This is a genomic window from Hallella bergensis DSM 17361, from assembly GCF_000160535.1.
Taxonomy (GTDB): Bacteria; Bacteroidota; Bacteroidia; order Bacteroidales; family Bacteroidaceae; genus Prevotella; species Prevotella bergensis.
The window spans coordinates 97,045-154,715 of the sequence record NZ_GG704782.1 but is presented as its reverse complement, the minus strand read 5'-3'; the positions used below and the strand labels follow the sequence as shown (position 1 = coordinate 154,715).

47 protein-coding genes (1 of these 47 running past the window's edge) are annotated in these 57,671 nt (G+C 48.7%); 34 read left to right on the top strand and 13 right to left on the bottom strand.

Features of this window, described 5'->3' with window-relative positions; translation table 11 throughout:
* The 6 genes in view from miaB to HMPREF0645_RS09025 are tightly spaced (at most 47 nt apart) and all read left to right on the top strand, a layout consistent with a single transcriptional unit that may run on beyond the window.
* Positions 1-767: the 3' portion of a tRNA (N6-isopentenyl adenosine(37)-C2)-methylthiotransferase MiaB gene (miaB, locus tag HMPREF0645_RS09050; protein WP_007174674.1), read on the top strand. 592 nt of this gene lie to the left of the window's left edge; only the last 767 of its 1,359 coding nucleotides appear in the window; its start codon lies off the left edge, out of view; the stop codon is at positions 765-767.
* A gap of 30 nt (positions 768-797) precedes the next feature.
* On the top strand, positions 798-2,624 hold the full coding sequence (locus HMPREF0645_RS09045) for an ABC transporter ATP-binding protein (RefSeq protein ID WP_007174673.1): 1,827 nt from the start codon (positions 798-800) through the stop codon (positions 2,622-2,624).
* Between the two features lie 47 nt (positions 2,625-2,671).
* Positions 2,672-3,598: a lysophospholipid acyltransferase family protein gene (locus HMPREF0645_RS09040; RefSeq protein ID WP_044123543.1), complete on the top strand. Its 927-nt coding sequence runs from the start codon at positions 2,672-2,674 to the stop codon at positions 3,596-3,598.
* 14 nt (positions 3,599-3,612) lie between these two features.
* Positions 3,613-4,365: a lipopolysaccharide kinase InaA family protein gene (locus tag HMPREF0645_RS09035; RefSeq protein ID WP_044123542.1), complete on the top strand. Its 753-nt coding sequence runs from the start codon at positions 3,613-3,615 to the stop codon at positions 4,363-4,365.
* Between the two features lie 6 nt (positions 4,366-4,371).
* Positions 4,372-5,388: a glycosyltransferase gene (locus tag HMPREF0645_RS09030; protein ID WP_007174670.1), complete on the top strand. Its 1,017-nt coding sequence runs from the start codon at positions 4,372-4,374 to the stop codon at positions 5,386-5,388.
* Positions 5,385-6,401 carry a glycosyltransferase family 10 domain-containing protein gene (locus HMPREF0645_RS09025; protein ID WP_007174669.1) on the top strand — a complete coding sequence of 339 codons (1,017 nt, stop codon included), beginning with the start codon at positions 5,385-5,387 and terminating at the stop codon, positions 6,399-6,401. The genes HMPREF0645_RS09030 and HMPREF0645_RS09025 overlap by 4 nt, the downstream gene beginning before the upstream one ends.
* Here HMPREF0645_RS09025 and HMPREF0645_RS09020 read toward each other — a convergent pair.
* Both HMPREF0645_RS09020 and HMPREF0645_RS09015 read right to left on the bottom strand, forming a co-directional pair.
* On the bottom strand, positions 6,394-7,311 hold the full coding sequence (locus HMPREF0645_RS09020) for a glycosyltransferase family 8 protein (protein WP_007174668.1): 918 nt from the start codon (positions 7,309-7,311) through the stop codon (positions 6,394-6,396). The two genes, HMPREF0645_RS09025 and HMPREF0645_RS09020, sit on opposite strands and share 8 nt — an antisense overlap.
* 11 nt (positions 7,312-7,322) lie before the next feature.
* Positions 7,323-8,348 (bottom strand): glycosyltransferase family 2 protein, encoded by a 1,026-nt coding sequence (locus tag HMPREF0645_RS09015; RefSeq protein ID WP_007174667.1) that lies wholly within the window; start codon positions 8,346-8,348, stop codon positions 7,323-7,325.
* 209 nt (positions 8,349-8,557) lie between these two features.
* On the opposite strand from HMPREF0645_RS09015, the gene porZ reads away from it, so the two are divergent.
* The 3 genes from porZ to HMPREF0645_RS09000 are packed head-to-tail and all read left to right on the top strand — an operon-like array spanning position 8,558 to position 12,730.
* The gene (gene porZ / locus HMPREF0645_RS09010; protein ID WP_007174666.1) at positions 8,558-10,570 is read left to right on the top strand and encodes a type IX secretion system anionic LPS delivery protein PorZ; all 2,013 of its coding nucleotides are present in this window, start codon (positions 8,558-8,560) and stop codon (positions 10,568-10,570) included.
* Positions 10,546-11,769 (top strand): hypothetical protein, encoded by a 1,224-nt coding sequence (locus tag HMPREF0645_RS09005; RefSeq protein WP_007174665.1) that lies wholly within the window; start codon positions 10,546-10,548, stop codon positions 11,767-11,769. The genes porZ and HMPREF0645_RS09005 overlap by 25 nt, the downstream gene beginning before the upstream one ends.
* The gene (locus HMPREF0645_RS09000) at positions 11,762-12,730 is read left to right on the top strand and encodes an acyltransferase family protein (RefSeq protein WP_007174664.1); all 969 of its coding nucleotides are present in this window, start codon (positions 11,762-11,764) and stop codon (positions 12,728-12,730) included. The genes HMPREF0645_RS09005 and HMPREF0645_RS09000 overlap by 8 nt, the downstream gene beginning before the upstream one ends.
* Positions 12,731-13,654: 924 nt before the next feature.
* On the opposite strand, the gene HMPREF0645_RS08995 is transcribed toward HMPREF0645_RS09000, so the two are convergent.
* Entirely contained in the window at positions 13,655-14,356 is a 702-nt protein-coding gene (locus HMPREF0645_RS08995; RefSeq protein WP_044123492.1) for an SIR2 family NAD-dependent protein deacylase, read from the bottom strand.
* A gap of 120 nt (positions 14,357-14,476) precedes the next feature.
* On the opposite strand from HMPREF0645_RS08995, the gene HMPREF0645_RS08990 reads away from it, so the two are divergent.
* The 9 genes from HMPREF0645_RS08990 to mutS all read left to right on the top strand — a co-directional run bounded on the left by HMPREF0645_RS08990 (position 14,477) and on the right by mutS (position 25,467).
* Entirely contained in the window at positions 14,477-15,058 is a 582-nt protein-coding gene (locus HMPREF0645_RS08990; protein ID WP_007174661.1) for a BamJ family beta-barrel-assembly machinery protein, read from the top strand.
* A 28-nt stretch (positions 15,059-15,086) separates the two neighbouring features.
* Positions 15,087-15,965, top strand: a complete 879-nt coding sequence (locus HMPREF0645_RS08985) for a BamJ family beta-barrel-assembly machinery protein (RefSeq protein WP_044123491.1) — start codon at positions 15,087-15,089, stop codon at positions 15,963-15,965.
* A gap of 96 nt (positions 15,966-16,061) precedes the next feature.
* Positions 16,062-17,015, top strand: coding sequence for a BamJ family beta-barrel-assembly machinery protein (locus tag HMPREF0645_RS08980; RefSeq protein WP_007174659.1), 954 nt, complete (start codon positions 16,062-16,064; stop codon positions 17,013-17,015).
* A gap of 158 nt (positions 17,016-17,173) precedes the next feature.
* Positions 17,174-17,635 carry an Lrp/AsnC family transcriptional regulator gene (locus HMPREF0645_RS08975; protein ID WP_007174658.1) on the top strand — a complete coding sequence of 154 codons (462 nt, stop codon included), beginning with the start codon at positions 17,174-17,176 and terminating at the stop codon, positions 17,633-17,635.
* Between the two features lies 1 nt (position 17,636).
* A complete protein-coding gene (locus tag HMPREF0645_RS08970; RefSeq protein ID WP_007174657.1) occupies positions 17,637-19,529 on the top strand; it encodes a fused gamma-glutamyl-gamma-aminobutyrate hydrolase/peptidase in 1,893 nt (630 codons plus the stop codon).
* Positions 19,530-19,535: 6 nt separating this feature from the next.
* Positions 19,536-20,675 carry a M28 family peptidase gene (locus tag HMPREF0645_RS08965; protein ID WP_007174656.1) on the top strand — a complete coding sequence of 380 codons (1,140 nt, stop codon included), beginning with the start codon at positions 19,536-19,538 and terminating at the stop codon, positions 20,673-20,675.
* 203 nt (positions 20,676-20,878) lie between these two features.
* Positions 20,879-22,108, top strand: coding sequence for a VapE domain-containing protein (locus HMPREF0645_RS08960; protein ID WP_007174655.1), 1,230 nt, complete (start codon positions 20,879-20,881; stop codon positions 22,106-22,108).
* Between the two features lie 37 nt (positions 22,109-22,145).
* Positions 22,146-22,769 carry a NanQ anomerase/TabA/YiaL family protein gene (locus HMPREF0645_RS08955; RefSeq protein ID WP_007174654.1) on the top strand — a complete coding sequence of 208 codons (624 nt, stop codon included), beginning with the start codon at positions 22,146-22,148 and terminating at the stop codon, positions 22,767-22,769.
* A gap of 31 nt (positions 22,770-22,800) precedes the next feature.
* Positions 22,801-25,467 carry a DNA mismatch repair protein MutS gene (mutS, locus tag HMPREF0645_RS08950; RefSeq protein WP_007174653.1) on the top strand — a complete coding sequence of 889 codons (2,667 nt, stop codon included), beginning with the start codon at positions 22,801-22,803 and terminating at the stop codon, positions 25,465-25,467.
* A 564-nt stretch (positions 25,468-26,031) separates the two neighbouring features.
* Here the strand turns inward: mutS and HMPREF0645_RS08945 are convergent.
* From HMPREF0645_RS08945 to HMPREF0645_RS08920, 6 genes are all read right to left on the bottom strand, one after another.
* Positions 26,032-26,850: a DUF3108 domain-containing protein gene (locus HMPREF0645_RS08945; protein WP_007174652.1), complete on the bottom strand. Its 819-nt coding sequence runs from the start codon at positions 26,848-26,850 to the stop codon at positions 26,032-26,034.
* Between the two features lies 1 nt (position 26,851).
* Positions 26,852-28,822: an Ig-like domain-containing protein gene (locus HMPREF0645_RS08940; RefSeq protein ID WP_044123490.1), complete on the bottom strand. Its 1,971-nt coding sequence runs from the start codon at positions 28,820-28,822 to the stop codon at positions 26,852-26,854.
* 158 nt (positions 28,823-28,980) lie between these two features.
* Complete coding sequence (locus HMPREF0645_RS08935) at positions 28,981-30,486, bottom strand: GH3 auxin-responsive promoter family protein (protein ID WP_007174650.1); 1,506 nt, start codon at positions 30,484-30,486, stop codon at positions 28,981-28,983.
* An 83-nt stretch (positions 30,487-30,569) separates the two neighbouring features.
* On the bottom strand, positions 30,570-31,652 hold the full coding sequence (gene rnc, locus HMPREF0645_RS08930) for a ribonuclease III (RefSeq protein WP_211205381.1): 1,083 nt from the start codon (positions 31,650-31,652) through the stop codon (positions 30,570-30,572).
* A 7-nt stretch (positions 31,653-31,659) separates the two neighbouring features.
* A complete protein-coding gene (gene fabF / locus HMPREF0645_RS08925; RefSeq protein WP_007174648.1) occupies positions 31,660-32,922 on the bottom strand; it encodes a beta-ketoacyl-ACP synthase II in 1,263 nt (420 codons plus the stop codon).
* Positions 32,923-33,183: 261 nt separating this feature from the next.
* Positions 33,184-33,420 carry an acyl carrier protein gene (locus HMPREF0645_RS08920; protein WP_007174647.1) on the bottom strand — a complete coding sequence of 79 codons (237 nt, stop codon included), beginning with the start codon at positions 33,418-33,420 and terminating at the stop codon, positions 33,184-33,186.
* Between the two features lie 209 nt (positions 33,421-33,629).
* Between HMPREF0645_RS08920 and HMPREF0645_RS08915 the strand changes: the two genes are divergently transcribed.
* From HMPREF0645_RS08915 to HMPREF0645_RS08865, 11 genes are all read left to right on the top strand, one after another.
* Positions 33,630-34,235 (top strand): DUF4254 domain-containing protein, encoded by a 606-nt coding sequence (locus HMPREF0645_RS08915; RefSeq protein ID WP_007174646.1) that lies wholly within the window; start codon positions 33,630-33,632, stop codon positions 34,233-34,235.
* Positions 34,236-34,262: 27 nt separating this feature from the next.
* Positions 34,263-35,309 carry a glycosyltransferase family 9 protein gene (locus HMPREF0645_RS08910; protein WP_007174645.1) on the top strand — a complete coding sequence of 349 codons (1,047 nt, stop codon included), beginning with the start codon at positions 34,263-34,265 and terminating at the stop codon, positions 35,307-35,309.
* 1,462 nt (positions 35,310-36,771) lie between these two features.
* Positions 36,772-37,428, top strand: coding sequence for a hypothetical protein (locus tag HMPREF0645_RS08905; RefSeq protein WP_044123538.1), 657 nt, complete (start codon positions 36,772-36,774; stop codon positions 37,426-37,428).
* 23 nt (positions 37,429-37,451) lie between these two features.
* On the top strand, positions 37,452-38,996 hold the full coding sequence (gene rpoN / locus HMPREF0645_RS08900) for an RNA polymerase factor sigma-54 (protein ID WP_044123537.1): 1,545 nt from the start codon (positions 37,452-37,454) through the stop codon (positions 38,994-38,996).
* Complete coding sequence (locus tag HMPREF0645_RS08895; protein WP_007174641.1) at positions 38,993-39,604, top strand: phosphatase PAP2 family protein; 612 nt, start codon at positions 38,993-38,995, stop codon at positions 39,602-39,604. Before rpoN ends, HMPREF0645_RS08895 begins: the two co-directional genes overlap by 4 nt.
* 66 nt (positions 39,605-39,670) lie before the next feature.
* Complete coding sequence (gene purE, locus HMPREF0645_RS08890) at positions 39,671-40,180, top strand: 5-(carboxyamino)imidazole ribonucleotide mutase (protein ID WP_007174640.1); 510 nt, start codon at positions 39,671-39,673, stop codon at positions 40,178-40,180.
* Between the two features lie 58 nt (positions 40,181-40,238).
* Positions 40,239-42,173, top strand: a complete 1,935-nt coding sequence (locus HMPREF0645_RS08885; RefSeq protein ID WP_007174639.1) for a 4-hydroxy-3-methylbut-2-en-1-yl diphosphate synthase — start codon at positions 40,239-40,241, stop codon at positions 42,171-42,173.
* Positions 42,174-42,262: 89 nt separating this feature from the next.
* Positions 42,263-43,270: an aldo/keto reductase gene (locus tag HMPREF0645_RS08880; protein WP_007174638.1), complete on the top strand. Its 1,008-nt coding sequence runs from the start codon at positions 42,263-42,265 to the stop codon at positions 43,268-43,270.
* A 39-nt stretch (positions 43,271-43,309) separates the two neighbouring features.
* Positions 43,310-43,810: an RNA polymerase sigma factor gene (locus HMPREF0645_RS08875; protein WP_007174637.1), complete on the top strand. Its 501-nt coding sequence runs from the start codon at positions 43,310-43,312 to the stop codon at positions 43,808-43,810.
* 20 nt (positions 43,811-43,830) lie between these two features.
* Entirely contained in the window at positions 43,831-44,319 is a 489-nt protein-coding gene (locus HMPREF0645_RS08870) for a hypothetical protein (protein WP_044123535.1), read from the top strand.
* Positions 44,316-44,765, top strand: coding sequence for a DUF4252 domain-containing protein (locus HMPREF0645_RS08865; RefSeq protein WP_007174635.1), 450 nt, complete (start codon positions 44,316-44,318; stop codon positions 44,763-44,765). Before HMPREF0645_RS08870 ends, HMPREF0645_RS08865 begins: the two co-directional genes overlap by 4 nt.
* A gap of 113 nt (positions 44,766-44,878) precedes the next feature.
* Here HMPREF0645_RS08865 and lgt read toward each other — a convergent pair whose 3' ends face one another.
* The gene (gene lgt, locus HMPREF0645_RS08860; protein ID WP_044123489.1) at positions 44,879-45,733 is read right to left on the bottom strand and encodes a prolipoprotein diacylglyceryl transferase; all 855 of its coding nucleotides are present in this window, start codon (positions 45,731-45,733) and stop codon (positions 44,879-44,881) included.
* 220 nt (positions 45,734-45,953) lie between these two features.
* Positions 45,954-47,057, bottom strand: a complete 1,104-nt coding sequence (gene ychF, locus HMPREF0645_RS08855; RefSeq protein WP_007174633.1) for a redox-regulated ATPase YchF — start codon at positions 47,055-47,057, stop codon at positions 45,954-45,956.
* A 226-nt stretch (positions 47,058-47,283) separates the two neighbouring features.
* Between ychF and HMPREF0645_RS08850 the strand changes: the two genes are divergently transcribed.
* Both HMPREF0645_RS08850 and HMPREF0645_RS08845 read left to right on the top strand, forming a co-directional pair.
* Positions 47,284-48,210, top strand: coding sequence for a hypothetical protein (locus HMPREF0645_RS08850; protein WP_007174632.1), 927 nt, complete (start codon positions 47,284-47,286; stop codon positions 48,208-48,210).
* The gene (locus HMPREF0645_RS08845) at positions 48,185-50,446 is read left to right on the top strand and encodes a hypothetical protein (RefSeq protein WP_007174631.1); all 2,262 of its coding nucleotides are present in this window, start codon (positions 48,185-48,187) and stop codon (positions 50,444-50,446) included. The genes HMPREF0645_RS08850 and HMPREF0645_RS08845 overlap by 26 nt, the downstream gene beginning before the upstream one ends.
* Before the next feature lie 482 nt (positions 50,447-50,928).
* Here the strand turns inward: HMPREF0645_RS08845 and HMPREF0645_RS08840 are convergent, their stop codons facing one another.
* A complete protein-coding gene (locus HMPREF0645_RS08840; RefSeq protein ID WP_044123534.1) occupies positions 50,929-52,941 on the bottom strand; it encodes a BspA family leucine-rich repeat surface protein in 2,013 nt (670 codons plus the stop codon).
* 404 nt (positions 52,942-53,345) lie between these two features.
* Here HMPREF0645_RS08840 and HMPREF0645_RS08835 point away from each other — a divergent pair, with 404 nt between their 5' ends.
* From HMPREF0645_RS08835 to HMPREF0645_RS08825, 3 genes are read left to right on the top strand one after another with little or no spacing between them, the layout of a single operon-like run.
* Entirely contained in the window at positions 53,346-54,308 is a 963-nt protein-coding gene (locus tag HMPREF0645_RS08835) for a cation diffusion facilitator family transporter (protein ID WP_044123533.1), read from the top strand.
* 59 nt (positions 54,309-54,367) lie between these two features.
* Positions 54,368-55,762 (top strand): MBOAT family O-acyltransferase, encoded by a 1,395-nt coding sequence (locus HMPREF0645_RS08830; RefSeq protein WP_007174627.1) that lies wholly within the window; start codon positions 54,368-54,370, stop codon positions 55,760-55,762.
* A gap of 4 nt (positions 55,763-55,766) precedes the next feature.
* Complete coding sequence (locus HMPREF0645_RS08825; protein ID WP_156777895.1) at positions 55,767-56,678, top strand: PLP-dependent aminotransferase family protein; 912 nt, start codon at positions 55,767-55,769, stop codon at positions 56,676-56,678.
* A gap of 207 nt (positions 56,679-56,885) precedes the next feature.
* On the opposite strand, the gene HMPREF0645_RS08820 is transcribed toward HMPREF0645_RS08825, so the two are convergent.
* Positions 56,886-57,671, bottom strand: a 786-nt coding sequence (locus HMPREF0645_RS08820; RefSeq protein ID WP_007174625.1) for a DNA polymerase, incomplete at its 5' end; no start/stop codon positions are given.

The window sequence follows — 57,671 nt, the reverse complement described above, 5'->3', positions numbered from 1 at the left end:
ACAAGGGTTTTAAAGAAGTGACGCTCCTGGGGCAGAATGTGAACAGCTATGGCCTGCTGCCCAATGGCAAGCGCCCCGAAAACGGCACGTCGTTTGCCGAGTTGCTACGCTTGGTGGCGCGTGAGGTGCCCGATATGCGAGTGCGGTTCACGACTTCCAATCCCGAGGATATGACCGAAGACATCATCCAAGCCGTGGCCGACGAGCCTAATCTGTGCAACCATATCCACTTCCCGGTGCAGAGCGGAAGCAGCAAAATACTCAAGCTGATGAACCGCAAATATACTCGTGAAGACTATTTGGAGAAGGTGGCCGCTATCCGGCGCATCATTCCCGACTGCGGACTGACGACAGACGTCTTCGTGGGCTATCACGATGAAACGGAAGAAGACCACCAGATGACGCTCGACTTGATGCGTGAGGTGGGCTTCGACTCGGCCTTTATGTTCAAATACAGCGAGCGACCGGGCACATATGCTGCCAAGCACCTGCCCGACAATGTGCCCGAGGAGGTGAAGGTCAGACGACTCAACGAACTCATACAGTTGCAGACCCAAATCAGCGCCGAACAGAACAAAAAGGACGAGGGCAAAGAATTTGAGATTCTGCTGGAACGTTTCTCCAAGCGCAGCAGGCAGCAACTCATGGGTCGCACACCACAAAACAAGGCCGTACTCGTCGACAAGGGCACGCACCATATCGGTGAAACAATGAAAGTAAGAATCACCGGCAGTTCCTCGGCAACGCTGTTTGGCGAAGAGATTTAGACGACAAGGCAAACCCCTATATCGCTTGACATGAAAGAATTCCTACAAGTTTTACGGAGATACCTGCCTCCCTACAAGAAGTATCTTGTGCTTTCCGTGCTATTCAACATCCTTTCCGCCGTGTTGAACATCTTCTCCTTTGCCACCCTCATCCCCATTCTCCAAATACTGTTCAAGACTGGCTCGGAGCGGGTTGCCACCCATTGGATGATGCTGGGCGACGGCGATTTCAAGGATGTGCTGGGCAACAACGCCAACTATGTGGTGCAACAGCTTGTCGGCACATACGGACAAACCACGACCCTGCTGCTCATCGGACTGGTTCTCGCACTGATGACCTTTCTCAAGACGGGTGCCTACTTTCTCAGTTCAGCCTCGGTTATCCCTGTGCGAACGGGGGTGGTGCGCGACATCCGCAACCAGGTCTACCGAAAGATCACCTCTCTTCACCTCGGCTTTTTCAGCGAGGAGCGCAAGGGAGACATCATTGCCCGCATCAGTGGTGACGTGCAGGAGATAGAAAACAGCATCATGTCGTCGCTCGACATGCTGTTCAAAAACCCCATTCTGATCATTGTTTATTTTGCAACCCTGATCTATGTCAACTGGGAACTCACGCTGTTCACCATTATCTTTGTGCCCCTTTTCGGATGGTTCATGGGCTTGGTGGGTCGCAAACTCAAGGCCAATTCCATCAAGGCTCAAACCCTGTGGAGCGACACCATGAGCCAAGTGGAGGAAACCTTAGGCGGCCTTCGCATCATCAAGGCTTTTGCGGCAGAAAAGAAGATGAACCAGAGATTCGACAAGATCAACTCTTCTTACCGCGAGCATATCAAGCGCGTGAACATCCGCCAGCAAATGGCTCACCCCATGAGCGAGTTTCTCGGCACACTGATGATTGTCATCGTATTGTGGGTGGGTGGCATTCTGGTACTGAACTACGGCACGCTGTCAGGACCCTCGTTCATCTATTATCTCGTGATGCTCTACAGCATCATCAACCCCCTGAAGGAATTTTCCAAAGCCGGATATAACATACCCAAGGGTCTGGCCAGCATGGAGCGCGTGGACAAGATATTGAAGGCCGAGATTGCGATTAACGAACCGGAACATCCACATCGCATCAAGACGCTGGAACACAGTATTGAGTTTCGCAACGTGTCGTTCAGATATAGCGACACGTGGGTGCTGAAAAACATCAACCTGACCATAGAAAAAGGCAAGACCATAGCCTTGGTGGGGCAGAGCGGAAGCGGCAAGTCGACACTCGTGGATCTGATTCCCCGTTACTATGACGTGCAGGAAGGTGAGGTGTTGATTGATGGCATCAACGTGAAAGATCTTAAAATTCACGATCTTCGCACCCTCATCGGCAATGTCAATCAGGAGGCCATCTTGTTCAACGATACCTTTTATAACAACATCACGTTTGGTGTCGATCATGCTTCGATGGACGATGTGAAGCGGGCGGCCAAAATTGCCAATGCCTACGATTTCATCATGGAGTCGGAAGACGGTTTCGACACCAACATCGGCGACCGCGGCGGGCGGCTCTCGGGCGGTCAACGACAGCGCGTGAGCATAGCCCGAGCCATACTGAAGAATCCCCCCATACTCATCCTCGACGAGGCCACGTCAGCCCTCGACACCGAGAGCGAGCGACTGGTGCAGGACGCATTAGACAACCTGATGAAGGCACGCACCACCGTGGCCATTGCCCACCGTCTGTCGACCATCAGGAATGCCGACGAGATTTGTGTGCTGCACGAGGGACGAATCGTTGAGCGGGGCACCCACGAGGAGCTTCTCGCCATCAATGGATACTATAAAAAACTGCACGACATGCAGGCATAGACACGGAACCCAGCGCTTCATCTTGCGCTCATCTCAATCAAATGACCATGACAAAAATCGTTTATTACATTTTCTATGCTCTTTCTTTACTCCCCTTCCGGGTGCTCTATGCGCTGTCAGACTTTGAATATCTCATTCTCTACAGACTGATAGGCTACCGGCGGAAAATAGTGAGGAGCAACCTGACCTCATCTTTTCCAGAGAAAAGTGAAACGGAAATCAAGGAAATTGAACGAGGATTTTATCATTGGTTCTGTGACTACTTCTTCGAAGCCATCAAGCTATTGAGCATCTCGGACAAGGAACTCAGGAAGCGGCTCATCATCACTAATTCGGCCGAACACGAGGAATGGTTCAGGCAAGGACGCAACACGGCAGGCATTCTGGGTCACTACTGTAATTGGGAATGGCTTTCACGTGTAGGCTACGACATGCAGCAGAACAGGCGTATATGCCTTGTCTACGATCCTTTGCACAACAAGGCATTCGACAATATCTTCCTCCGGCTGCGCACATACCCCCCAACGGGAGTGCCCGTTCCGAAGAAAAATATTCTCCGACAACTGCTGGCATGGAAACGTGAGGGGACAATGAGCCTCAGCGGATATATCGCAGACCAGGCTCCCAAATGGCAGAACATACATTGCTGGTTACCATTCCTAAACCGAGATACGCCCGTGTTTACCGGTGGTGAACGCATTATGCGCAAGATGAACAACGTGGTTTACTACGTGGATATGTCGCGACCCAAGCGCGGATACTATCAAGTGACTTATCGGCTCATCACTGACGACCCCAACAGTCTGTCGGAATTTGAAATCACGCGGCGCTTTTTCCAAATGCTCGAGGAATCTATCCGCAAGAATCCCGTGCCCTACCTGTGGACCCACAACCGCTGGAAACGGACACGGGAGGAATTTGATAGAAAGTTTGAGATTGTGCGCGGAAAGGTTGTTCCACGCTCAGACACCTAATGACTCCCTGCGACATGAAACTTATCATTAACCCAAAATACGAACCACTCCGCCCGTTCATCGAAAGCTTTCCTTCTGTTTTCGACGAGCAGGGCACTGTTGTCTACCAGGGAAGAAACACCATCCGGGAGTTTTTTACAGACAATACCCACCTGGTTGTGAAACGGTTTGGCAGGATGAATGTCTTGAAAAGGGTGATCTATTCATTTTTCAGGGACAACAAGGCCATAAGAAGTTACAGACATGCAGAACAGATTCTGCAAAGGGGTTTTCAGACTCCGGAACCCATTGCCTATATCGAGGAACGCAAGAACGGGCTTCTTTCTGACCTGTACTACGTATGCTGTTACACGAAGGCCCGCGACATCAAATCGCAACTCATAGACAGGGAGCCTTATAACGAATCGTTGTTACATGCCTATGCCACCTTTGTCGCCTCGCTTCACACGCATGGCATACTCCACCGAGACCTCAATCCGACCAATGTGCTCTATGAGGTCAGCGAGCGTGGTGACTACCAATTCACCCTGATCGATATCAACCGCATGACCTTTTACGATGGTGAGGTACCACTCATCAAGTGCATGCACAACCTCACGCTGTTCTGGTGGCTCTCGCCGGTCTATCGAGCCATGCTCGACATCTATGCCCAACAACGTGGGTGGAGTCGTCAAGATGTGCTCAAGGCTATTCGTATCAAGGAAAAACATGATAATCGATGGATACGCAGGAAGAACTTCACAGCGATATTCAAACACAAAATCTAAGGATATATGAACTACTACATCAAGATTGCCACCATCAACAAGGCTAAGAAAGACATTGATACGGTGGTCGAACAACTCGGGTATGTCAACCTCTCCAAGGTGCAATGTGGGAATGGGGGGATAGGTCGTTTCCTAACGAAACTGTTGGCCATGGTGAATATTCTCACTACCTTGAAACGCGACGATGTACTTTTCCTGCAATATCCCATGAAGAAATTCTATAAGATGGCATGCACTTTGGCACATCTCAAGGGTGCCAAAGTGGTGACGGTTATCCACGATCTGGGAGCCTTTAGGCGGCATAAGCTTACGCCCGAACAGGAAAATCGACTGTTTTCCAAGACTGATTTCCTTATCGCACACAACCCGACGATGACCGAATACCTACAGCAACACGGCTTCCAAGGAGGAGTTCATCATCTCGGTATTTTCGATTATCTCTCCGCCAAACCCGTCAGACAGCCAAATGCACAGCCTCATGATCCCTGGCGCATAGTCTATGCAGGAAACCTCGGCGTATGGCGCAATGAGTTTCTGTATCATTTAGATACGGCCATCAAGCACTGGACACTCGACCTCTATGGTAAGGGATTCGAACCGAAAAAGAATAATTGCCAGAAACTTACCTATCATGGATTCATCGACAGTGATGAGTTCATTGAACGAGTGGATGCTGATTTCGGACTCGTTTGGGACGGGGCATCGGTCGATGAGTGTAACGGAGCCTGGGGAGAATATCTTAAAATCAACAATCCACACAAGACTTCGTTCTATCTTAGGGCCGGTATTCCCGTGATTGTGTGGAGCAAATCGGCCATGGCTCCGTTTATCCGGAAGAATGGGCTGGGACTGACCGTAGACAGTTTGGCTGAAATTGATAGCCATTTGGAGCAGCTGACACCTGAGCAATACCAAGCCATGAGAGCCAATGCCTACACCATCGGGCAGAAGTTAGCCACCGGCTCGCACATCAAACGGGGACTCGACGCTGCACAAGAGTATTTTAAAGAACATGCGGAATGAAACGAGTGCTTATTGTTACACGCGATCCTGTAATCAGTTTTAGGCAGATGCCGGGAGGGGTGGACCATACTCCTGACGGCGAATATCAGTTTCTTATCAATGAGACTGATGCCGAAGTCGACTTCGTTGTGGTCGTTGGGAAAGGCCTCCGAGTGCCTACTGAGTTCCGGGTTGCTCCGCAAAACACCATCCTGATGACTGGGGAACCACACTCCATTCTTGAATATCCAAAAGGCTATTGCAGTCAGTTTGGACTGGTTTGCGCCTGTCAACCTGAGATCAAGGGAGCCAATGTGGTCTATACTCCGCCACTACTGCCATGGTATGTAGGCGTGGATTTCAGTCAAAACAGCGACAATCGATTCACCATGAACTATGAGGACGTGAAGCGTGCAACACCGGATAAGACGAAACTCATGTCGGTTATATCCAGTGACAAGGCCTTCTCCCAAGGGCATGTAGACCGTTTGCGGTTCATTCGGATGCTCAAGCGGCAGTATGGCGACAGCGTGGACATTTTCGGGCGAGGCTATCGTGAGTTCAAGGATAAGTGGAATGTGCTGGCACCTTACAAATATCACATCGTCATTGAGAACTCTACTACCGATTACTATTTCACCGAAAAACTATTTGATTGCTACTTGGCCGGAGCCTATCCCATATACCATGGATGCCGGAACATAGCCGACTATTATCCGCAGGAGGCCATGACGTGTATAGACATACGGAATGTTGAGGAATCGTTCAGAACGATAGATCGTGTTGTTAGAAGTCAAGAATATGAGAAAAAACAAGCGATTCTGAACCAGTGTAAGCAGTTGTCGATGACGAAATACAACCTCTTTCAGCAAATTGCAGATGCTTGTAACCGACTGGATGCAAAGGCTTGCAAACAGCCAGTAACCTTGCAGCCGGCCGCACACTTCTTTAGTCTTCACAATTTGTGGCTGTACACCGTAGGGCGCAATTATTATAAGTTCAAGGGATGTAGGTACCGAGAGCAACTCAAATGATGTTGCGATACTTTCGGGGCTTGAGTTTCAGCGCATAGAGAATGCTGTCTAAGCCCGTCTTCAACTTCCACGACAGTGGAACTATGGGTCGAAAACCTCTCCACTCCGTCATATCAACATACTTGAAAAATAAATTCTTGTAGGGATTCAGACAGCTGAAATTCCACGGCTTCCGGTGTCCGGTGAAATGAATGATCACTGGATTTTCAAGCTCTTGATCCAGTTTCGGCATCACCTCCGGCCTTATTTTACGTCTCTTTCTCAGCAATCCGTCCTGCACATTCCATCGGAATGGCAACAGCAATTTACTGTCATGGAACAACCCGTTCAGCACATCCTGATCGTTGAATTTGAGTTGTCCGGCGTGTAGTGCTACATATTGGGCTGCCTGTTGACTGACGTTGTGCTCACGCCAATAGTCCAAATTCACCACCAACACCCCGGCATTGAAATAGGTATCGGCTGCATCGTAACCCAAACGAACATAGTTATCGGCCTTCCCACTCCACATATCCTCCACCGCTGCCAATGCATAGCCCTCGACATCCGTGTTCCACAGTCCGTCAAGACTCCCGTTAACAATGAGATCGCAGTCCATATAGATGATCTTGTGAAGCCGTTCGGGTAAGATATCGGCCACAAAAAGCCGCAGGTAAGTGGCCATCGAGATATGTCCTTGCTTATCGAAAATCTCATAGTCCGACATCGCTTCGGGGTTCACAACATAGAAGAACACCTGCTGATGGTAGGCTTCTGCCACTTGCTCGATTTTCAACCGGCTCTCATTCGTCAACCCATTGCTGATAACATGAAAGCTGATTTGCCCGTCCTTGTTGTTGTGCAGAATCGACACCATGGTCGTGCAGCACTGCATTAAATAGTTGTCATCTATATTGAATACGATATCCATGATATATGAATCTAATGATGTAGCATCTTGTAAACCGACAAAGCCATGCGCAATAACCATCCATCGGGGTTATCTCGCCACAGTTTGATAAACGGCACGGGGATGAACGGCACACTCAACAACTTTCTGTTCAATCGGCCATAAAGTTCAGGGTTGGCGTTGCGCAGGTTGTTGTCAAACTCCAATAAGGGCTTGGCATGGCGATCATCGTATGTTATCATACATTCCCTGTACGACCAGCCAAGTCTCTTATACAATTTATTATAGAGCAATTTTCGGGTCTGTGCACAGCAGAAATCTACTTGACCATACGCTTTTACTACTTCAAACAAAACATGATATTCATCGGCCAGATGCTGCTTGTGTATCTTCGTCTCCATGCTTTGCCCCGTGCGTCCCATGAGATAAAGATACACTGTCTTGTCTAAGTAATATAATTTGCGCACCCGACACATCGGCACCATACCCCACTGAATGTCCGAATAGAGTATGCCCTCACTCTGCTGGTAGTCTATTTCGTTGAATATGGAGCGACGATAAGTCAACTCGTGCATCCATGTTCCCTTCCTGCCCATGGTTTGATACACATCCTTGATATCAAGTATCCTGTTGGCTGGAAGATGCAAATTCCGCGGTGTGCCCCGTTCACCTTCGGGTGATATCGTGACGAACTGGGTTATCAGCAAATCCACTTCTAATGTGTTCAGCAGATCCAACATACTGCTCAGGTTATTGGTATCAAAACTGTCGTCAGCATCGAGCACCTTAACATATTTACCTACTGCCACTTTCAGTCCCGCATTCACACACGAGCCATAATGACCATTGGGTTTGTCTATCACCACAAACACATCAGGATATCGATCGTGAAAGCGGCGAGCTATGGCCAAAGAATCATCCGTGCTACCGTCATTCACAACGATCACCTCTAATCTGTCAAGGTGCTTGTCAACCAAAAGCGATGACAGCGTGTGCTCCAAATAGCATTCCATGTTGTAGGTGGGAATGATAACAGACAAAATCTTGCGTGTGTTCATTATCGTAGTTTAATTACCTGACTGCAAAAATACGAAATAAAATCCGATAAATAGAACAAAAATTCAGATTATCAAAAAACCTTCACAACGACCGAAAAAGTAACTATCGAAGGGCTAAAAGCAACAAAAAAAGTCTGCACATTTGCTGAATATGCGATTTTTAAAGCTCTTAAATACAATAAATTACTACTTTTTAAGATTATACTAATATGAAGAAGACCATTATATTGACCACGATATTCCTGCTTGTTGCAGTGGGTTATGCCAATTCCCAAACCGGAAAATGGAAATCCTATCTAAGCTATGACGAGCCTACAGAGATTGAAGAAGCCAATGGAAACATGCTCTACGTGCTGGCGTCCAATGGACTTTACGCCTACAACAAGAACGATCACAGCCTGCAAATCTACGACAAGACCACTGTGCTCAACGATTGCGGCATTGCTCATATCGCCTGGTGCAAAGCAGCCAAACGGTTAGTCATCGTCTATGAAAACCATAACATAGACCTCTTGGAGCAAAATAGCAATGTGCTCAACATGGCCGACTATCTGAACAAATCAATGACTTTGGACAAGACCGTCTACAGCATCGATATATCAGGCCAATATGCTTATCTATCCACCGGATTCGGAATCGTTAAGCTCCATGTAGCCAACGCCGAAATCAGCGATACCTATCAATTAGGATTCAAGGTCGACTATAGCTACACCGAGGGTCCATACCTTTACGCGGCAAGTTCGACCCACGGACTCTACCGGGGGCTGCTGACCGACAATCTGCTCGACAAGGCCAAATGGACACGTGTGGGAAACTTCACTCCCCGACCCAAAACCATGGATCCCAACAATCTGGCATTGGTGAAAACACTCAATCCCGGCGGTCCGAAATACAACAATTTCGGCTTCATTCGTATGCATCAGGGAGCATTATATACCGTTGGTGGGGGCTATTTGGCTGCTAATGATTTGCTTCGTCCGGCATGTGTTCAGGTATTAAACAATGGAAATTGGCAAATCTATGACGATGACTTGAAACAGAAAACCGGTCACGATTTCGTTGATTTAAACTCGGTTGACATAGACCCTACTCATCCACAACGCGTGTTTGCTTCAGGCAGAACAGGACTATACGAGTTTAATCATGGTAAGTTTGTCAAGGAATACACCCCCGAAAACAGTCCTTTGCAAGGCGCGGCAACAGTAAGTGCCGACAGCAAAGACTATAATATCGTTCAAGGAATCAAGTTTGATTCCGATGCCAATCTATGGGTACTCAACAGCATGAGTGCCACAACCTCCATACTGAAATACGGCAAAGACAACAAGTGGACCAATCATCACAAACCCGAACTCCTTCGCGACGGTTACTCATTGTCGCGTATGGAAACTCCGATCATAGACAGCAGGGGGTTGCTATGGTTTGCAAACAAATTCTTCAACTACACACAAGCCGTATGCTATCAGCCCTCCACAGACGCCCTAAAAACATATACTAACTTTGTCAACGACGATGGAACAACCTTGAATATAACTTATGTGAACTGTGTCGCGGAAGATAAAGACCATAACATTTGGATCGGTACGAACGTAGGTCCGATGTATCTCTCACCTGAACAAATCGATGCTGAAAACCCCGTTTTTACACAAGTAAAAGTTCCCCGAAACGACGGCACAAACTATGCAGACTATCTTCTCTCGGGCATCGACATCAATTGCATGGTTGTAGACCAAGCCAATCGTAAATGGTTTGGTACCAATGGTAACGGCGTTTACCTCATCAGCTCGGATAATATCCATCAAATTGAACATTTCACCGAAGAAAACAGCCAGTTGTTTTCCAATAATATTGAATCCATTGCCATCAACGAGAACACCGGAGAAGTGTTCTTCGGCACCGACAAAGGGCTTTGCTCCTATATGAGTAACGCTACAACGGCTACGCAGGGCATGATAAAAGACAATGTCTATGCCTATCCCAACCCCGTAAGACCCGATTACACCGGTCCCATCACCATTACCGGACTTGATGAGAACGTGGATGTAAAGATAGTCACCGCCAATGGCACTTTGGTCAGCGAGGGGCGCGCTTCGGGCGGAAAATTCAAGTGGTATGGAATCGACCGCAGCGGCAGATCCGTGGCCTCGGGAGTATATATGGTTGTTGTTGCCGATCAAGAAGGAGAAAAAGGAGTCGTATGCAAAATAGCCATCGTCAGATAATTCTTGCATTCACCCTATTGCAACTCCTTGTGCTATTGGTGTTTGGCTACACCCCCTACCCCGACAGCAACGGCTACATCACACTGGCCAGAGATTGTATTCTTCATGGCGAGCCCTATCCCATTAGTCATCAACTCAACGATTTACCATTTATATGGAACATAGGTGCCATCAATTTGGTGGCGCTATCGCTGAAACTTTTCAATTCCATTACTCCCCTACTTGTTTTCTACTGCCTGCTCAAAGGAGCGACAGCATGGCTCGTGTATCAGCTTACAAAGAAACTATGGAATCGGAAAGCAGCCTTGATCACCCTGATTTTATATGTTGTTTACCCCGCCAACTATGGCGAATCCACCTCACTGCTGAGCGAAATTCCCTCATTCTTCTTTGCGCTTTCAGGAATATGGCTCACCGTATGCCATAAAAAACCGATAGCCGGAGGTGCAGCAATAGCCCTCGCCAACTGGTTCAGACCCATGGGAATTGTCTTTCTGTTGGCTCTTTTTCTATTTAACCGAAAATCCATTCTGAGAAACATCGCAGGCTATGCAGCCGTGATTTTGATCATCGGAGGCACCTGTTACATGCGTACCGGTCACTTCATCTATCAAGCCAAAACAGGGTGGATGGCGCTGTTGCAATACAGCGTAGACCACACAGAAAGCACCGACGACGACACCCTGCCCATCATACAACATGCCAACGCCATAGAGAAGGATAAAATATGGAGAAAGCGATTCTTGGAATGGCTGAAGGATCATCCCTCAGAATATGTAGCACAGATGCCGCGTAAACTCATCAATACTTATGCGTCGGACAATGTTAATCTATGCGCGTTCCTCAGTCACAAATCGCAAAGAAACTACCTTTACGAAGAACTGAGTATGAAAACCCTATACCATCAGTTTCCAAATTGCACGCCTGTGCAGATTCTTACGCTACTCAATCTCATTTATTACTATATTCTTCTACTTTCCTTCGTCATGGCAAGTGTGTTCCTCATCAGGGAAAAAGCATGGCAGCGGGCTATCATCCCATTTGCTCTCATTTTGATTATGACAGCAATGATTATCGTTGTCGGCCACGGTGAAGCCCGTTTTCATAACGTCCTCATGCCCTTTTTTATCATGGACACGGCGTTTGCCGTCACACTATATCACGATAAAAAACAGATCAAAATCACTGACAATGCCTGAGAGAAAACGATGGATAGACCTATTAAGAGGCATCTGTATGATGGCCATCTTATGGGATCACACGGAAATCTATATGTCCGGCCGAAACATCATCCCCTACTCCATCTATGTGACAGATGCGCTCGTTGTCTTCTTTTTTCTTTCAGGCTACCTCATGTTCAAGGCAAACGGATTCGATATCAAACATAAAATCAAATCGATCTGCCAAACTCTTCTCCTGCCTTACTTCCTATTCACGATTGGCATAACCATTACAAAAACATGGGTTAGAGGCCAACAACTCGTATTTCCCGACCTCATCACACATATAATAACAGGACAAGCCTCCTGGTTTATTGCCGCCCTCATCACTGCGGAACTCCTATTCAGCATCGTCTTGTACCTTTGTCGCGAAAAGATAGGAGCCGTCGCCATGGTCTCCTTCACGCTGAGCGGAATACTCTTGGTCTTCCACGACAAAATAAACATGAGTTTTTGGCAAATCCAAAATGCCTTTTTAGCCATTTTGTTTCTGTTCTTAGGCTATGCCTACCATCGGTATGAATCGCATTTTAAAATACTTTCTCGTCCAATCTACATACTTTTAGGCGTGCTTGTCATGGTGGTCATCAAACTGGTGGTCTATACTCAATCCATCGATTTGTTCATCAATCCCATTGTCATCAGCCACTATCCCCTATTCTTTCTCAACGTTCTCGTATCCATATTGGTTCTGACCTGCCTCGCCAAAAATATGCCCTCTATGCCTCTCATACAATGGACGGGGAGAAATTCGATAGTCTATTATTTCCTGAGCGGCGCAGTGCCCTTGATAACTCAAAAACTGTTCACAGCGATTGGACTTGCCTACAACCACAATTATTTCATCATTTTAGCTGCTTTTGCAGTGGTCTATTTGCTTGCTTCTGCATTGACATGGATCATATGCAGATACGTTCCCTTCATCACAGGAAGGTTTTAAGGCTGTATCGGATTTCACCAATCAACATCTGTTTTGTCTTTACTTGAAAAAAACGGTGTGGTGAATGTTATCAACATCTCTTTATATTCTTCTTATGTTTTTTAAAATTAAATAAAGAAAAGAATAAGATGATGTGCCGTTGATAAGTTGATAACTTTTATGTGTAATTGGCCTTAATCAGGATATGAACATATTGTGATGGGTTATTCACCAGCAAGAAGAATAAGTTTTAGTTGATTCTCAAGGGTTTATTACAGTTATCCACAATATGGAATATCGGTGAATAACTCATAAGTTGATAACTTTTGATAACTACACTCTGTTGATAACACAGTATTATCGCTGTGATAACCATGTGGATATCCACGTCATGAAGGTATTGGGAAGGGGGTTGTGGATAAGTGGAAAGTTATTAGTTGGGTTATACCAGGGTTATCCACAGAGTTATCCACAGGGCATGGGAACAAAACTTTGCGTAATGATGATATAACAGTAGTTGTTTTGGATTGTCAGGAAAACTTGCATCAAATCGTGTCATGTTTTTGTGGTGCTACAGAAAAAAATGCGCCATGTTTTGTCATGGATAAATTATTCTTGCGCACATCTCTTTATCATGCGTTTGCGTTTAGACTCTTTTCGCATCGGGGTTAAGCTTTGATGGCCGCGCGTTTCAAGCCGACTCGTCATGCCACGAAAGCTTAATCGCGAGGCCATCTGATATCTAATCACGGGCGCGAAAATAGGAGTCAAACGACCAAGTCGTGATAAAATGATATAAATACCTGATTCATAGCGTATTAAAAAATAGGAGTAAAATTCGCGTATAGACAGCCAACTCCTTTGATTTTTTAAATACGCCAAGCATCATCGACCCTTTGTCAGGTTTTTTATCGATGATTAATTCACAGCGAAGGGAATGGACAACTACTCCCTGAGCAGTTTTACTAATTCGCTCATGCCCGCTGATGCACCTTTCTGGATATGGGTAAGGTTGGGCATATAATCGATGGAAACGGCGTTGGGATCGATAAGATAGATTGGACATCCCGGCTTGGTGTAACGCACAAGTCCTGCCGCGGGATAGACATTGAGCGAGGTGCCGATAATGACAAAGATATCGGCCTGCTGCGCTTCGTAAGAGGCTGGCTCGAGCATGGGCACGCTTTCGCCAAAAAACACAATGAAAGGGCGCAGCAGGGAGCCGTCGTCAGCCCGTGTTCCGGGCTCCACGTCACTGTGTTTCGGTGTCAACTGCTGAATGTACAACTGGTTGTAGGGGTCGTCGGAGGAGCATGCCTTGCTTAGTTCGCCATGCAGATGTATCACTTTTTGTGAACCTGCCCGCTCGTGAAGGTCGTCTACATTTTGGGTCAGCACCGATACATCATAGTCATTTTGCAATTCGGCAATCAACCTGTGACCCTCGTTGGGTTGGGCGTCCCACAGTTTTCGGCGCAGCATATTGTAGAAATTAGTGACTAAGGTGGGGTCGGCGAGCCATCCCTCGTGCGATGCCACCTGCTCCACGGGATAGTTCTCCCACAATCCGTCGTTGCCACGGAAGGTTTTGAAACCACTTTCCACCGACATTCCGGCACCGGTAAGAAACACGACTTTCTTTCGCATAGCAAATCCTCCATTTATTGTTATTATTGTACAAAAATAGTATATTTTCAGCAATAATGCCCGCATAAACGATTAAAAATAGTATCTTTGCACATTATTTAATAAACAAAGGAAATAAAAATGAACAAAGTAAGTTACGCATTGGGAATGAGCATTGGACATCAGCTCCAGCAGATGAATGCGACAGATTTAAATATTGACGACTTTGCAGAGGCTGTCAAGGATGTTTTTGCAGGCAAGGCCAAAATGAACGACAGCGAAGCACAGACGGCAGTGCAGACCTTCTTCCAGGAGAAAGCAGAGGAACAAGCCAAGGAGATGAAAGCCGGAGGCGAGACCTTTTTGGCCGAAAACGGCAAGAAGGAGGGCGTCGTGACATTGCCTTCAGGACTGCAATACGAGGTGTTGAAAGAGGGTAACGGCAAGAAGCCGACAGCTACCGACCAAGTGGAATGCCACTATGAGGGTAAGCTTATCAACGGACAGGTGTTCGACAGCAGCTACAGTCGCGGTGAGACAGCAACGTTCGGACTGAACCAGGTGATAGCCGGATGGACCGAGGGACTGCAACTCATGCAGGAGGGAGCCAAATATCGCTTCTATATTCCCTACACACTGGGCTACGGAGAACGTGGTGCAGGGCAGTCGATTCCACCTTATGCCACACTGCTTTTCGATGTGGAACTGATAGAAGTAAAATAAACAGGAAAAGATAAACAAAATGAAACAAATGAAAAATCTGAAAGTAGTGGCCGCCATGGCCATCGCTGCAGCAGCATTCAGCGCTTGTGGCAACTCGTCAACCCCAAAGGCTGACCTGAAATCTGACGTAGACTCAATGAGTTATGCCATCGGTCTGTCTCAGTCGCAGTATGTTCGTCAGGCCATCCAGCAAGGTCAGGTGATCGACACCACCTATATGGACGAGTTTGTAAAAGGTATTAACGAAGGTGCCAACGCAGGCGACGACAAGAAAAGAGCGGCCTATATCATGGGCCTCCAGATCGGTCAGCAGCTGGCCACTCAGCTCGTTAAGGGAGTTAACCACGAAGTATACGGCGCTGATTCTACCAAGACCATTTCTCTGAAAAACCTCTTGGCAGGTTTCGTAACCGGTGCTACGGGCAAGACTGGACTCTTCACTCCTGAGGCTGCCAACCAGATTGCGCAAAACAAGATTGAGGCAATCAAGAGCGCAACCCTGATGAAGGAGTTCAAACCCAACAAGGAAGCTGGCGAGAAATTCCTCGAAGAGAACAAGAAGAAGGCCGACGTTGTGACCCTGAAATCAGGTTTGCAGTATAAGGTGATCAAGGAGGGCAAGGGTGCCATTCCTACCGATTCCACCACTGTGACTGTAAACTATGAGGGTCGTACCATCGACGGAAAAGTGTTCGAAAGCACTTTCAAGGAGGGACAGAAGCCTGTTACCATTCAGCCCAACCAATTTATACCCGGCTGGACTGAAGCATTAACACACATGCCCGAAGGCTCTGTTTGGGAGGTTTACATCCCCCAGAACCTGGCCTACAAGGAGCGTCAGAGCGGCGACATCAAGCCTTTCTCTACCCTGATCTTCAAGATTGAACTTGTTAAGGTGGGTAAGTAATTACCGCCTTACACATCATACATCCCCTCCTCCTGGGTCATACGATCCCACAGGGAGGGTTTTTTATTGCACACAAACCATAAAACCGTTTGAAAAATGAAGAAAATTCTATTTGTTGCTTTACTTTTCCTTGCCGGAACTTCGGTATCAACAGTACAGGCAGGAAAGAAGAAAGACAAGAAAAAGAAGGTGAATAATACTGAGAAAGTCAAACCTCTGGCATTAACATCGAGTGCTGACTCGTTGAGCTATGCAGCGGGATACACGGCCACCATGGGTCTGTTGGGCTATCTGCAAAACCAACTGCACGTAGACACCACGTTCCTTGCCGACTTTGTGCGTGGATACAAGGAAACCCTTGCCAAGGGAGACGATCCGGCCTTCACGGCCTATATGGCCGGCACACAGATTGCCAACCAAGTTAAAAACCAGATTTACCCAGGCATGAACAAGGATTTGGAGGGCACGGCCGACTCGCTTCGCGTGGCAGCTTTCCATGAGGGTTTTCTTGCCGGTGTTAACGAGGACACAACCGTCTATCGGACTGAGGATGCACGAAATCTTTATGAAACCAAAAGCAAGGAAATACGTGATGCCAAAAATGCAGCCTACAAGGCTGAGAACGAAGATTGGCTTAAGACCAACGCTACGAAACCGGGGGTGAACGTCATGGCTTCGGGATTGCAATACAAGGTGCTCAAGGCAGGCACCGGAGCAAAGCCGGCTGCCGACCAGACCGTTGAGGTGATCTACGAAGGGAAGATGATTGACGGAACCGTTTTTGATGCCACATCGCGACATAACGGCAGGAAGACTGATAGTTTCCGCTGCAACCAAGTGATCAAGGGATGGACAGAAGCCTTGACGAACATGAATGTGGGTAGCAAATGGGAGATTTATATCCCTCAGGAATTAGCTTATGGCGCACGCGAAGCCGGACAAATCAAACCGTATTCAACCCTGATTTTCACTGTGGAACTGGTGGGAATAGAGGCTCCGGAAAGCACGTCTGACAAGACAAAAAATAAGATGACTAAAAATCTCGGATGAAAAAAATCGGGAATTTTATACGCAAGATAGGATAAAGTCCCATCTTTTGTATTACAAAATGCACGAATTATGTAAAATAATTGTGCATTTTGTTGTATATATCACATAATATATCTATTTTTGCTAAAATAAAATCATCAATTTGTTAAAAAAACAATATGGAAAAAGTAGATAACCTGGACAAGAAGATTCTGTCAATTCTCTCCACAAACGCACGTATTCCTTTCAAGGATGTAGCCGCAGAATGCGGGGTGTCACGTGCCGCTATTCACCAGCGTGTGCAAAGACTGACAGAAGCAGGGGTTATCACCGGCAGTGGCTTCGATGTCAATCCGAAAAGTCTTGGCTACAGAACTTGTACATATGTTGGGCTGAATTTGGAGCGCGGTTCGATGTACAAGGAGGTTGTCAAACGTATCGAAAACATTCCCGAAATTGTGGAATGCCACTTCACTACCGGCCCCTACACAATGCTGCTCAAGGCTTATGCGCGCGACAACGAGGAACTCATGGATTTGCTCAACAACAAACTTCAGACCATTCCCGGTGTGGTTTCCACGGAAACGCTTATCTCCTTGGAACAGAGTGTGAAGCGGGAAATTCCCGTCAGCAACGAATAATATGAACACATTTGACATTGAGGCTCACCTCAAGGAATATACTGCGACCTTCCCTCCGGCTGTTCGCCAACCGATTATTGGCATCACATCAAACTATGCCGACGGTGACTCCACGCTTCGCGAACGCTATTATATGCAGGTGGTTCGGGCTGGAGGAACCCCCGTCATCATACCACCGGTAGCCGATAAGGACACAATTATCAACACACTCGACCGTATTGATGGTCTGTTGCTAACCGGAGGCGGTGACATCAATCCGCTTTGGAGTGGAGAAGAACCTGTTCCTGAACTTCACAATATCAATGCCAAACGCGACCTTCCCGAATTGCTCATCACGCGGTTGGCCTACAACCGCCAGATTCCGATACTTGGCATTTGCCGTGGTATGCAAATGCTGGCTACGGCTTTAGGTGGGAAGGTGGCACAAGACATGACTTATATTTCCTCGCTCCTGCCCAAAGTGGAACCAACGGCGAGATACATCAAACATTCGCAGGATGCCGATAAGGATGAGCCTACACATACCGTTAAAATAGTTTCCGGCTCGTATCTTGCTGAAATATACGACCCGGATTTCCACACTACCCTTGGAGTGGACAGCCAAGAGTGCAACAACGATACGACTGAGGAAACCATCTTAGCCGTCAATTCCTTTCATCATCAAGCTGTCATCGAACCAGGTGGCAGGTTCAGAACTACTGCGACTGCTCCCGACGGCGTGATCGAAGCGATGGAAAGTAGCGAGTTCAAACCCATCATGGGTGTGCAGTGGCATCCCGAATGGATGGGCGAGGAAGGCCAAAAACTGTTTAAGTGGCTCGTTTTGCGTGCTCGTGAGTTTTGCAAGGCCAAACAACTTCATGACCGAATCCTGACGCTCGACAGCCATTGCGACACCCCAATGTTCTTCCCGCAAGGGGTGAAGTTCAACCAGCGTGACCCGAGAATACTATACGATCTCCATAAAATGACAGAGGGAAGACAGGATGCAGTGATCATGGTGGCCTATCTTCCACAGCCCAAAGCTGGACAGGAGTTCTCCCATAATGTGGATATTGCAGGTATCATCAGGCACAATCCACATCTCCAAAATATCTCAACCCAACTGTCTCCCACCGAATATGCGGATCTCATCTTTGACAAACTTGAGGATATTGCCAATGAGAACAGCCTCTATGTCGGTATTGCACGAACCTCTGACGAACTCTATGAAAACAAGCGTAGAGGGCGTAAGAGCATCATGCTTGGTATTGAAAATGGTTTTGCACTCAATCACAACCTATCCCAAGTGCAGCATTTTGCACAACGGGGAGTGGTTTATATTACGCTCTGTCACAACGGTGACAACGATATATGCGACAGTGCCCGGGGTAGCAATACGCACCACGGCGTGTCTCAATTCGGGGAGAAGGTCATTCAACAAATGAATGACGAGGGTATCATGGTTGACCTGAGTCACGCTGCAGAGCGTTCGTTTTACGATGCGCTCGACATCAGTCGTACACCCATCGTATGCTCCCACAGCAACGCTCGTGCGCTCTGCGACGTACCGCGCAATATCACCGACGATCAAATGAGAGCCTTGGCTCAGAAAGATGGTGTGATGCAAATAACACTCTATCAAGGTTTTTTGCGCAAGCAAGGTGAGGCAACCCTCATGGATGCCATTGTACATTTGGAGCATGCCATTAGCATTATGGGCATCGATCATGTGGGCATTGGTACCGACTTCGATGGCGACGGAACCGTTCGGGGCTGTGCAGATGCTTCCGAACTCATCAACTTCACCCGGCAACTCATGCGTCGCAAATATAGTGAGCAGGACATTGCAAAGATATGGGGAGGCAACTGGTTGCGCGTCATGTCGATGGTGCAAGCCAGTAAAACCCATTAATATCTCATGGAAATGAAATTATCAAAGAAAAAATACATCATCGTGATAGGAATGATATGTGCGACGGCGGTTGTCGCCATTGCCCTCTGGTCCGGCCATTCGGCCAATACCGACCGAATTGAGGACACTGAAGAATTGGAGAAGCTTGCTCCCGTAGGTCCCGAGTTCAATGCCGACTCAGCCTATACATTCACTCAAACCCAATGCGACTTTGGTCCACGAACCATGAATAGCGAAGGGCACGAGAAGTGCCTGAACTGGATTGTGAGTCAGTTCAGGCATTACGGATGCAAAGTGGAACTGCAGAAGGCCGACTTGAAAGGCTATGACGGCACTATTCTGAAAGCTACGAACATCATGGCAAGCTATAATCCCGAAGCCACGACACGCATCATGGTCTGCGCCCATTGGGACACAAGGCCATGGGCGGACAATGATCCCGACTCGGCAAACTGGCGTAAACCCATACTCGGAGCCAACGATGGGGCAAGCGGAGTAGCTGTGATGCTCGAACTGGCCAGACTGCTTTCGCTGGCGTCTACGGCTAACCAGCAATCCTCTACGGCCAATTCGCAACCCTCTGCGGCCAATTCACAAGCCTCTGCGGCCGCCAACGAACCATCATCAGACAATAATCACCTGCTGTCATCAGAGCTCGGCATAGACTTTGTGTGCTTCGACGCCGAGGATTGGGGCGTTCCCCAGTGGGCTGATGTACAGGATGACGGCAACTCATGGGCTTTGGGTGCTAACTATTTTGCCTCCAACCTGCCTCAGGGCTATGCTCCACGCTACGGCATCTTGCTTGATATGGTGGGTGGTCAAGGTGCTCAATTCCACCAGGAAGGAATGTCCCAACAGTATGCTCCAGCGATTGTGAAGAAGGTGTGGCGTGCAGCCCGACAGGCCGGATACGGTTCTTATTTCCCCAAGACGCAGGGCGGGATGATTACCGACGACCATATCCCCATCAACCAAATTGCCAAAATTCCGTGCATCGATGTTATTGCCTACTACCCGGACTGTGCACAAAGTTCCTTCGGTCCTACCTGGCATACGCTCAACGACAACATGGACTACATCGATAAAAATACACTCAAGGCTGTGGGACAAACCATGATACAAGTGATTTATACCGAAAAGTAATACGACACACAACACAACCAGACCACTTTCAAGGCGTATCGGGCTTGTCGGTGAACCTCTCTCAATAGCCCGATATAGACTCAAGAATAGCCCTTAGGGTGCAATATATGTAATATTGCACCCTTTTTCACATTATTTTTCAATACTTCCTCCGTTTTCCTTTGACTTTTTTCTATCTTTGTGATCATAATACAAATTAGTCTATGGATGCTTTGACCTATCTTGAATCGCGCTGCCAACTGCGACGAAATGTGCTCACCGGCGAGATCCAATACGCCGTTCCGGGTTCAGAAAACTATCGGCCACTCTCCAGGGAAGCTGTCAACACCATGATCCTGGAAGCCGGGCGCGATGGGATAGGACTCACCGAGACTCTGCTACAGCGCTACGTCGAGTCTACCCTTATCACCCCTTGGAATCCCGCCGAGACCTGGCTCTACAGCCTCGGCGAATGGGACGGCACCGACCATGTGGCTGCATTGGCCGACCGTATCATTACCACCAATCCCGACTGGAATAAGCGCTTTCACAAATGGATGCTCCAAATGGTGGCCCGCTGGATGGGCTACGAGGTGGCACAGCAGGATATTATCGTACCCGTCATCATCGGACAATGGGGCTTTGGCAAAACATCTTTCTGTAATATCCTGCTGCCTCCGGAGCTACGCACGTACTACACTGACCAGGTTCGGCTCCGTTCCACTACCGAAGTACATGAACTTGTCACCACCAACCTGCTGACTTGCATTGACGAATTCTACCAAGAGAACGTTGATCAAGAGGTGTTGGTACGGTATCTGTTCTCCCGAAGCACACCCGTTTTCAGACTTCCTTACGGCACCATCACCGAGAAACGCAAAAACTTCTCGGCCTTTATCGCCACTACCGGCAATCTCCATCCCATGACCGATGCAGCCGGTGCTGCCCACTTGGTGTGTGTGGAGATCAGCCATCGCATAGATATCCGCACCCCCGTTCCCTACGAACAGCTCTATGCCCAACTGCTGGCCGAAATAGAAACTGGTGCCGACTATGGGCTCACTGACGAGGAACGCGAGGCCATGGCCGTGCAGAACTCGCCTTTCCAAGAGGCCGACAACCTCGTGAAGATGCTCTCTATGCTCTACGCCTCGCCCCCCAAGGGGAAAAGGGTAAAGGCCAAGGACATCGACACCATCGTGGACCGACTGATGAAGGAGTATCCCTACTGGACCCCTGGCGAGAACGTCAATCAGGATGTGGGGTTTGCCTTGCAGGAGGCCGGCTTTACACGCAGTCGGATTCACGGCCGTTCCTGCTATAAGGTGGTGGAGAAAGACCCACGTAAATACGACTTCATTGACGAACCTCAGGAGTCTGAAGACGAAACCCTCGACAACAACCCGCTGGCCCGTGCACTGCTCTCGGGACTGGGAAATTTAGTTAAGAAATAAAACAAACCCCAAAGTTTCACACATCATATTATTTCAAATGAAGCGATTATCCATCTTATTTTTTTCCTGCCTATTGGCTGCCGGACTTCAGGCACAGGGCTATTACACCAAATATTACGCCGACAAGGCGTTAAAAAACACGGCGCAGGAGTGGCTGAAAAGCGGCCAATGGCGCAACGGTTTTAGCAAGGCCGACCCGCATGAGACGGTCAATGCTGTGGAGTTCTATTTGCAATATCAGAAAAATCCGAGCCAGTGGCAGGCCATGTTCGAATGGTTAGAAAAGACCGACCTGCTGGCTTTGCCCAAGGGACGTATCCCTATTCCGGGCACAACAATGGTGGCCAGCGTGGAGGACGACACCAACAGGGACCTCGACCGACAGCGGCCGGAGAGCCATTATCACCACATCGACTTCCAATATGTGGTCAAAGGCACTGAGCGTTTCGGCATCATCGACCATTATACAAGCAAGTCCAACACGGCCTACAAGCCCGATGTCATAAACTATGACTATGACAAATCCAAAACCCGATTCTACGACAGCACACCCTCGGAGTTCTTCCTGTTTTTCCCCGACGACTGGCACATTGCTAAAGTGAAAACCGACGGCGACGACCAAAACATTCGTGTCATTGTCATCAAGGTTGACTACCGGTAGACCTCCACTTTTAAAAGAAAGCTCAATCAACATGCCCAAAAAAGCTACTGCCATGACGCCCATGATGAAACAGTTCTTCTCGATGAAGGCCAAGCACCCCGATGCGGTGTTGCTCTTCCGCTGCGGCGACTTCTACGAGACCTACGGCGACGACGCCGAAACTGCATCGGGCATCCTCGGCATTACCCTCACCAAGCGCAACAATGGTGGAAACTCCGGCGACATCGCCATGGCAGGATTCCCCCACCACGCCCTCGACACCTATCTTCCCAAGCTCATCAGGGCGGGGAAACGCGTGGCCATCTGCGACCAGCTGGAGGATCCGAAGAAGAAACGAGCCGCCATCAAAGGCAAGAAGGGACTCTCGGAGATGGACAAGATGGTCAAGCGGGGCATCACCGAACTCGTTACGCCGGGTGTGGCCATGAGTGACAACGTACTGAACTACAAGGAAAACAACTTCCTCTCTGCCGTTCATTTTGGCAAGTCGGCCTGCGGTGTCAGCTTTCTGGATATCTCGACCGGCGAGTTTCTCACCGGGCAGGGTAGCTACGACTATGTGGAAAAATTGCTCGGAAGCTTCTCGCCGAAAGAGGTGCTCTACGACCGCGACCGTAAAAAGGACTTTGAACGCTACTTCGGCACACGGCATTGCATCTTCGAATTAGACGACTGGGTCTTCACCGAGCAGTCGGCACGACAGAAGTTGCTGAAGCATTTCGGCACCAAGACGCTCAAGGGATTCGGTGTGGAACACCTGCGCGAAGGCATCATTGCAGCCGGAGCCATCATGCAATACCTCGAAATCACACAGCATACGAGCATCAACCATATCACCGCTCTGCAGCGCATCGAAGAGGATAAGTATGTGCGCATGGACAAGTTTACCATACGTTCGCTGGAGCTGATACAGCCCATGCAAGAGGACGGAAGGTCACTGCTCAACATCCTCGACAGCACCGTAACCCCCATGGGCGGACGACTGCTGCGGCGATGGATGGTGTTTCCACTCAAGGATGTGGCACGCATACACGACCGACAGGACATCGTGGAATACTTCTTCAAGCAACCCGACTTCCGCCAGGTTGTCGACGAGCAACTCCACCGCATTGGCGACCTCGAACGCATCATATCGAAAGTGGCCGTCGGAAGGGTGTCGCCGCGCGAGGTGGTGCAGCTCAAGAATGCACTGACAGCCATACAACCCATCAAGTCGGCCTGCCAATCGGCAGATAATGTCAGCCTGAAACGCCTCGGCGAACAGCTGAATCTCTGCGAAAGCCTGCGCGACCGCATTGCCCACGAGATCAACCCCGACCCTCCCCTACTGATCAATAAAGGCAACGTCATGGCCGACGGCTGCAACGAGGAACTTGACCAACTGCGCAGCATATCGAGAAAAGGCAAGAACTTCCTGATTGAAATCCAGCAGCGAGAGGCCGATAGCACCGGCATTTCCTCGCTCAAAGTGGGCTTCAACAATGTGTTTGGTTATTATCTGGAAGTGCGCAACACGTTTAAGGATAAGGTTCCCGAAACCTGGATTCGAAAGCAGACCCTGGCTCAGGCCGAGCGCTACATCACGCCTGAACTCAAGGAATACGAAGAGAAAATACTGGGTGCCGACGAGAAGATTATCGAGTTGGAGATGCGACTATTCAACGAACTTATCCTCGCCATGCAGGATTTCATTCCGCAAATCCAAATCAATGCCAACATTATAGCCCATATCGACTGTCTGCTCTCGTTTGCCAAGGTGTCTGAAACCAATCTGTACGTGCGACCGGAGGTCGACGACAGCGACATCTTAGACATTCAACAGGGGCGACACCCCGTCATCGAGACGCAAATGCCATTGGGCGAACACTATGTGCCCAACGACGTGTATCTCGACACTGCAAAACAACAGGTCATGATCATCACAGGCCCGAATATGGCCGGAAAGTCCGCCCTGTTGCGCCAAACGGCACTCATCGTGCTGCTGGCTCAGATAGGATGCTTCGTGCCGGCAGAGCGAGCCAGAGTGGGTTTGGTGGATAAGATTTTTACACGCGTGGGAGCCAGCGACAACCTTTCGCAGGGGGAATCCACATTTATGGTCGAGATGACTGAGGCCTCCAACATTCTCAACAACGTCACCCCGCATTCGCTGGTGCTCTTCGACGAGCTGGGGCGCGGCACATCCACCTACGACGGCATCTCGATAGCATGGGCTATCGTGGAATACCTCCACGAGCAGCCCAAGGCACAGGCACGCACGCTCTTTGCCACCCACTACCATGAGCTGAACGAAATGGAGAAACATTTCGCACGAATCAAGAATTTCAATGTGTCGGTGAAGGAGGTTGACGGCAAGGTTATCTTCCTACGCAAGCTCATGCCCGGCGGTTCCGAGCATTCGTTTGGTATCCATGTGGCCGAAATTGCAGGCATGCCGCCATCGATTGTCAGACGATCCAACACGATTCTCAAACAGCTCGAGGCCGACAATGCCGAGGTGGGGAGCGTAGGAAAACCCTCGGTGGAAAGGCTTGCCGACAGTCGCGATGGCATGCAGCTGAGCATTTTTCAGCTCGACGACCCTGTTCTCTCTCAGGTGCGCGATGAGATATTAGGACTCGACATCAACAACCTAACACCGGTGGAGGCTCTGAACAAGCTGAATGATATCAAGAAAATTGTGACGGGAAAAAGCTGATAATTCATAATTATTCGCAAGCTCATCAACTCGTCACAATTTACAATTCACAATTAAGTAGCCAGAATGTGCAATCCGAATTGTGAATTATGAATTATGACGAGTTGATGAGCTTGCGAATAATTGTGAATTATCGTTATGTGTTATTTTTCTTGACAAACACCCTTTCATATTTCGCGAATTCAAAAACAATCTTTGCTTTGTCCGAAATTCGTGAAATACGCAACAATCTATAGTTCCCTGACCATCAGGGAATTAAAAAAGACGGTAGAAATATATCGATTTTTTCATCCGCCGTTAGCTATCGAATGGCACTGTGAATAAGCCCGAGTCGCATCGTGATGAGGGTTCAATCGCAAGACGATGAAAGCCTGAACGCACGACCATTAAGGCCTCATCACAATGCCGCGGATATTTCTATCGTTTTTTAAGCGATAAAAATGGCCAGGACATGGCGCATTTTTATCTGGATGGTCCGAAAATAATGACCAAGAAACGGTTATCAATTTTTACAAATTAAGCCTTCGTGTGGTGGAAGGAAATACCGCGGACATACCCACGGTTTTATTTCACCTTAGAGTCTACGGAGCTTCTTACACCGCGCATATTGACTAAGAAAGCTTTGGCCGAACCAAAACGAAGGTGCATGTCGAGACGCACGGGCACATGGTTGCTGTCGTCGGTCACGAAGAAGTCGACTAATGGCTTGAACCCCTTCCCCTTGTCATTTTCCAAATACGATAGCTTCAGGCACCGGTAGGTGTGCCCGTTGTCGGTCTTCACATTGTGTTTTCCCTCATAGCGAATCTTTGCCGGATAACGCTTGTTGCCATCGGCCATGGGAAAGTTCACGATATGTCCCTTCTTCCATCCTGCCGGATTGAACGATCGGGCACGCATGAAAATACTCATCATGTCGTACACGCAGTCGTTGTATGTCATGTTTTTCCACGAGTGTGTGCCGTTGCCGTGCAGACGGTGCTGCTTGATTCTGCACTTGCCATTGGGATAGGTATAAAACAGCTCGTCTATCGTATACCGGTCGCCCTCGCGTGCTCCCTTCCTGTAATATAGCGGCTCAAGATCGAGGCTGTTGTAGCAGAGCAGGGTATCACGAAGTACGAACATTTTGTCCACCTTGCTGTTTCCTCGGGTGATCAGGCTGCCCCGAAAGGCCGGAGTGCCATTGTAAACACTTTTAATGGTTGAGAACGATGCCGTCCCGGCTTTCACCCAGACAAACTTCCAGTTGAAATAGAGGTTGTATGACAGATGTTCTCCTGATTGAAATGCGGTGTTCTTGTATGAACATTGGGCTGATGTACTGCTGGTTCCAATCAACAGCAGCATCGTGGCCATGAATATTCTGAATTGTTTTGTCATTCTATTTTATTTTAGAAATGTATTCTATGCCGAGTTTTTTGGCACGCTCGAAGTTTCGGTTTTGTATCTTTTTTTCTTTCTCGCCTTTCTGTTTGGTAATGGCCCTCGGCTTTTGTCTATACAGTAAAGTAGACGTGGGATTCCACGTTCTGGTTACATCCCATTTTGCCTTGCACTCGATTTCCTCGGGATAGTAATATACCTTTTCGGGCTGTTGGTCCTCGTCGTAATTACCTGTATCCCAAAGGCGATTGTTGTTTTCATCCACGATGATACGCAGATAATACTTGCCGGCTTTGAGATAGAAAAATTCCAACTGGTCGCCGGATGAATAAACTTCTTTCACAACCTTGTCAGAACCGTCCATAAGCTGTCCGATGACAGACTTGCCCGACAGGCCATTCAGGGTGATGAGCAGGGTGGCATACGTGTCCTCTGAACGTATTTTAAGTCCCAGCTTCACCGCCTCGGCCATATCGCCGTATATGCTTCTGAAGGCTGTGCTGTCTGCTTCGAGGCTGTATTCGGTCTTGGGTTTCCACTCTGCCCTGACAATATAGGATAGGGCATTGAGCCTGTTCATCTCGAAGGGTTCGCGATACCATATCGTGTCACCTTCATTTTTGGAATACAGATGTACTTTCGACTTCTCAACGTCCTCAATGGGGAGTGTGGAAACAATCGTGACGTTTTGGTCAGGATTCATGTCTCCGTTGGGCGATATGTTGAGTGTGAGGGGAGGCTTGGGCATGACCGAATCGTAGGGTTCACCTTTCTTCTTTTTCTTTTCTTCCGCCTTTTTCCAGGTTTCAAAGGCCTTCTGCTGAGCCTTCATCCGCTTGTTGTAGGGCTGTTTGGACAGCAGGGCTATCTTGTCGGTTTGCATCCGCAACACCCCAAGCGTATCGGTGACGTGATGTTTGAGTTCGATGGTGAGCGTATCGCGGTTGACCAATGCTGTGTCGCGGAGCCAATACGTGATGGTGTCCTTGTCTTCGGAGGGGTCGATGACAAAGGCATTCTCGGCATTGAAATCCAACCCGGTGATGGTTGGCAACTCTTGGTCACCATAACTATAAAACAGTGTGAAATGGTTGGCTTCCTTTCGCTCGCTCTTGATGAGGTATCTGTCGGTTATGATTTCATTGAAGGCAAGCAGGCAGATGTCGTCGGGCAGGAAGCGGGTGTACGGCACGCGGGAGATAGACTTGATGCGCAGTGAGTCGATCCACGTCGTGTCCTGACGTATATCCGGAGTGGACGACGGTTCGATAATATCATGGTTGAAGGCTATCATCTCGCTCTTCTGCCCGAATATGTAGTCACCGTCGGCATCCTGAAGCGCATATATGCGGTAGCGTCCCGGCGCAACGCCTTTCACGACAAAATGACCACGCGAGTCGGTACGCGACACGCGGAGCATGGGCTGCGATTTGAAAATAGTGTCGGAGAGATTGTCATAGAGTCCCACGAGCATGCCCTGGACAGGTTCCAAGTTGTCTGCCTGCAACACATAACCCGACACTTGCAGGGTGTCGATGGTGTCGCCGGTGGAAAAGCTGTAGGTGTAGTTGCCAAGGGGGTTGCCCTCGTTGTTGTCGCTGATGGAATTGGAGAAGTCGATGGTGTAGGTGGTGTTGGGCTTCAGGGAGTCTTTCAGCTCGATTCTGATGCGCTTGCCTTGTCCCTTGATATCGGGAGCCTCCATCTGCGGGGGAGAGACCACGACATTCTGCGTGGGGTTGTCGATGGTGATATACTCATCGAAATTGATATAGATGCGGCGCTTGCTGACGTTGACAGCCTTGTCCTCAGGCGTGGCACTGACCACCTTTGGGGGCGTTTCGTCATACCATCCTCCGTCGGGACTGCCCATACGGGCACAGCCTACAAGCAAAAGCGAGAAGAGGAGAAAAGACAAGAGCCCTCCATTGCCCAAATTTTTCCGTATTATCTTACTTCCATTTACCATACCTTGAACTTGATGTTTATCCTTTGGAAGAGCATATTTCAAACCGCTTTCAGCATAAAAGAAACAATTTCTCACTGCATGTTGGTTCCTTCAGCACGATGCCTTGTTCTCCTTTACCCTCTTTACTTAAAAACCCTTGGCTCTTGATCTTTTGTTTTTCAGTTCATCGCCAGCAACTCGTCCATGTTTTTTCTGGAGTTGCTGAGTCTGGGAACCTTGTGTTGTCCGCCAAGTTTCTGCTTGGACTTGAGCCAGTCGTTGAACAGGTTGGGGCGTGCCTTGACCACCTCGAGATGTTGAAGGGTCACATCGTGCGACCTCTTGGCCTCGTAATCGGAATTGACTTCCTGCAGCTTTTGGTCGAGCAGGTTGGCAAAGTGCTCCATGGTGTCCGGTTCCTTGGTAAACTCGATGAGCCACTGATGGCAGCATTTGGCATTGGCATCCATATAAACGGGCGCCACGGTGTACTCGCTGATCTGTGCGCCGCTATGCTCACAAGCGTATGCCAAGCCCTTCTCGGCATTCTCCATAATCAGTTCTTCGCCAAAGGCATTGATATAATATTTGGTACGCCCTGTAATCATGAACTTGTAGGGCTTCTTGGATGTAAACTTTACTGTGTCGCCAATCATATACCGCCACAGGCCGCACGAGGTAGTAATCACCATGGCATAGTTGCGGTCGAGCTCCACATCCTCGAGAGGAATGACGTGGGCGTCGTCCTGATCGATTTCCTCTAAGGGGATAAACTCATAGAAAACACCATAGTCGAGCATCAGGAGCATCGACTTGTCATTGGGATCATCCTGAATGCCGAAGAATCCCTCGGAGGCGTTGTAAGTCTCCATGTATTGCATTTTCGGCGATGTAATGATTTGCTCGTACTGGTTGCGATAGGGCGTAAAGGCTATGCCACCATGAAAGAACACCTCCAAATTGGGCCACACTTCTTCAAGATGCTGCTTGCCCGACAGCTCCAAGACATGCACCAACACACTGAGCATCCACGAGGGAACACCGGAAATGTTGGTGATGTTCTTTTGCATGCATTCGCGGGCAATGCGGTCTCGTTTCACCTCAAAATCAGAAAGCAGCGCTGTTTTCTTTTTGGGCACACGGAAAAGATTGACCAAGGGATTGATGTTCTCGATGAGGATAGCGCTCAAATCGCCTACCAGCGATTCGTTGAGATCGTAGTTGGGCGAATGGCTTCCGCCCAGAATGAGCGATTTTCCGTCAAAAATGCGGCTGTCAGGATTGTTGCGGAGATACAACGCCACAACATCCTTGCCACCCTTGTAATGCAAGTTGTGGAGTCCATCGTGCGAAACCGGTATAAACTTGGACTTGTCATTGGTTGTTCCCGATGACTTGGCGTAGCATTTGACAACTCCCGGCCAGAGCACGTTGGGCTCTCCGTGGCGCATGCGGTCGATGTCGCCTTTGAGTTCCTCGTAGGTGGCGACAGGAATGTGTTGAACAAAATCCTCGTATGTTTTGACAGCCCCTAACAGGTGATTGCGCCCATACTCCGTACGCTGTCCCTTGCCAATCAGATAGTTGAGCACATGATGCTGTAACAATTCCGGATGAGAATAATGTTTCTCAAGCTCTTTTTGACGGGGGATGAAAAATTTACTGGCAATCCTTGTTAGATTCATAATGCATAGTCTATCAGTTTAATATGCAAAACTACCCTAAATTATTGACAATGAATCATAATTTAGTTATTTTAAGACAAATCCTATCTTCCTGCTTCCAATTTGTTTTCTCCCTCCGAAAAGGCTATGTTTTCAGCGAGTTCGATGATGCGGTCCGGGTCATCTTCACGCTTGTTTTCAAGTTTCAGGTCAGTCTCTTCTTCGGAAAACTCGGTGTCGTTGTCGGCCTCGTTATCAGTGTTTTCCCGAACGCTTTCGTCCTCTGTATAAACCTCTTCCTGAAAAACAGTTGGATGTTTGGATTCATCTTCTCGGGTGGAGTCGGCAATGATGAGGAAATCTTTCGGCTCATCGGTTTCCGGAGGTGTCTCCACCGGTTCTTCCTCCATTTGGGTACGGCTGGTCTTGGCTGCAAAAACCTTGTCAATAAACCGGGGTTCGTGTCTCAGTCTTTTTAAAGTTTCCTTGCATGCTTTCTGCTGGCTTTCTTTCTTCGAGAATCCTGTTCCCTCGCATCCGGCAATGCCCTCGAGCATCACCCGATAAGAGAACGTTGGACTTCCGTTCTTGTCCTTGTCCTCCTTCAGGAGTTCAAAATCCATTTTGATATGGTTTTTCTGACTCCATTCAATGAGTTTGCTTTTGAAGTTCACTTCCTTGTAGGCCATCTTGTCGATGTTGATCATCTGTGCAAGGATGCGTTTTTTCAGGAAGTGCATGCACGCATCGTAACCCCGATCAAGGTATATGGCTCCCACAAGGGCCTCGAAAGCATTGCCCCCCATATAGCTGTTATGTGAGGAGGAACATCCGTTGGATAATATTAAATCGTTGATTCCCAATTCCTTGGCCAGCTTATTGAGCGTATCTCGCTGCACAAGTTTGGAGCGGGTGTTGGTTAGAAATCCCTCTTTTTTTCCGGGAAAATGACGGTAAACGATGTCTCCCACCGCAGCATCCAGTATGGCATCGCCGAGAAACTCAAGCCGCTCGTTGTTGACACGCTTACCCATCTTGTTGTGCTGCGTCACGCTTTTATGCAGCAGGGCCATCTTGTAATGGCTGATATCGTGTGGATAAAAACCGATGATACGATACAAAGAAAAACAAAGCTCCTTATCCTTGCGGAAAGGGAGCCTCATTCTATCAAATAAGTTACCAAGCATACTTAACTTATTCAGCATACTTTTTAAAGATTACACACGCGTTGTGGCCGCCGAAACCGAATGTATTCGACAGAGCAGCACGCACTTCACGCTTCTGCGCCTTGTTGAAGGTGAAGTTCAAATTATAGTCAATCTCGGGATCCTTATCGTCCTCTGCGTGATTGATTGTAGGGGGAATGATATTGTTTTGAACACTCAACACACATACCATGGCCTCTATCGCACCAGCAGCACCAAGCAAGTGACCGGTCATACTCTTTGTAGAGCTGATATTGAGCTTATAAGCCTGCTCACCAAACAAATCCTTGATGGCCTTGGCTTCAGAAATATCACCCACCGGAGTGGATGTGCCGTGAACATTGATATAATCGATGTCCTCTACCGACAGGCCAGAATCATCGAGCGCAGAAGACATCACCAGTTTGGCACCGAGTCCCTCCGGATGAGAAGCGGTGATATGATGGGCATCCGCACTCATACCCTCGCCGACCATCTCAGCATAGATCTTCGCACCGCGTGCCTTGGCATGCTCCAGAGTTTCGAGAACCAGACAACCAGCCCCCTCGCCCATCACAAATCCATCGCGGCTGGCACTGAACGGACGGCAGGCGCCTTCGGGATCGTCGTTGCGGGTTGAAAGGGCATGCATGGCGTTGAATCCGCCTACACCACAGTTGCAAATTGCTGCCTCGGCACCGCCGGACACAATAACGTCGGCCTTGCCAAGACGCAACAAGTTGAAGGCATCGGCCAAGGCATGGCTTGAAGATGCGCAGGCACTGGTCGTGACATAGTTGGGTCCGTGAAATCCGAAGTGAATACTAATCTGTCCGGCTGCAATATCTGCAATCATCTTGGGGATGAAGAAGGGATTGAACTTCGGTCCGTCCTCAGCATGCTTCCCATAATACATCACTTCATCCTGAAAGGTCTTGATACCACCAATGCCAATGCCATAGACAACGCCAATGCGGTTCTTGTCCTCCTTCTCCAGATCAATGCCGGAATCTTTCACACCCTGCATGGCACTGATCATAGCCAACTGTGTGCATCGATCCATCTTACGAGACTCCTTGCGGTCAATGAAATCATTGACGTTCAAGTCTTTCACCTCACATGCAAAAGTAGTCTTGAAGTTGGTTGTATCGAAGGAAGTAATAGGGGCTGCACCACTCTTTCCGGCCAACAGGTTCTTCCACATCTCTTCAGGTGTATTGCCAACCGGGGTAACGGCACCAAGTCCAGTTACTACTACTCTGTTTAATTCCATTGAAAATTTATTAAGGTGGGGTCTGTAAAAATGCCTTGGCAGATTCTAAACTTGGTTTTTAAACATAACGCAAGCAAACGAGAGAACGTCATAGGCTACACGGCAAGGTGCGCTTACAGCTTGCATCAAAACAAAACCGAAAGATGACAAGACGTCACCCCTATTGTTAAATATTCCTTGTCGGTGACTGGTTGTGTTCAAGTCACCCGAATTACAAATGTTTAGCGTTTGGATAAAAACGCTAAACATTTGACGCCCAATTTATTTAGCGTTCTCTTGAATGTAGTTGATGGCATCCTGAACAGTCTGAATTGTCTCAGCCTTGTCATCAGGAATAGAGATACCAAATTCCTTCTCAAACTCCATGATCAGCTCTACAGTGTCCAAGGAATCTGCACCAAGGTCGTTGGTGAAACTTGCTTCAGATTTAACCTCTGACTCATCAACACCAAGCTTATCTACAATAATTGCCTTTACTTTTGATTCAATTTCTGACATGATTCTACCTTTTTATAATTAATTTAAATCTACAAAACGGCTGCAAAGAAACAACTTTTTATTCAATTAAACAAATAATTTCGTTTAAAAATGCCAATTCACTGCACAAACACCCCATCACTGTGCATATTTTAACACCTTTTTATGTGACAATATGTTGTTTATGTGGAAATCATTTGGTAACTTTGCACAAATCAAAAAACCTAAAAATGTCATTTACAAAGCTATGCAATGAGATCTTCAATCAAGCGATTGACGATTATCACATGACCGACAACATTGACACTCCTATCAACAATCCATATAAGCGCGACACCATTGAGAATCGCTTATATCTCAAATGCTGGATAGATACGGTGCAATGGCATCTCGAAGACATTATTCGCGACCCACACATCAACCCCTCGGACGCCCTTGGTCTGAAACGTCGCATTGACCGATCCAACCAGGATCGCACTGACCTTGTGGAGCAAATCGACTCCTATTTCCATCAGAAATATTCTGACACCAAACCCCTTGACAATGCCCGACTCAACACTGAGAGCCCGGCATGGGCCGTCGATCGCCTGTCTATTCTGGCTCTGAAAATCTACCACATGCGCGAGCAGGTAGACCGGAAAGATGCCAGTGACGACCACAAGCAAATGTGTGCAGACAAGCTCAGTATCTTGCTTGAACAGCAGAAAGACCTCAGTTTGGCCATCGATCAATTGCTGGAAGACATTGAAGGCGGGAAAAAGTACATGAAGGTGTATCGTCAGATGAAGATGTATAACGACCCAAGCACCAACCCCGTGTTGTACAAGAAGAAATAGCCTACACCTCCTTCCTGCTTCCTTCCTATGAAAACAGAACACATACTGGTTATTAGGTTCTCTGCCATGGGCGATGTTGCCATGACAGTACCTGTTTTGTATTCTGTTGCCAAACAATATCCTCACGTGAGATTCACCATGCTCTCGCGGCCGTTTGCACGGCCCTTCTTCGAGAACCTGGCCCCCAACGTGAGTTTTATGGGGGCTGATACCCACCATGAATATCATGGTATCAAGGGCTTGAACGCACTCTACCGACGGCTCAAAGCCAAGAATTTCACTGCCGTGGCCGACTTGCACAATGTGCTTCGCACCAATTATTTGCGCATGCTATTTAACATTGACCAATGCCGAGTAGCCCATCTCAACAAGCACAGACAGCAGCGCAAGCAGCTCACGGCCATCAAAAACAAGGTGCTCAAGCCCCTGCCCACCGCCTTTGAGAATTATGCCCAAGTGTTCGAGGATTTGGGATATCCAGTCACACTCGATTTCACCTCGATCTTCAACAGTAACAAAGCCACGCTCCGACAACTGCCCGAAGCCATCGGAGAGAAAAAAATATTCCAGCAATGGATCGGAATTGCACCCTTTGCAGCCCATCGCCCCAAAACCTATCCACTGGAATTGATGATCAAAGTCATCGAGCAAATATCTGCCAAACATCCCTCTTGCCGCATATTTCTGTTCGGAGGAGGTGACAGGGAAATGCAAACCATCAACTCCATTACGGCTCAACATGCCAACTGTATCAATGCATCGTCCCTGCTGAATGGGCTCAACCAGGAGCTTATTCTCATGAAAAATCTCGATGTCATGGTTTCCATGGACAGTGCCAACATGCACCTTGCATCGCTCGTGGGCACACCCGTCGTGAGCATTTGGGGCGCCACCCACCCATACGCCGGTTTTATGGGCTGGAACCAACCTGCCGAAAATGCCGTTCAGATCGACCTTTCCTGCCGTCCCTGTTCCATCTTTGGTAAAAAAGACTGCATCCGCAAAGACTATGCCTGCCTGTTCAACATCAGTCCCGAAACGATTGTGGAACGGGTGGAAAACCACCTCAAATAAGTTTGTATCAATCAACTACAGCACCGATTGCATAAATCACAACTGTTGAAATGGAAGTCTAACCACACGGTTGTGAATATTCCTGCTTTTTATTTCCTGGGTAATGGAGGAACGGGAAATGGGCTGTACAAATCTTGACAAACACTGCTGTATAATTCGCGAATTTGAAAATTAAAAATCATAGTGTCGAAATACGCGAAATTTGAGGTGTTTTGGTTATTCCTTCATCTATAGGGAGTTATGGGTTTTAACACAAAGTGATGTGATGTTGCTTGCACAATAGGGCTGCGATTAGGGCTTATCGGTTACGCGACTAAGCTCGAATCGAGCGATGACGCAGGTGTCAACACGAGGTGGTTGAAGCTTAACCATGGTGCGAAAAGAGCCTTATCGCAGGACGGTCAGAATTTTGTTGTGGTATGCATGATTAATCTTTGACAAACGACAACTATTAAATTTCCAGAACGATCAAAAACGAGTGCACGGTTTAAGTGAAGTTTTTCTGACAATTCTATGGGGTTGGTTCTGCTTCGTATGATTTATTGAAACAGGCCGTTTGCAATGGTGGGCCGTTTGACTCTTTTAGCGTCGTCTCAGATAAGAATTTTTATCGCGGGACAAGGGGATGTTCTCCTTGTCATCGACTCATCAAAATCTTGTTGTTTAGTAGCAGGTTTCAGGCAGGTGCTACCATTATATGAGATCACGTTTGTCGTGCTTTCTTTTTATCTATTTTACCCTGAGATTCCTCGTCAAAATCGATTTTTTCCTGCCCGTTTAAGGACTTCTTGATGTCAATATTTTAAAAACGACTGTTCTACCCTACTCTCTTGGTGCGACAAAAAGGGAGATTGTTATAAACCTTTGAATATATTTGATAAATAACCATCATATAAAAACAATAAAAATTTTAAATACCCTTTATTTATTATGGTTTAGAATAAATAATAGATGTTTTAGTAAAAGAATAAACTTTACACTTTTTTGTCGCAGTTTGATAAAGTCTTATTTTTATCGTACTTCAATAGCTTTGTTTTCGATACGATTTTCGCGAACTTCACAAGATCGTGAACACCGATATGTTGTTTTTCCTGTCATTTGTGGAGACGGGACTGGAACAATTTGGAAAATAACAAAACTGTTGCTTAATAATATATCTTTTTTAGGGGGGAACAGGCAGACGAATGGTGCTATCGGCAAAGAAGAGAGAATCAACACATGCAATTGCTCCCGCGTAGATTGTTGGTAGCAGGTACGTGAATACTGCTACTCTTTGGCTTTTAGACGAAGTTTGTTTCACGGTTTCATCATGACCAAGGTCACTTGGCACGCAAGGTTTTCTGAATATAAAATTAAAACCAATAATGATTTGGCCGTTATCTTGTAAAATAGTATATTTGCAAAAGAAATCCCTGTGCCCATAAATGGCGAAGGGACAGCAGCGTTCAAGAAACAAATCGTTATGGCAAATCATCCGCTGTGGCATGATGAATATTGGCTACTCCTCATGCAACTCTATCTCAAACGGCCGAAGGGTGTGAAGCCCCTGTACAGCAGGGAGCTTGTGAAACTTGCCCTTGAACTGCACATTGAACCCAGTTTTCTCTACAGGCAGATGTTCAAGCTCAGACAGATCGACACGCCGCGCATACAGCAGCTGTGGGACACGTATGCCCGCAGTCCGAGAAAGCTCTCGCGCGCGACCAGTGTGGTGCGACGGATGAAGGGATTTGGAAACTTCGAGTCATTCTATGCCGGTGTGGAAGTGAACGAATCTTGGGAGATAGATTTTAAGCCTATAGACGCGAGCAGGGGAGAGGAATCGCTCTCGCCCATCAAGCTCATCATGATACTCGACCTTTATTTCAGGCTCATTCCGGACACCATGGTTCCACAGACACCGGAGATTATAGACTTGGCGAGGAAGATAAAATCCACACCGGAGGAAATTGCCGAGGTGATGGAAGTGTTTTGCTTTTGCGACCCCCTGCTTACCAAGGGCGACATCATGATTCACCCGTTGCTCAACGCATGCATGAATGTATGGAAGAGGTTTGGCAGTGAGTCGCCCGAAACCCTGTCGGCACTTGCCGCACAACTCAGGAACTATTGGAAATAACAGCCGACAAGAGGCTGACAGATATGGCACAGAAATTAATTCAAACCCAGACACAGCAGCAAGTGCAGCGGCAACGCCTATCGCAACAACAGATGTTGCAGGTGAAGTTGCTCGAAATGCCATTGGCTGAACTGGAGGAGAATGTGCTCTCTGAGCTCGACGATAATCCTGCCCTGGAAGAACGGCGCGACGATCCGGACGACAGCGGCAGGGAGCGTGACGGGGAAGACGGAATGCTTTCTGACCCGGAAGATGAACCATACGAGCAAAAGACGGAGCGCGAGGAACGTGAGGAAGCACTCAACAACGCCTTGGAGAATCTGGGAAGTGACGATGAGTTGCCCGCGCCTGCTGGCTACACGGGCTCGCAGGGAGGCTCCGATGCCGACTATGAGGAAATTGTGTGGGGCGACACCCGGTCGTTCTACGACAAGCTGAAGGAGCAGATGGGGGTGTTGGTGCTGACCGAAGAGCAGCGTAGCGTGATGGAATATCTCATCGGTTCGCTCGATGACGACGGACTGCTGAGAAAGTCGCTCGATACCATTTCTGACGAATTGGCCATCTATCATAATATTGATGTGTCGGAAGAATTTATAGAAGACGTGTTGCACAGGTTGCAAGCGTTCGACCCTCCCGGCATCGGGGCACGGTCGCTGCAGGAATGCCTGCTGCTGCAAATCGAGCGCAGGCAGGACAGCAAACTGACGCGATTGATGCGAGAGGTGGTGGAACAGTACTACGATGAGTTCACCAAGAAGCACTGGGGCAGGATAGCACAGGCATTGCAGCTCACTCATGAACAGGCGGACGTGGTGCATGAGGAACTCAGAAAGCTCAACCCGAAACCGGGAGCATCGCTGGGTGAGACGCTGGGCAGGAACACGCAGCAGATAACACCCGACTTCCTGATCGACACAGACGAGGAGGGTCATGTGAGTTTCACAATCAACCGAGGTCGCATTCCAGAACTGAAGGTTTCGCCATCGTTCAGCGACATGGTGAAGACATACAGAAGCAGCAAGCACCAGATGAACCGCCAGGAGAAGGAAGCCCTGCTTTATGCCAAGCAAAAGGTGGAGAAAGCACAGGGCTTTATCGAGGCCGTGAGACAGCGTCGCCATACGCTTTATGTAACGATGAAGGCCATCATCAACTGGCAAAAGAAATTTTTCCAAGATGGAGACGAGGCCGATCTGAAGCCTATGATCCTGAAAGATATTGCTGAAAAGACCGGGCTTGACATATCAACCATATCGCGTGTGAGCAACATCAAGTATGCACAGACCCCGTGGGGCACATTCCCCCTGCGATTTTTCTTCACGGACGGCTATGTCACGGAAGACGGTGAGGAACTGTCCACACGCAAGATCAAGATGGTGCTTAAGGAACTTGTCAGGAAGGAAAACAAGAAAATGCCATTCAGCGACGAAGCCCTGGCCCGGGAACTGAAGAAGAAGGGCTACCCCATTGCACGGCGCACAGTGGCCAAATACCGCGAACAGCTGGGACTGCCGGTGGCCAGACTACGGAAAGACAGCACATATCGACACAAAAGCAGACCATGAAGGAAAAGAATATCATATTGGCAGCACGGGTGATGAGCATGATCTTCACGCCGTTTTATTTGCCTTTTGTCGGACTGATCGCGCTGTTTGTCTTCAGTTACATGAGTTTGATGCCCTGGCAATACAAGCTGATGGTGCTCGCCATGGTCTATTTTTTCACCATTCTCCTGCCCACGCTGCTCATCCACGGATACCGAAGGTACCAGGGATGGTCTACGATCGAGATAGGGCAGAAGGAGCGACGCATGATACCCTATGTGGTGGCCATACTGTCATATTTTGCCTGTTACTATCTGATGAGCATCATGCGTATCCCGCAATTCATGGCCAACATCCTGGTTGCTGCACTCATGATTCAGGTGGTTTGCGCCATTATCAACGTGTGGTGGAAAATATCCACGCACACTGCAGGCATCGGTGGGTTTGCCGGAGCGCTGCTGGCCTTTTCAATCTTGTTCTCGTTTAATCCGCTGTGGTGGTTTTGCATCATCATGGTCATAGCCGGAATGGTGGGCACCAGTCGTATGATTCTCCGTCAACACTCCCTCACTCAGGTTGTTACGGGATTCCTCGTGGGGGTTGTCATGGGTTTCTGGATGATTTTATGAAAATGGAATCGCAAACCGAAACCGTCCTTCCTGTTCATTTAGAATCATGTTATAACAACATAAAATATGAAACCAATTATTAGTATTATCATGGGTTCTACAAGCGACCTGCCCGTTATGGAAAAGGCTTGTAAGTGGTTGAATGATCAGAAGATACCTTTTGAGCTCAATGCCCTGTCAGCGCACCGCACGCCGGATGAGGTGGAGAATTTTGCAAAACAAGCCAAAGGGCGCGGCATCAAGGTGATTATTGCCGGTGCCGGAATGGCTGCTGCCCTGCCGGGTGTTATTGCAGCATCTACCCCCCTGCCTGTGATTGGCGTGCCCATCAAGGGTATGCTCGATGGCCTTGATGCCATGTTGAGCATCATTCAGATGCCACCGGGCATTCCTGTGGCTACGGTTGGCGTGAACGGCGCACAGAATGCGGCCATCCTCGCTGCTGAAATGATTGCCCTTGGCGATGATGAGATCGCTGCAAAAGTAGAGGCCTGGAAGGCCGGACTGGGCAGCAAGATCACGAAGGCAAATGCCGATTTGGCTGCCATCAAGGACTATGAGTACAAGTGTAACTAAAGGGTAGGGGAGAGGTGGTTGCGGCAACACCCTTCTTCCCTGTTTTCAAAACAATAGAATGATAGACCTGTTTAATTATCGTCGTCGCTCCTCTTCGGTCGTCCACGTCGGTGCTATCGACATGGGGGGCGACAATCCGGTGCGCATACAGTCGATGACAACGACCAACACCAACGACACCGAGGCATGTGTGGCGCAGGCGGAGCGAATCATCAAGGCCGGCGGAGAACTTGTGAGACTCACCACGCAAGGCATTCGCGAGGCTGAGAATCTGAGAAATATCAATGCAGCCCTGCGCCAAGCGGGTTTCTCCACACCGTTGGTGGCCGATGTTCATTTCAATCCCAAGGTGGCTGACGTGGCTGCCTGCTATGCCGAGAAAGTGCGCATCAATCCTGGAAACTATGTGGATCCGGCTCGGAAATTCATCCGGCAGGAATATACGGATGAGGAATATGCGCGTGAACTCAAGAAGATAGAAGAGCGTTTCGTGCCCTTCCTCAATATTTGCAAGGCGAACCATACGGCTATCCGCATTGGCGTGAACCATGGTTCGCTGTCCGACCGCATCCGCAATCGCTATGGCGACACGCCCGAGGGAATTGTGGAGAGCTGTTTGGAATTCCTGCGTATCTGCAAAACGCAGCACTTCGACGATGTTGTGATATCCATTAAGTCGAGCAATACAGTCGTGATGGTGCAATCGGTGCGGCTTCTTGTCGGCAAGATGGAAGAAGAAGATATGCACTATCCGCTCCATTTGGGAGTGACGGAGGCTGGCGAGGGCGAAGACGGCCGCATCAAAAGTGCCGTGGGAATAGGAGCCTTGCTGGCTGACGGCATTGGCGATACCATTCGTGTGTCGCTCTCGGAAGAGCCTGAAGATGAGATCCCTGTGGCTCGGCATCTTGTGGATTATATTGGCAGGAAGGCCGGACAACTGGTTATCCCCGGACAGGCATATGCCGGATTCGACTGGCTTCATCCCACCCGGAGACCGACTAATCCGGTTGGTAATATCGGAGGGGAGCAGGCTCCGGTGGTGATTGTGAGCGACCGACAGGAAGAATCCCATTCTTCTCCGGATTCCGCTGACGGCATGATGGAACAGAAACCGACAGCAGACTATATCTATGTGGGTGGGAAAGAACCCGTAAATCCCAAGCCGGGACAAAAGTATATTGTCGATTATCAGCTTTATATCAAACGGATGCAAACTTCGTCTTCGACTCTAAACGATCGGGAGGAAGCTTCTATTTCCGGAGGAGGAAGGCCGGAAATGGCGATGTTCCCTATCTTCCCCGTTACTGCCATGCCGTTTATCGGAATGGTTAAAGCCGATATCAAGTTCTTGGTTGTCCAGTTCGGAACGCCTGTGGAGGAGTATATTTCTTGTTTGAAAGCCCATCCTGAGGTCGTGGTGATTAGCACAAGCAACCACCAGAACAGGCTTGGCGAGCAGCGTGCGCTGGTGCATGAGATGATGACGGCAGGCGTGAGAAATCCGGTTGTCTTTGCCCAAATGTACCGGTTGAACGATAAGGATGAGTTCCAGTTGCAATCGGCAGCCGATATGGGCGCGCTGATGATGGACGGACTGACCGACGGTATCTGGTTGATGAACGATGGAAGAATCGCTGATGAGGAAATCGAGGAAACCGCTTTCGGCATTCTTCAGGCCGGCCGACTTCGCACGACACGTACCGAATACATCAGTTGTCCGGGTTGTGGGCGCACCCTTTATGACTTGCGCACGACGATAGCCAGGATTAAAGAGGCCACAAAAGAGTTGAAAGGGCTGAAGATTGGCATCATGGGATGCATTGTCAACGGTCCCGGCGAGATGGCTGATGCCGACTATGGCTATGTCGGAGCCGGACCCGGGAAGGTGTCGTTATACCGCAAGCAGGAATGTGTGGAGCATAATATTCCCGAGGAAGATGCCGTGGATCGCCTGTTGAAACTCATTCGTGACGACCGAAAAAAGGAGTAGGGCGACCGAAGCCGGAAGGCGTACAGACCCAATAACCCCATAGAAAATAACCTCGCTGTCGATCCGGACAGCTGCAACCATCCCATGCTATGCACGAAAGAACGATAAAAGAAATAGATCTCAAGGGCACGTATTTGCCTTCAGAGTCGCGCTATGATGATGCCGACAAGCTCTATAACCGCTGTGGACGGTCGGGCGTCAAGTTGCCCAAGGTGAGCCTTGGTTTTTGGCACAACTTTGGAGGAGTGGATGCTTACGAGCGTTCCAGAGCCATCACGCATTATGCTTTCGACCATGGCATTACGCATTTCGACCTCGCCAATAACTACGGCCCACCGTATGGGTCGGCTGAGGAAACCATGGGTCGGCTCATGGATGATGACTTCCGCCCCTACAGAGATGAGCTTTTTATATCCACCAAGGCCGGCTACGACATGTGGCCGGGACCGTATGGCAACTGGGGTTCACGCAAATACCTCATGGCAAGCCTTGAACAGAGTCTCCGGAGAATGCACCTTGACTATGTCGACTTGTTCTATAGTCATCGTTTCGACCCCGAAACCCCATTGGAAGAAACCCTGCAAGCCCTTGTCGATATTGTCCGTCAGGGCAAGGCGCTCTATGTGGGAATCTCGCGCTGGCCATTAGAGGCCTTGCAAAAGGCTGACGAATACTTACGTGCCCACGACGTACCGTTGCTCATTTTCCAGGATAGACTCAACCTCCTCGACCGTGAACCCATCAACAAGGGCACACTCGACTATTGCCGGGAGCATGGCATCGGCTTCATCAGCTTTTCACCATTGGCACAGGGTCTGCTCACCGACCGTTACCTGAATGGCATTCCCAGTGATTCCCGAATGGCTCGGGGACAGTTTCTCACCCAAGATAAACTAACGCCTGAACTCCTTGATTATCTCCAAAAACTCAACCAAACGGCAACAGAAAGGGGTGAATCCTTAGCCGGAATGGCACTGGCCTGGATTCTCCAACAGCCCGGTGTGACGAGTGTCTTGGTTGGGGCCAGCAGCACAGCACAGCTGGAAAAGAACATGGAATGTGTTCAGGCGAAACCAATTCAACAACTTTCGATGTAACAAAACCCACAAGGTTACGTCTAAACAAATAGAACAGCGATGGATGCCTCCGAATTCAAACAGATCTTTCTACCCTGTCATCGTCGTATGTATGCGACGGCATGGCGATTGACCGGCAATCAGCAGGCAGCCGAAGACCTCGTCCAGGACGCGATGATGCGACTGTGGACGAAGCGCGACAAACTTACGGTTCCCGACAATGCGGCAGCCTTTGCCGTGACCACCATGCGCAATCTCTTCTATGATCAGCACCGCAAGAAGCGGTTGAAAGAAAACGATGAGGAGCCGGCCGACCATCAGATGCGCACTGAGTACGATGCCAGCGATGAACTGGCAACCAAGCAGGAAGCCTCCATGGTGCTTGAAATCATTAGGGAATTACCCGAAAGGCAACAGCTGATCATCACACTTCACGACATCAACGACCTCACATACGAGGAAATAGAGCAACACACGAGGCTTAATGCGGTGAACATAAGAGTAGCCCTGAGTAGGGCACGAAAGGCTGTCAGAGAGAAATTAAAGGGCATTAGAACATGATTAATACAAACGTTACCACTATGACAACTGAAGAAGCAAGACATTTGCTCGGAAAATTCTATCATGCTGAGACCACGGCATGGGAGGAGTCTATGCTCAAAAAATTCTTCCAGACCGCTGATACGCCCCGCGACTTAGAAACCGACAAACAGCTTTTCAGTGAGCTCTTCAATGGTCAGGTCGATGTGCCCGAGGGACTTGAAGCTCGTCTGGACAAGGATATAGACCGTTGGAACATGGTGGAGAAAAGCGTATCGCGCCAGTCTCGCGTGGTCAGTCTGCGCTGGATAGCGGGCGTGGCGGCCAGTTTGATGTTGCTTTTTACCTTGGGTACTTATCTCAATAACCGGCCAACCACGGCACGTCCATACGTCAACAATCTCAGGGAAACATACGACAACCCCACCGATGCGGCCGGAGAGACCGAGCGTGCACTCACGAAATTCTCCATCGCCATCAACAAAGGGCTTAACAAAATAAATCAAACCGAAACCACCAAAAGACAATGAAAAGATCCATTTTCATCCTTCTCATGACTGTCCTTTGTGCCATGGGACATGCCCAGAACTCCTTATTCAAGAAATATGAAGACACCAAAGGTGTAAGCACCGTTGTCGTGTCGAAGTCCATGTTGCGCATGATGCCCAATATCAGTGTGGGCAACCGCAACATCAAGCAGATAGCATCGAAGATTGATAACCTTCAGGTGTTGTCATGTGAACGTTCGGCACTCATCTCCAAGATATCCAAAGATGCGCTCGCTATCTATGGCAAGAAACCCTGGGAAGAGGCCATGCGCTATAAGGAGCAAGGTCAAATCACAGTGATCTACATGCGATCATTGGGCAAGGGAAAATACGAATATGTGCTTTACAACACTGAGCAGGGCGAACTGCAAATTATCAGTATCGTGGGCGATATTACCTTGCAGGATATCCGGGCGATAACCGATTGATAGACATCGGGTGGGGCGGCGAATGCCGTGCGTCACCCAACATGGAAAAGGGATATAACGAAAGCCAATCTTTGGATTACGTTATATCCCTTTTCTCATGTCCTATGGGTAGGTCAGTCCACCCTTGCACCGAGTTTTCCCATCCATTTTCCACCTATCATCGTGGCGATGCCGAGAATGATGAAAGGAATGGAGAGTAGCTGCCCCATGTCAAGAAGCATGCCAGACTCGAAGTCCACCTGAATGTCTTTGGTGTATTCGATGAGGAAACGAGCCACAAACACCAATGCGATGCAAAGTCCGAAGAAATAGCCCGTGCCCACCTTCTCGCGTTTTCTGCGGTATACGCCGTAGATGATGAAGAAGAATAGGGCATACGAGAGGGCCTCATAGAGTTGGCCCGGATGGCGCGGATATTGGTCCACGCGTTGGAAAATGAACGCCCATGGCACATCGGTCACCTTGCCGATAATCTCGGAATTCATCAGGTTTCCCAGTCGGATGAACGTCGCTGTGATGCAGGAGCAGATACCCATATTGTCGAGCACCACCCACACCGGCACTTTCGTGTTGCGGCTGTAGAGCCAAATGGCAATGAGCATACCGATCACTCCGCCGTGCGAGGCCAATCCCTCGTAGCCCACAAACTTCCAGGAGCCGTCGGCCAAGTGGCGCATGGGGATAATCATTTCGACGAAATGATCCCACGAGGAGAGGAAATATTCGGGCTGGTAGAACAAACAGTGACCCAGACGGGCACCGATGAGCACGCTCACAAAGATATACAGGAAGAGCGGCTCAAACTTTTCTTCGGCAATCTTTTGTTCCTTATAGAGGCGATGCATGAGCAGATAGCCGAGCAAAAGCCCCATGAGCCAACACATGGAATACCACCGGATGCCGAAGCTCCCGATGTGGAACATCACTTCGCTGGGGTTCCAAACAATGTAAAGTAATTCACAATTCATAATTCATAATTCATAATTAGGCTGACGCTGGGACAATTCAAAATTATTCGCAAGCTCATCAACTCGTCACAATTCACAATTCATAATTAGCCGTGCGGGCTTGATAATTCACAATTCACAATTCATAATTCACAATGAGCCGTGCGGAGAGACAATTCATAATTGTTTTTTCGTTGCCGAATGGCCTAATTGTGAATTGAAAATTGTGAATTTTGAATTGTTAAACATTGAATCTAAAGTGCATGATGTCGCCATCCTGCACCACATAGTCCTTGCCTTCGATGCCGAGTTTACCGGCTTCGCGGATGGCCGCCTCAGAGCCGTAGTGCAGATAATCCTCGTATTTGATGACCTCAGCGCGGATAAATCCCTTTTCAAAGTCGGTGTGGATCACGCCTGCACACTGCGGAGCCTTCCAACCCTTGTGAAATGTCCAGGCCTTCACCTCCATTTCGCCGGCGGTGATAAAGGTCTGCAGGTTGAGCAGACTGTAGGCCTTTTTAATGAGGCGGTTTACGCCACTCTCCTCCAATCCCAGCTCATCGAGAAACAGTTTCTTGTCCTCATAGCTCTCCAGCGAAGCAATGTCTTCCTCCGTCTTGGCAGCAATCACCATGGCTTCAGCCCCTTCTGCTTGAGCCATTTCTTCAATCTTCTTGCTGTATTCGTTGCCGGTCTTGGCACTGACCTCGTCCACATTGCACACATAGAGCACGGGTTTGGTGGTGAGCAAAAACAGGTCGTGGGCTGCCTTTTCCTCCTCGTTGGTATCGAAAGTCACGCTGCGCGCGTTTTTGCCTTGGTCCAGAGCCTCCTTATAGGCTTTCAGCACGGTGACCAGCACCTTAGCATCCTTGTTGCCTGCCGATGCGGCTTTCTCGGTCTTGGCAAGCTGACCCTCAATGGTTTCAAGGTCTTTCAGCTGAAGCTCGGTGTCGATAATCTCCTTGTCGGCAATGGGGTCTACCGCCATGCCGCCCTCGCGCACCACGTTGTCATCGTCGAAACAGCGTATCACGTGGATGATAGCGTCACATTCGCGAATGTTTCCGAGAAACTTGTTGCCCAGCCCTTCACCTTTGGAAGCACCTTTCACCAGTCCGGCGATGTCCACAATCTCGCACGTAGCAGGCACGATGCGCCCCGGATGCACAATCTCGGCGAGCTTCGTCAGTCGCTCGTCGGGAACGGTGATCACACCCAAATTAGGCTCAATCGTACAGAAAGGGAAGTTGGCTGCCTGTGCCTTGGCGCTCGACAGACAGTTGAAAAGCGTAGACTTTCCCACGTTGGGGAGCCCTACGATGCCACATTTTAATGCCATAGCTTATGATAAACGTTTATATTCTAACGTGCAAAGTTACGAAAAAGATTGGGAAACAGGCGAGGGAAAACCTATAAAAGTGCTGGCCGGAAATAAATACCCCTCATGCCGCGACTCGTGTGTCGTGGCTCGAATATGATGTTTTTTGCTTTCCTTGCCAATATTTGTCCGCATTGTTTTTGTTGTTAGTCAGTATTTTTATAATTTTATTCAAAAATCCCGGAGAATGACTAAACTTTGGACATCACTCTTTTGTATCTTGCTCCTTGCAGCCTGTGGCGGCAGGCAACCAAACGACGATGCCACCCGCAGCATGTATTACTGGCGCACCACTTTCCGACTCGATTCTGCCGAGCGTGCCTTCCTTCGCCTGCACAACGTGAAAAAACTCTACGTCAGATATTTCGACGTGACCCCGGACGACGATATGCACCCCATGCCCAATGCCACAATCACCTTTGCCGACACCCTGCCGCAAGGTGTGGAGATTGTGCCCGTGGTGTTTATTGTCAATCGTTTCCGGGCGGGAAGCATTGATGACATAGCCGACCAGGTTTTTCGCCGTATTCTTCAGATGAACGAAACGCACGACATCAAGGGCATCAAGGAGATACAGATAGACTGCGACTGGACCATGAGCACGCAGAAACGCTATTTCAGTATGCTTCGACGCATGCGCGACCTCTGCCATGAGCGTGGACTGACACTGTCGGCCACCATCCGGCTGCACCAGTTGTCGCTCGAAGTTCCGCCTGTGGACAAGGGCACCCTGATGATGTACAACACCGGCGATTTCACCCAACTCTCCGTCCATAAGCCCATTCTCGACATGAAAGACGTGAGACCCTATCTGCACAGTTTGCCCCGATACAAATTGCCCCTCAACGTCGCTTACCCGCTATTCACGTGGCGTGTGCTGTTCCGCGATGGCAAATATGTGGGCATTATGCACGGTGATGACGATTTGCCCATATTGCAGGGCGACAGCGTAGCCACGCGCCGGCCGGAACTTGATGATATCATGGCTGCCCGGCGGGCTGTGGATAGTCTGCGGCCGGAGGCCAACAGCGAGGTGATACTCTATCATCTCAACAACAAGAATATCAACCGTTTTACTCCCAACGACTATGAAAATATCTATCAGCAGCATTAATTTTCGAACAGGATTAGTTACCCTTATTTTGGCCCTTATGCCCTGTCTCGGCGCGATGGCATGCGCATTCGAGTGGTCTACCCACAACTATTACCTTTTCAGCGTGTTTCATCGCAGCTTGATGGGAGATTGTTTCACAACCGAGACCGAGGTGTTTTGGAACAAATACGTCGGCAACGATCCCCGTTTTTCTTCCTATCGGTGGAGCAGGGAGGTGGTGATGGATGTGGCCAAGCGCAGGGGAGACACCGAGATGATGGCCTACCTCAGGTTGCTCAATTCCTACATTGATGCCTCTGTCTTATACGACGCTTGGGAATATCCGTCGAAGGAGAAAATTGCCCAGACCCAGGCTACCATGCGAAAACTTCAGGCTGAGGCCCGAAAATACAAGGGAAGAAGGTTTCGCGCGCAATATATGCTGATGGTGATGCGCACGCATTTCGCCCTGAAACAATATCGCGAGGCCATGAACTGTTGGACGCGACAGGGACAAAAACTGCCACAAAGTGTCTACCGAGACCTGATGCAAAACCTCTATGCGGGCTGTCTCCTGCGCCTTGGGCAACGTCGTGAGGCTGTGGAAATCTATGCTGCGCAGGAAGACTTCGCAAGTTTGCAATACAGCGTGCGCAACTATCGCAACCTTGCCGGTATCAGCAAGGTGTTTGCCGAAAATCCCAATTCGCCCACGTTGCCCTATCTTGTGCAGGACTTTGTGAACAATTTGCAGGAAACGCAGGATGTCTATGCCAACGAATGGCTCTCGAAAGAAGTTTATCCGGAGGATTCCGACAAGGTGAACTGGATTAGGGAGATAGGTGCACAGCCCATCTATAAACCCGAAGCTCGGCAGTTTATCGATTTTGCCCGTAGGGTGGTGGCCGGGGGAAAGAGCCGCACACCCTGCCTGTGGATGTCGGCCATAGGTTGTCTGGAACACCAAATGGGCGACTATCAACAGGCTAAAATAGACCTCGCCAAAGCGCTCACCCTCAACGGAACGCCGCGCATGAAGGACAATGCGCGCGCCATCTATGCGGCCAACTCGGTGTTTGTGGAGCCGATGAAAAAGAAGTATCGTCAATGGATAGCGGCCGAATTGCAGTGGCTTGATGCCAAGTCGAAGCAAGATATAACCGACAGCGTGCTGACCGACGACCACTATCGCGACGTGAAAGAACGCATTGTGTACAACGGATTGGTGCCCCGCTATTTCAAATCGGGCGACCACACGATGGCCATGGCGATGCTCTGCATGATGGATAACGAGTTCAATCGCATTGTGGGTATGCCCAACTGGCGGCATCCCGACTTCAAGGCCGCCGACAAGCCATGGAACTCAGACTATTTTGGCGAGTATTTCGAGGCTCTCGACAGCGTTAATGTGGAGCAGCTCAAGCATTACGCGCGTTTCCTCAGCAAGAAGCCCAAGGATGCCCTGCAACGCTATGTGTGGGCCAAATGCTATCGCGATGCCGATTATTACAACGACCTGATCGGCACCAAACTCATGGCAAGGGGGAGGTTTGCCGAGGCCATTCCCTATCTTGAAAAGGTGAGTATGGCCTTTCTCAACACTCAGAACATCGTGCCCTATGTCCGTCATTGCAGCTATGAGACGGAGCGGTGGCTGTCCAAACAGAAAGCGGAGGACGAGTTTGAGGGTTACATGCCCCTGCTTACCACAAACCGGAAAGTGGAGTTTTGCCGTCATATTCTTGCTGCGCAGCATCTTTATCGCAACATGCGCCCATCGGAGCAGCGTCTCGAAAAGGCCTACGAACTGGCCTCGCTCTATTATCAGGCCAGTTATCTGGGCGACTGCTGGTGGCTCACGCAGTATGGTCTCAGCTCTGCGCAAGACAGCACCAAGACGGGCAACATGGACTTCGTGGCCCATGCCATCAACCTGTTGGAAGAGAGTGTGTGCTCGACAGACTTCTCGTTGAAGCAGAAAAGCCTTTACGCCCTGGCCTTTATTCCGCAGGATTCGTGGTATGAGAAAGGGTGGGACGGCACCATCGGGGTGTATCACGACCTTGGTAATCTTTCCGTGCGTCCTGCTTCGCGACAATACCGAGCCATGATGCGACTCGCGGAGTTTGCGCACGACAATGCCGAGCGCATTGCTCCTTATGTTTCCCATTGTGAGGAACTCAAGGCTTTCGAGCGAACCAGACTGACGTTTCCCGTCTCATTTTTTCGTTACGATAATGCGCGATATGTCAAATAGAATGACAAAATTCCGGTGATTTTTTTCGGAGCATCCAGAGAAAAATGAGCCATGTTTTGACGGCCAAAATATGTTCCGACCGTCAGAAAAATTCTGTGGAAATGCGATTAAGCCTTTTTGGCGGTGCGGATAAGGCTTAACGGCACGGCGACAAAGGCCGTATCGCATGACGAATAAGCCCTCATCGCAGTGCCATTAGATATGCAACCGCGATGGGTAAAATAAGACTTTTAAGTCTGTTTTTACTAAGTGCCTGATGGATAGATTGTTACAAACAGGCGCAATTTTCTCGTATTTCGAGCTCCGGGATATTTATTTTAGAATACGCGAAGCATAACGGGGTGTTTGTCAAGAAAATTAGCATAGTTCTAATGCTTTCGGAATTTATCTCCGTCGTTGTTTGTAACCATTCAAAAACACTCCACACCGTCTCTTCTATAGGAGGGTGGAGTGGAGTGTTTTGTTAGGTTGGGATAGAACTTCTATTTCTGAATATATTTCTTTCCGTTCTTAATAACGATGCCTTTGTAGCTCTCGTTCACACGACGGCCGCTGAGGTCGTATGCTTTGCCATCGCCTGCCCGGTCGGCAGTCTTCACGTTGTCAATACCTGTAGTCTTGCTTGTGAAATAACCCGTGAAGGGGTTAGCCATCTCAATGCCGGTTTTGTATTCGTTGAACGAAGTGTTGGTTCCTTTCAGTTGTCTACAGTATTGAAACATCCCTTCATCTTTAACATTTTGGCCAACCTCCCAGTTACTCTTGCAGAAAATAGTGGTTAGGGAAGTGCAGTATCGAAACATGTCGCACATGTTGGTGACGTTTTGGGTATTGATGTTGCTTAGGTCAAGTGATGTCAATGCCTGGCAGCCATAGAACATGCCACCCATGTTGGTGACGTTTTCGGTATTGAAGTTGCTTACATCGAGTGATGTCAATGCCTGGCAGCCATAGAACATGCCACCCATGTTGGTGACGTTTTCGGTATTGAAGTTGCTTACATCGAGTGATGTCAATGCCTCGCAGCGAGCGAACATGCCACTCATGTCGGTGACGTTTTGGGTATTAAAGTTGCTTACATCGAGCGAAGTCAATGCCTTGCAGTCAGAGAACATTGCGTCCATGTAGGTAACGTTTTGGGTGTTGAAATTGCTCAGATCGAGCGATGTCAATGCCTGGCAGCCAGAGAACATGTAGTTTATGTCGGTGACGTTTTGGGTGTTGAATTTGCTCACATCGAGCGATGTCAATCTCCAGCAGCGCATGAACATGCGGTTCATGTTGGTGACGTTTTGGGTATTAAATTTGCTCACATCGAGCGATGTCAATGCCTCGCAGCTATAGAACATGCCCATCATGTCGGTGACGTTTTGGGTATTGAAATTGCTCAAGTCGAGCGATGTCAATGCTTTGCAACCATCGAACATGTATCTCATGTTGGTGACGTTTTGGGTATTAAATTTGCTTACATCGAGCGATGTCAATGCCCTACAGTAAGAGAACATGCCGCTCATGTTGGTGACGTTTTGGGTGTTGAAATTGCTCAGGTCGAGCGATGTCAATGCCCTACAGCAAGAGAACATTCTGCCCATGTTGGTGACGTTTTGGGTTTTGAATTTGCTCACATCGAGCGATGTCAATGTCTCGCATAATTCGAACATGTTTCTCATGTTGGTGACGTTTTGGGTATTGAAGTTGCTCAGATCGAGCGATGTCAATGCCCTACAGTAAGAGAATATGCCGCTCATGTTGGTGACGTTTTGGGTATTAAATTTGCTCACATCGAGCGATGTCAATGCCTGGCAGTTATAGAACATGTAGCTTATGTTGGTGACGTTTTGGGTATTGAAGTTGCTCACATCGAGCGATCTCAATGCCTGGCAGCCAAAGAACATGTAGCTCATGTTAGTGACGTTTTGGGTATTGAAATTGCTCAGATCGAGCGATGTCAATGCCTGGCAGTTACGGAACATGCCGCTCATGTAGGTGACTTTTTGGGTATTGAAGTTGCTCACATCGAGCGATGTCAATGCCTGGCAGCCAGAGAACATGCTACCCATGACGGTGACGTTTTGGGTATTGAATTTGCTCAGATCGAGCGATGTCAATGTTTCGCAACTATCGAACATGCTTCTCATGTCAGTGACTTTTTCGGTGTTAAGGTTTCGTATGCCTTTGATGTCCTGCAAATTGATGCAACATCGGAACCAAGAGTAGGTGCTGGAGGGACGGTACCCGGAAAAGGAGGCATCGAACACAACGTGCTTGATATTTTCCTGAGGATTACTATCATCACCTGCCCAAGCGGGTCTCTCCCAAAGTTTGGGCATGTCGTAGATGCGTTCATAATTCTGATGGGTGGGACGCTGATTGTCATAATAAAAAGTGAGCGTCTCGTCGGATGTTAATACGGCATAAGCTTCTTGTGCTATCGCAGGCAGGCTACCCGTGACCGCCAAAAGAGCGACGAGGAGTGAAAGTAGATAATTTCTCATAATGATGGTTTTAGATGAATAAAAATAGGTCATCCGTCCGTCTTGTTTCCCAAAGGGGGCTTGGGCAAACTCGTGACCGCGATTAACTATCAATTGCGGATTGCAGTAAACATTCATCTTTTCGTGAACAGATGATGTTCCTGCATCGGAAATCTCACCTTAGCCATATCGGTTGCGTGTCGCAGAAGGTGAATACGAATACAAAATTAAATATAAAAACCAGAAAAACAACGGTTTACCCTAAAATATTTGAATGATTAATCGTTTCAAGTGAGTGAGCCGCCACCTACATTAGAAAATGAGATTGAGCGTCATGTTATTTTGCAGATATTCTAAAGGTGTACACAGCGTGTAGTTAAAAATCACTATATTTGCAGCTGCAACCCTTTAATCTCAAAACATTGATAGAAAAATCTGATTCCGACCGTCAGCGAGAACATTCCATATATCGTGTTACCATAGCCGGAAGCATCATCAACTCGGTGCTGCTGGTGCTTAAGTTCGTGTCGGGCATTGTGGGCGGGTCGGCTGCTATGATAGCCGACGCTGTGCATTCGCTGTCCGATTTCCTGACCGATATCGTGGTGCTGGTGTTTGTCAAGCTCAGCAACCGGCCGAGCGACCACGACCACGATTATGGGCATGGCAAATACGAGACGTTGGCCACAGCCTTTGTCGGACTGGCTCTGATGGCTGTGGGCGTGATGATATGTTACAACGGGGTGATGAAAACGTGGTCGGCCATACAGGGCGAACAGCTTGCCACGCCGGGATGGATAGCATTGGTGGTGGCCTTGTTGAGCATCGTGCTGAAGGAATGGGCTTTTAGGTTTACCAATAGAGTGGGGGAGCGAGTGGAGTCGCAGGCTGTGGTGGCCAATGCGTGGCACCACCGAACGGACGCGTTCTCGTCGATAGGTACGGCCGTAGGCATTGGTGGTGCCATCCTTTTAGGCCCGAAATGGGCGGTGTTGGACCCCTTGGCAGCCATTGTGGTGAGTGTGTTTATCCTGAAAGCAGCCTATGGACTGATCAAGCAATCGACCAGCGAACTGCTCGAGGCCAGCTTGCCCGACAGTCTGGAAAAGGAGATTGTAGCCTTGGTGATGCAGGAGCCGATGGTAGCAGATGTGCACAGCCTGCGCACCCGCAATATCGGCAACCGTATCGCCATAGAAATGCATTTCCGCATGCCAGGCTCCATCTCGCTCTATGAGGCGCATGAACATGCCACGAACATTGAGCGTCGCCTGCACGACAAGTTCGGTCAGAAATCAATCATCACGCTGCACATCGAGCCTGAAAAGGTGAATGGGAAGTATGAGAAGCCTGACAAGATCGTTTCGGGACATGCTGAAAAATACTAATATATTCTGAGTAAGATCGTTTAACTTTTTAAATCGGACTGCGGTTCAACTATCCTGCCATGGCTTTTAATTCCCTGCTGTTTGTCGTTTTTTTCCCCATAGTCTGTCTGCTCTACTATATTCTTCCGTTTAAGCTTCGCAACAGCTATTTGTTGTTGATCAGTTTCCTGTTCTATGCCATTTGGAAACCCGTGTATTTGGTGTTTTTGCTGTGGGTGATACTGGCATCGTTTTTTACGGCCCGCATCTTCGAACGACAACGAAAAATCTCCATTTGGATCGGCGTGACGGTGGTGTTGCTGCCATTGCTCTTTTTTAAATACTATTCGTTTTTCAATCAGGTGTTAAGGGATATGCTCCCGTCTGTCTTTTCGGATATTTCGTTGCCCGGGCTGAATTGGGCTATCCCCATAGGCATTTCGTTTTACACGTTTCAGGCTCTCGGGTACGTATTTGATGTTTACCGGCATCAGATCAAAGCAGAACAAAATCTTCTGCACCACAGTTTGTTTATTTCTTTTTTCCCGCAAATACTCTCAGGGCCGATAAGTCGATATGCCGATCTGATGCCTCAGGTTAAGCAAGTGAGAAGACCGGTTGATACTGGCCTGATGGCTCAAGGGTGTAAATTCATGGTGTGGGGCATGTTTCTGAAGGTTGCTGTGGCCGACAGGTTTGGGTTGTTTGTAGACACGGTGTACGGACAGCCAGACGCCTTCACCGGTCTTACTGTATTTTTTGCCACCCTGTGTTATTCCATACAGATATATACCGATTTCGCGGGTTATTCGCTGCTGGCCATTGGCTGTGCCAATATACTCGGCTTTCGCATTCGCGACAACTTTGCCCGACCGTATTTTTCGTTTGGTTTCGGCGAGTTTTGGCGACGCTGGCACATCACCTTGTCGACATGGTTGCGCGACTATGTGTATATTCCGATGGGAGGGAGCCGGACAAGCCGTTGGAAAATTCGGCGAAATCTACTCGTTACGTTTCTGATCAGTGGACTGTGGCACGGAGCCGCATACACCTATCTGCTGTGGGGTGTCCTGCATGGACTTTTTGTCATCGCGGACAGACGGGTGCGCCAATACAAAGAACGCTGCAACCGGCTGGTAAATGCTGTTGGCATCGTGGTCACGTTTATATTGGCGAGCCTGTTGTGGATTCTGTTTAGGGTGCCTACTGTTCGTGAGGCTTTCCACCTATGCTCGCACATGCTTTCTGACCATAGATTCATATTGCAGATACCGGACAACCGCGATATGAAAGCCACCGTGTTGACCATGGCTGTCATGGGGAGTCTTGTCGTCGCCAAGGATGTGAGAGACGAATGGTTCCCCGCCTTGTTCAAAGGCAGAAAATGGACTGTGCCGGCCATGATTTTCACCGTCGTATTGATACTCTTGTTTGGTGTTTTCGATGCCGGTCAATTCATTTATATTAGTTTTTAATGAGATGAAAAGATTTTTAGTCACTTTGATGGGTGCATTTGCTGTGATATTTGTCCTGGATCGCGCGGTGGGATTCATGCTGAAAACGGGATATGAACATACTCGTTATGGAGCCATTGGAAGGAAAAACGAGATCGTAAACCACGTTAAAAGCGATATCATCATCTTGGGTTCGTCGCGTGCTTTGCATCACTATGTTCCGCAGGTGATCAGCGATTCGACAGGACTAAGCTGCTATAATTGCGGACAGGGAGGGCAGGGGATTATCTATCATTATGCCCTTTTGCGCGCCATGACAGAGCGGTATATGCCCAAAATGATCGTCTACGAATTGACGTATGCATACGATGTGGAAACGTCCGACAACTCGCGTTTCCTTGGCGAAATACGCACCCTGAATCATCGCGGATGTGCCGACTCCATTCTCTATCGGCTTGGAAATATGGAAAAGCTGAAGATGATGAGTCATATTTACCCGTATAACTCGTTGGTTTTTCATATTATAGGAGACGAATGGCAAAAGAAAAACCTGACGGCTCAATATGGTTATATTCCGAAATTCGGTCGGTTGAACCCCGCTTACACCAAGCCCAAGGCACCTACGAAAGACAGCACTGTAGACTCAGTGAAGCTGTCTTTCTTGAAAAAATTTATCAGCGAGTTTGCTCCTCAAACAAAATTAGTTGTTTTCGTGTCGCCTGAATATGAAATCAAGGCAGGCGACAGGAACTATTCCATGGTGCAACAGCTGTGTCAAGAGCATGGTGTTGCTTTTGTGAACCGAAACAGCGACCCCGACATCTCGCACAACCCGTCTCTGTTTATCGACAATGTTCATCTCAACGATGAGGGTGCCACGCGTTACACCCGCTCGATATGCGGCATTATAAGAGATGTCCTGAACGCTGTTCGATGATAAAATTTTGAATTACATCGCGCAGCCCAATTCTGAATTATGAATTGTGAATTGTGAATTGTCCCCGCGCAGCCCAATTATGAATTATGAATTGTGAATTTTGAATTACATCGCGCAGCCCAATTCTGAATTATGAATTGTGAATTTAGAATTATCAATTACTCCGCGCAGCCCAATTGTGAATTATGAATTTTGAATTATGAATTATCAATGTGCTTCCAGCCAATTATCTCCCCATCCTGCCTCGGCGATGAGGGGGACATGGAGAGGATAGGCGCCTTGCATTTCCTCAAGGACGATTTTCTCTACCTTCTCAGCTTCGTCAGGATAGACGGAGAAGTTGAGTTCGTCGTGCACTTGGAGTATCATACGCGAGCGGATTCCCTCCTTTTTGAAGCGCTTCCAGATTCGTATCATGGCGAGTTTGATGATGTCGGCCTCACTGCCCTGTATCGGGGCGTTGATGGCGTTACGCTCAGCGAAACCGCGTACAGTGCCGTTTTTGGAGTTGATGTCGGGCAGATAGCGCCGGCGGCCGAACAGTGTCTCGGCGTATCCGCGTTCGCGAGCTATCTCCTTCGCTTTCTCCATATACTCCTTCACCTTTGGGAAGGTAGTGAAATAATCGTCAATGAGCTGGCGTGCCTCACCGTTATCGATGCCCATACGCTGGGCCAATCCGTAGGTCGTGATGCCGTAAATGATACCGAAGTTGGCCTGTTTGGCCTGTTTGCGCTGACTATCGGTCACCTCGTCCATGGCTTCTTTCCAAATCTTAGAGGCCGTAGCACGATGAATATCAAACCCCTCGCGGAAGGCTTCCATCATGTTTTCATCGCAGCTGAGATGCGCCATGATGCGGAGTTCGATCTGACTGTAGTCGGCCGAGAAGAACTTGCAGCTCGGCTCAGGGATGAAACACTTGCGTATCTCCTTGCCATCGTCGTCGCGGACGGGGATGTTCTGTAGGTTGGGATCGCTCGAAGAGAGTCG

Bases quoted from the DNA above. Each gene is read 5' to 3' on its own strand.
- HMPREF0645_RS09045 (WP_007174673.1), top strand. From the start codon at position 798: ATGAAAGAATTCCTACAAGTTTTACGGAGATACCTGCCTCCCTACAAG.
- HMPREF0645_RS09040 (WP_044123543.1), top strand. From the start codon at position 2,672: ATGACAAAAATCGTTTATTACATTTTCTATGCTCTTTCTTTACTCCCC.
- HMPREF0645_RS09035 (WP_044123542.1), top strand. From the start codon at position 3,613: ATGAAACTTATCATTAACCCAAAATACGAACCACTCCGCCCGTTCATC.
- HMPREF0645_RS09030 (WP_007174670.1), top strand. From the start codon at position 4,372: ATGAACTACTACATCAAGATTGCCACCATCAACAAGGCTAAGAAAGAC.
- HMPREF0645_RS09025 (WP_007174669.1), top strand. From the start codon at position 5,385: ATGAAACGAGTGCTTATTGTTACACGCGATCCTGTAATCAGTTTTAGG.
- HMPREF0645_RS09020 (WP_007174668.1), bottom strand. From the start codon at position 7,311: ATGGATATCGTATTCAATATAGATGACAACTATTTAATGCAGTGCTGC.
- HMPREF0645_RS09015 (WP_007174667.1), bottom strand. From the start codon at position 8,348: ATGAACACACGCAAGATTTTGTCTGTTATCATTCCCACCTACAACATG.
- porZ (WP_007174666.1), top strand. From the start codon at position 8,558: ATGAAGAAGACCATTATATTGACCACGATATTCCTGCTTGTTGCAGTG.
- HMPREF0645_RS09005 (WP_007174665.1), top strand. From the start codon at position 10,546: ATGCAAAATAGCCATCGTCAGATAATTCTTGCATTCACCCTATTGCAA.
- HMPREF0645_RS09000 (WP_007174664.1), top strand. From the start codon at position 11,762: ATGCCTGAGAGAAAACGATGGATAGACCTATTAAGAGGCATCTGTATG.
- HMPREF0645_RS08995 (WP_044123492.1), bottom strand. From the start codon at position 14,356: ATGCGAAAGAAAGTCGTGTTTCTTACCGGTGCCGGAATGTCGGTGGAA.
- HMPREF0645_RS08990 (WP_007174661.1), top strand. From the start codon at position 14,477: ATGAACAAAGTAAGTTACGCATTGGGAATGAGCATTGGACATCAGCTC.
- HMPREF0645_RS08985 (WP_044123491.1), top strand. From the start codon at position 15,087: ATGAAAAATCTGAAAGTAGTGGCCGCCATGGCCATCGCTGCAGCAGCA.
- HMPREF0645_RS08980 (WP_007174659.1), top strand. From the start codon at position 16,062: ATGAAGAAAATTCTATTTGTTGCTTTACTTTTCCTTGCCGGAACTTCG.
- HMPREF0645_RS08975 (WP_007174658.1), top strand. From the start codon at position 17,174: ATGGAAAAAGTAGATAACCTGGACAAGAAGATTCTGTCAATTCTCTCC.
- HMPREF0645_RS08970 (WP_007174657.1), top strand. From the start codon at position 17,637: ATGAACACATTTGACATTGAGGCTCACCTCAAGGAATATACTGCGACC.
- HMPREF0645_RS08965 (WP_007174656.1), top strand. From the start codon at position 19,536: ATGGAAATGAAATTATCAAAGAAAAAATACATCATCGTGATAGGAATG.
- HMPREF0645_RS08960 (WP_007174655.1), top strand. From the start codon at position 20,879: ATGGATGCTTTGACCTATCTTGAATCGCGCTGCCAACTGCGACGAAAT.
- HMPREF0645_RS08955 (WP_007174654.1), top strand. From the start codon at position 22,146: ATGAAGCGATTATCCATCTTATTTTTTTCCTGCCTATTGGCTGCCGGA.
- mutS (WP_007174653.1), top strand. From the start codon at position 22,801: ATGCCCAAAAAAGCTACTGCCATGACGCCCATGATGAAACAGTTCTTC.
- HMPREF0645_RS08945 (WP_007174652.1), bottom strand. From the start codon at position 26,850: ATGACAAAACAATTCAGAATATTCATGGCCACGATGCTGCTGTTGATT.
- HMPREF0645_RS08940 (WP_044123490.1), bottom strand. From the start codon at position 28,822: ATGGTAAATGGAAGTAAGATAATACGGAAAAATTTGGGCAATGGAGGG.
- HMPREF0645_RS08935 (WP_007174650.1), bottom strand. From the start codon at position 30,486: ATGAATCTAACAAGGATTGCCAGTAAATTTTTCATCCCCCGTCAAAAA.
- rnc (WP_211205381.1), bottom strand. From the start codon at position 31,652: ATGCTTGGTAACTTATTTGATAGAATGAGGCTCCCTTTCCGCAAGGAT.
- fabF (WP_007174648.1), bottom strand. From the start codon at position 32,922: ATGGAATTAAACAGAGTAGTAGTAACTGGACTTGGTGCCGTTACCCCG.
- HMPREF0645_RS08920 (WP_007174647.1), bottom strand. From the start codon at position 33,420: ATGTCAGAAATTGAATCAAAAGTAAAGGCAATTATTGTAGATAAGCTT.
- HMPREF0645_RS08915 (WP_007174646.1), top strand. From the start codon at position 33,630: ATGTCATTTACAAAGCTATGCAATGAGATCTTCAATCAAGCGATTGAC.
- HMPREF0645_RS08910 (WP_007174645.1), top strand. From the start codon at position 34,263: ATGAAAACAGAACACATACTGGTTATTAGGTTCTCTGCCATGGGCGAT.
- HMPREF0645_RS08905 (WP_044123538.1), top strand. From the start codon at position 36,772: ATGGCAAATCATCCGCTGTGGCATGATGAATATTGGCTACTCCTCATG.
- rpoN (WP_044123537.1), top strand. From the start codon at position 37,452: ATGGCACAGAAATTAATTCAAACCCAGACACAGCAGCAAGTGCAGCGG.
- HMPREF0645_RS08895 (WP_007174641.1), top strand. From the start codon at position 38,993: ATGAAGGAAAAGAATATCATATTGGCAGCACGGGTGATGAGCATGATC.
- purE (WP_007174640.1), top strand. From the start codon at position 39,671: ATGAAACCAATTATTAGTATTATCATGGGTTCTACAAGCGACCTGCCC.
- HMPREF0645_RS08885 (WP_007174639.1), top strand. From the start codon at position 40,239: ATGATAGACCTGTTTAATTATCGTCGTCGCTCCTCTTCGGTCGTCCAC.
- HMPREF0645_RS08880 (WP_007174638.1), top strand. From the start codon at position 42,263: ATGCACGAAAGAACGATAAAAGAAATAGATCTCAAGGGCACGTATTTG.
- HMPREF0645_RS08875 (WP_007174637.1), top strand. From the start codon at position 43,310: ATGGATGCCTCCGAATTCAAACAGATCTTTCTACCCTGTCATCGTCGT.
- HMPREF0645_RS08870 (WP_044123535.1), top strand. From the start codon at position 43,831: ATGACAACTGAAGAAGCAAGACATTTGCTCGGAAAATTCTATCATGCT.
- HMPREF0645_RS08865 (WP_007174635.1), top strand. From the start codon at position 44,316: ATGAAAAGATCCATTTTCATCCTTCTCATGACTGTCCTTTGTGCCATG.
- lgt (WP_044123489.1), bottom strand. From the start codon at position 45,733: ATGAATTGTGAATTACTTTACATTGTTTGGAACCCCAGCGAAGTGATG.
- ychF (WP_007174633.1), bottom strand. From the start codon at position 47,057: ATGGCATTAAAATGTGGCATCGTAGGGCTCCCCAACGTGGGAAAGTCT.
- HMPREF0645_RS08850 (WP_007174632.1), top strand. From the start codon at position 47,284: ATGACTAAACTTTGGACATCACTCTTTTGTATCTTGCTCCTTGCAGCC.
- HMPREF0645_RS08845 (WP_007174631.1), top strand. From the start codon at position 48,185: ATGAAAATATCTATCAGCAGCATTAATTTTCGAACAGGATTAGTTACC.
- HMPREF0645_RS08840 (WP_044123534.1), bottom strand. From the start codon at position 52,941: ATGAGAAATTATCTACTTTCACTCCTCGTCGCTCTTTTGGCGGTCACG.
- HMPREF0645_RS08830 (WP_007174627.1), top strand. From the start codon at position 54,368: ATGGCTTTTAATTCCCTGCTGTTTGTCGTTTTTTTCCCCATAGTCTGT.
- HMPREF0645_RS08825 (WP_156777895.1), top strand. From the start codon at position 55,767: ATGAAAAGATTTTTAGTCACTTTGATGGGTGCATTTGCTGTGATATTT.